The sequence below is a fragment of the Methylobacterium sp. WSM2598 genome (genome assembly GCF_000379105.1).
GTDB lineage: Bacteria > Pseudomonadota > Alphaproteobacteria > Rhizobiales > Beijerinckiaceae > Methylobacterium.
This window is the reverse complement of the sequence record NZ_KB900609.1, coordinates 4,246,099-4,293,162: the sequence shown is the minus strand read 5'-3', so window position 1 is coordinate 4,293,162 and position 47,064 is coordinate 4,246,099. Positions and strand designations below refer to the sequence as shown.

The window sequence follows — 47,064 nt, the reverse complement described above, 5'->3', positions numbered from 1 at the left end:
GTTCGCCGTCATCTTCGGCGAGCGCTTCACCCGGGCCATGGCGGCCTGACGGTCAACCCGCCGCCCTCACACGAAATTCCTGACAGTCCCTCTCCGGATACGCGACGAGGAAGTCGGTGACGATCGGGACCAGGTGACGCCGGCCGAAGACCACGGGTGCGGTGGCCGACAGGTCGCCGCGCGGCACGCTGTACTCCCCCGTGGCGGCGCGCTCGGCCTCCCGCACCTGCTCGAGGATGCGCCGGGCGGCTGCCACGTAGGCGTGTCCTGCCTCCGTGAGGTCGACGCGCCGGCTGGTGCGGGTCAGCAGGCGCGCGCGCAGGTGCCGCTCGAGGTCCGAGACCTTCCGGCTGACGGTGGTGAGCGGCAGGCGCAGGCGGCGCGCGCCCGCCGAGAGGCTGCCCTCCTCCACGACGGCGAGCAGCACGGCCATCGCGTCGAACCGGTCCATCGCGCCTTCCGTGATCCGGGCATCGGCGTCCCGACGGTGCTGGATAGCCTCATCATCCGGAAGCTTCCACGCCGCGATCCTGTGCTCTCACACGTCGTGTGCCCGAGCAGCAGCTGGCAGGCGCCGATGGTGTTGCCCGCGACGCGGATCGCCGACGTTGCCCGGACATTCTGCGAGACGAAGCGGCAGGCCGCACGAGGCCACGCCCAGGTGTCGGCCCGAGCGCGTCAGAGCCCGACGCCCTCCAGGTCTCCGCGAGGTCCTCTGCCCGCCGCATGCGCGCCTCGTCTTCCGCCGTGACCGGAACGGGACGCGCGTCGAGCCTCAGGCGGCGAGCAGGGGGAACGTGACCCCGAGGGCCCAGGCGAAGGCGACCGCGTTGGTGAGCCCGCCGACCGCGGGGTGCCCCGTCCGGCGGTAGGCCCAGGTGCCGAGCACCCCGTAGATCAGGAACAGGACCACGATCGCCGGCACGATGATGACGAGGAAGAACAGCCGCCCGGGCTCGAGGGCGACGGCCAGCGCGAGCGACAGGAGGAAGGCCAGCTTCGAGGCCGGGTAGGCCCAGCGCGCGCCGCCCGCCCCGCGCGTCAGCCACTCATCGGCGAGGAAGTAGGGCAGCGTGCCCGCGAGCATGGCCAGGATGATCGGCGCCCGCCCGGCTGCCGGCACGAGGGAGGCGACCCAGGCATCGACGACGCCCCCGAGCCCCAGGACCGCGTAGAGGAACGAGGCCAGCACCGCGCCGATCAGGGCAGCCCGCCGCGGCGGCGCGGGCGCGGCTCCAGCCCGCCGCGAGCGGGCGAGCAGCAGCCCGCCGGCCGTCAGCAACCCGTAGAGCGCGAAGTGGGCCGCGACGTAGTCGGCGACCAGCACGGGCAGGAAATGGGTCGGCGCGACGCGCAGGATCAGCGGCGTCAGCACGGCCGGGCCGACGAGCAGCGCCCACAGCCGACGCCCCGCCAGTCCGGCGCCCGCGGGAGGGTCGGCGACCACCGGCAGGAGCCGCGACAGCGGCCAGGCCAGCAGCACGAACCCTAAGAGCAGGAGCGCGATCCACGGGCCGCGACGATCGAGGACGCGCGCGGCGCGCGCCGGCCGATCGAAGGCGGCGTCGAGCCAGCCCTGGGCCTCGTCCATGGAGCGCGGGCTGAACAGGACGCCGATGTGCTCGACGCCCGGGCTGAAGGCGGCGCGCCGGGCGGTGCCGAGGGCCGGGTCGCCGTAGGTCACGCCCGCCCGCGGCGGCCGCGGGGCGCTGGCGAGCCCGACCACGCGCAGCGCCTCCGCCTTCAGCCGCCCCTCCCAGTCGCCGGCGATCACGAGGAGGTTGCGCGGGCTCGTGGCCGTGGCGGTGCGCGAGAACATCGAGACGGCGATGGTGGCGCCGACATCGGGCACCTGCTGCGCGGCACGGATCACGATGTCGGAGGCCATGGAATGGCCGAGCAGGGCGACGCGCCCGTCGCCCAGGCCGCGCGCGACGGCGAGGACGCGCAGTGTCTCGTCGACCAGCGCCCGGGTCGCACCGCCCTCGCGGGTGACGTCGCCCGGGAGCGGCCGCGGGTTGCGGCCGTGGCCGGGGAAGTCGAAGGTGATCGCGACGAGGCCGTTGCGGGCGAAGGTGGTGGCGAAGGCGGCCATGAGCGGCTGCGAGCCGGCGAAGCCGTGCGCCACGACGACGACGGGCGCCGGTCCGCCGCCCTCGGGGCGATACACCGTCGCGGGGGTCGTGCCGATCACGACGCGTTCGATGCCGAGCCCCGCCTGGTGGCGAAGGAGCATGAGGAGACCGAGCCCGATCGAAGCGGCCGCGACGAGGGCGGATGCGGCGCGAACGAGGCGCCCGGACGGTCGGCTCATCGGTTCCCTCGCGCGTCGGCGTCGGCTTTGGCCTATCACGCCTCGGAACGATCGGCCCTCAGCCGCATGACGTTCCCATGGACGTTATCGTGACGGAGGAAGGTGTCTGGCCGCAGACGGCTTGGCCATATCAGTTGGGGTAGGGTCGGATCCATGTCACACAGTGTCCGGACTGATGGCGCCTCGGCGGGCTCGGAAGCAAGTTTGCGCGATCTCGTCTACAAGGCTTTGATGAGCGCAATCAGCGAGATGGGCATCTATGATCATCCAGGCGAGCCGCAACTTCATGAGCATGAATTATCACATATTCTCGGTGTCAGCCGCACACCTGTTCGAGAGGCCCTGGCGATCTTGGAGCACCAAGGATTCGTGCGGTGCAAGCCGCGACGGGGCGTGTTCGTCATCAAGAAGAACAAGCTCGAAATTGTCGAGATGGTCTACGCCTGTGCTGGGTTGGAGAGCATGGCGGTCCGTTTAGCATGCGCGAAAGCGACGGAGGCGCAGCTCGGAGCTCTTTGTGCAAGCTTCGGCGCCTTCTACGAGGCAGATCCTTCCAGCGGATATGACCGGTACTTTGAGGCGCGTTGGCGGTTCTGTCGCCATGCCGCCACCCTCGCGCAATGCCAAGAGATTCAATCCATGCTTGATCATCTCCTGCTGCATCTGCGGAGCGTTCACGAGGTCATATTTCGCGGAAACGTTGATCTCAGTTATTTGAGGTCTGCTTACGTGGCCATCATCGCTGCGATTGAGCAGCGGGACGCTGAGCGTGCGTGCCAACTCGTTCTGGAAAGAGGTTTCAGGTTCGCTCGAGACATCGAGGGCTGCGCCGACTTTCCGCAGTCGCTCACGAAGATCGATTAGGTCTTGGCAGATGCCATCGCCGGGCCGGAGAGGGCGGGTCACCTCTCCGCGGATGGGAGGCAGCGATCTTCGTGTTCGGGGATCTCTCCGCTCTCGCCGTCGACGGTGAAGCGTCTTGTCTCAACACGGCGCCACCGCCAAGCTATGGCGCGAACTTTGCGGCGAGCGCGTCTTTCTTCGAACCGTCGACTTCGTGTCGGCCATCGACAACGCGGCGGCCGAGGGCGCATGGAATCGCAATTGGTATATTGCATGCCAACGGAAAATGAGACATCGTTCGCCCCTGGTCGTTCGGGAGGGATCCTGGGATGCCATGTGGAGGAGTGCGGCCGATCGGGCGAGGGTGCGGCGTTCGCCGAGGTGCCCTCGCGTGCGGGTGACGATCCCGATGGCGGTCCGCCGGATCGCGTCGTCCCGCGGCAAGCGTCTGACCGCGGGCAATGCCATCCGGCTCGCGGCGCGCTCAAGCGACGTCAAGCGGTCGCCCCTGCTCGGCGAGATCGCCCGTTCCGCCGCCATCGGAGCGCCTGCTCCGGCTGCGGCGGAGAGGATCAGCCCCGTACGGCTCCGCAGACCTGACCGTACAAGCACAGCCGCACGACTTCGCGGCGAATGATGAGTAGAGGTTCCGTGACCCTGACCCAACATCTGATCTTTGTCAGGGAAGCATCACGGCCGAAAATCGGGAGGAACGACGATGGCCCAATCGGCCCAACAACGCTCGGTCCACGACACGCCTGCTGACAGCAGGATTGCAGTCCGTCAGATCCTGGATCGTGTCAAAGCGGACGGGCGCGACGCGCTGACCGCTCCTGAAGGCCGCATCGTCTGTGACGCCTACGGCATTCCGGTGCCGAAAGAGGCCGTGGCGACCTCAGCGCAGGATGCTGTGCGGGCGGCAGAGAGCATGGGATTTCCCGTCGTCCTCAAAATCGTCTCCCCTGACATCCTGCATAAGACGGAAGCGGGCGGCGTCATGGTCGGCCTCTCCTCCGCGCAGGCCGTGGCGCAGGGCTATGAGACGATCCTGGCGAACGCGAAGCGCTACAAGGCCGATGCCCGCATCGACGGCGTGCAAATCCAGCAGATGCTCGCAGGGGGCACCGAGGTCATCGTCGGTGCGGTCACCGATGGCTCCTTCGGCAAGCTCGTGGCCTTCGGTCTCGGCGGAGTCCTGGTGGAGGTGCTGAAGGACATCACGTTCCGGTTGGCCCCTGCGACCCGCGACGATGCGCTCTCGATGCTCGATGGCATTCAAGCGGCCGAGATGCTGAGAGGCGTGCGAGGAGCAGACCCGGTCAGCCGCGAGGCGCTGGCCGACATCATCGTCAAGGTCTCGCAACTCGTCACCGACTTCCCGGAAATCGCGGAACTCGATCTCAACCCAGTCTTCGCGACGGCGCGCGACGCGACTGCCGCGGACGTGCGGATCGTGGTGGATTTCGCGCAGCGGCCCGAGCTGCGGACGCGGTCGCATGACGAGATCGTGGCCAGCATGAACCGCATCATGCGTCCCGATACGGTGGCGGTCATCGGCGCGTCCGCAGAGGAGGGCAAGATCGGCAATTCCGTTATGAAGAATCTCATCAACGGAGGCTACAAGGGTAAAATCTATCCAATCCACCCGAAAGCGGACACGGTTCTGGGTCTCAAGGCCTACAGGTCGGTGAAAGACGTGCCCGGGCCAGTGGACGTCGCCGTGTTCGCGATTCCTGCCCAATTCGTCGCCGCGGCGCTCACCGAGTGCGGTGAAAAAGGTGTAGCAGGGGCAGTTCTGATTCCGTCCGGGTTTGCCGAGACCGGAAATGAGGCGGGGCAGCGCGAGCTCCAGGAGATCGGCCGCCGATATAATATTCGCCTCATGGGCCCGAACATCTATGGCTTCTATTACATGGCCAAGAGCCTGTGCGCGACCTTCTGCACGCCGTTCGACGTGCAAGGCCAGGCCGCCTTGTCGTCCCAGTCCGGTGGTATCGGCATGGCCATCATCGGCTTTTCGCGTTCGACCAAGATGGGCGTCTCGGCCATCGTCGGGCTCGGCAACAAGTCCGACATCGACGAGGACGATCTGCTCACGTTCTTCGAGCAGGACGACTCAACCCAGGTGATCGCGCAGCACTGCGAGGATCTGAAGGACGGCCGCAGCTTCGCGGAGGCGGCCCGCCGCGTCTCGAAAAAGAAGCCCGTCATCGTGCTGAAGGCCGGCCGCACCTCGGCGGGCGCTCGGGCCGCAAGCTCCCATACGGGGGCGCTTGCCGGAAACGATAAGATCTACGAGGACGTGTTCAAGCAGTGCGGTGTCATCCGGGCGCGCTCGCTGCGCCAGCTCCTCGAATTCGCCCGCGGTGTGCCGGTTCTGCCGACGCCGAAAGGCGAGAACGTGGTCATCATCACGGGTGCGGGCGGGTCCGGCGTGCTCCTGTCCGACGCGGTCGTCGACAACGGCCTGTCGCTCATGGCCATGCCGGACGATCTCGATGCAGCGTTCCGCAAGTTCATCCCGCCCTTCGGAGCAGCCGGCAACCCTGTCGACATCACGGGCGGCGAGCCCCCGGTCACCTATCAGAACACCATTCGTCTGGGACTCGAGGACGAGCGCATCCACGCGCTCATCCTGGGCTACTGGCACACCATCATCACGCCGCCGATGGTCTTTGCGAGGAATGTGGTGGAGGTCCGCGACGAGATGCGCGCCAGGGGCATCGAGAAGCCGATCGTTGCCTCGCTCGCGGGCGACGTGCAGGTCGAGGAGGCCTCGCAGTACCTCTACGATCACGGCATTCCAGCCTACGCCTACTCGACCGAACTGCCCGTCGAGGTGCTGGGCGCGAAGTACAAGTGGGCGCGCGGCGCGGGTATCCTCTAGAGCAACGCCCGAGCACGGCGCAATCGGACGCTGCTCCCGGTCGTTGATCGGGCCGCATCGTCTTCGACGAACCGGCATTCGTGTCGTCGGAGAATGCTCTGAGCAAGAGTGGGGCGCCGCCGTGCTTGGAGCACGGCGTGCCGCCCCGCCCGCTCACGGCGGGATCGGCGCGGCGAGATGAACGAGGGTTCGGCCGGACCGAGGTGGCATCCTCACCAAGTCCTTCGCAGAAATCTCGCGCGCTCGTGAACGGGCGAGATGCGCCAGTACCGGACCTCGGATCTCGGCCGGAAGTCGTTCTCGGCGTCGCGCCCGATCGCGGTCATCCAGCGAACGTCGAGGACGATTCCGAAGCCCGATTGCGCCCGCGCCCTGAACCCGGTCCCGCGCGCTGGCTTCTCGCGGCCAGACGTTCGATGCAACCCTCGTGACGATGATCAGGCCGTGGGATGCCGGCTTCAGAGCCGGCGGAATCTGATCTGGCCGAAGCCGCCTGGCCGCGCTGCGCCCAGTGTTGCTGTCCTCCGGCAGTTTCCACCTCACTTGATCCGGAATTTGCGTCATGCAACGGTGACGAACAAAAGAGCAGGGTGGCGACGGGCGTGGCGCGTGTCCGGCCTGGGACAAGAGGTAGGGACACTGGAGGCACGCCGCCGAGAGGATGGCTCGACACATGTCCCAAGCGCCGATCGGAACGCCGCACGAGCGATCTCTCGGAACGGGCGCCGCGCCCCGCGGCGAGGGGTTCCTCGATGCCGCCGGGGTCGCCAAGCAGAAGCTGATCGAGGCGATCGAGAGCAGTTCCGAAGGCTTCGCGCTGTTCGATCCCGACGACCGCCTCGTCCTCTGCAACGATCACTTCCGGGATTTCCACCCGGGTCTCGCGGAGGTGATCGTTCCCGGCGCGTCTTTCCAGACGATCGCCCGCGCCGCCGCTGAATCCTGCATCGTGCACAAGGAAGGCACGACCGTCGAGGCGTGGCTCGCGGAGCGGATGGCTCATTATCGAGAGCCTCGCGGATCCATCCTCCAGCAACGCGTCGACGGGCGCTGGGTGCAGGTCAGCGAGCGCAAGACCAACGACGGCGGCGTCGTCGCCGTCTACACGGATGTGACCGAGATCAAACGCGCCGAGCAGGTCGTGCTCACGACACAGGGCAGGCTGACCTACCTCTTGACCGCCTCCCCGTCGATGATCTGCAGCTTCGAGGTGGGCGGTCGGAACGCGCCCACGTTCATCAGCGAGAACGTGCGCGACCTCCTGGGCTACGAGCCGAGCGATTACATGGCCGGGCCGGAATTCTGGCTGGACCGCCTCCATCCCGAGGACCGGGACCGGGTCCTGTCCGAATTCCCACGCCTGCTCCAGCAAGGGCACAACGTCATCGAGTACCGGTTCCTGCGCGCCGACGGCACCTACCGGTGGGTGAGGGACGAGCAGCGCCTCCTGCGGGATCCTCATGGAGAACCGGTCGAGGTCGTCGAGTCCTGGAGCGACATCACCGAGCACAAGGAGGCCGAACTCGCGCTGCAGAGGCAGACCGCTTTCGTCGAGCTGCTGCAGGCCGCGGCAACGGCGGCCAACGAGGCGTCCACGGTCGAGGACGCCGTGCGGTTCTGCCTGGACCGCGTCTCGCAACATGCCGGCTGGCCGATCGGACACGCCTACGTCGTGGCCGAGGACGGAAGCCGCACGCTTGTCCCGACCGGCATCTGGCACTGCGACGCGCCGGAGCGGTTCGCGCGGTTCCGCGCCGCGGCGGCCGGGATGCGCATCGGCGCCGGCACGGGACCTGCCGGCCGCGCGCTCCTCTCGGGAGCACCGGAGTGGATCCTCGGCGATCCGTCCTCGCCCGACGATCCGCGCGCCGCCGCGGCGGCGGCGGATGGGCTTCGGGCTGGCTTCGGGTTTCCCGTGACGGTGGGGCGCGAGGTCGTGGCAGTCTTGGAGTTCTTCGCCTGCGATGCGCCTCCTCCGGACCCGGCCCTGCTCAGGGTGATGACCAATATCGGTGCGCAACTGGGGCGAGTGATCGAGCGCAAGCGCGCCGAGGAGAGCCTGCGGCAGGCCAAGGAAGCGGCGGAGGATGCGAGCCGCGCCAAGAGCAGCTTTCTCGCCAATATGAGTCACGAGCTGCGCACTCCGCTCAACGCGATCATCGGCTTCACCCGGCTGGTGATGCGCCGGGCCAAGGAGGCGTTGCCGACGAAGCAGTTCGAGAACCTCGAGAAGATCCTGGCGAGTTCGGAGCACCTGCTCTCGCTGATCAACAGCATCCTCGATCTCGCCAAGGTCGAGGCCGGGCGCATGGAGGTGAAGGCGTCCGAGTTCGCCCTGGAGCCCGTGCTCGACCTCTGCCTCAGGACGGTCGAACCCCTGATCAAGAGCGAGGGCGTGCGTCTCGTCCGGGACGTCGAGGATCCGCCCACGATGCTCCGGACGGACGAGGAGAAGCTCCGGCAGATCCTGATCAACCTCCTCAGCAACGCGATCAAGTTCACGGAAGCCGGATCGGTGACGCTGCGTGTCCGCTCGGCCGGCGAGCACGTCGAATTCGCGGTCACGGACACGGGTATCGGCATCCCCGAGGAGGCGCTGAGCGCGATCTTCGACGAGTTCCATCAGGTCGACAACAGCGCGACCCGGTCCCACAGCGGGACCGGGCTCGGTCTCGCGATCAGCCACCGGCTGGCCCGGCTGCTCGGCGGCCACATCGACGTCGAGAGCCGGGTCGGGCAGGGCTCAACCTTCACGCTCAGCATCCCGCCGCGGATCGCCGGCGCGCCCGAGATGGCACCGAGCCTGCCGGAGCCGGCCCCCGCCGCGGCGGCCGTGCCCCGGTCGGGGTCCAAGCTCGTGCTCGCGATCGATGACGACCCGAACGTGGTCTACCTGCTGCAGGAGAACCTCGCCGATGCGGGCTACACGGTGACCGGCGCTTCGAGCGGCCAGGACGGGCTGCGGATGGCGCGGGAGCTGCAGCCGCGGGCGATCACGCTGGACATCATGATGCCTGGCACGGACGGCTGGCAGGTGCTGCACGCGCTCAAGACCGATCCGCAGACCCGCGACATCCCCGTCGTCCTGATCTCGATCGTCGATCAGAAGGAACTCGGCTTCCGGCTCGGGGCGACGGACTACATCGTGAAGCCCTTCGAGCGGGAGGCCCTGATCGGCGTGCTGGCGCGCATCGCCCCCGGCAACGAGCGCGTCCTGGTGATCGACGACGACCCCAACGTGCCCGACCTCGTCCGCCAGTTGCTGGATTCCGAGCACTGCACCGTGGACTGGGCGGCGGACGGCGCCGCCGGCCTTGAGCGCATCGCGCAGGCCCGCCCGAGCGTGATCCTCCTCGACCTGCTCATGCCACGGATGGACGGACTCACCTTCCTCGACGCGCTCCAGGCGGATCCGGTCGCTCGGACCATTCCCGTCGTCGTGCTGACGGCCGCGTCCCTGGACTCGGTGGAGCGCGGCCTGCTGCGAGAGCGCGTGCTCGGCCTGATCGACAAGCAGGGCCTCGACCGCGCGGCCCTCATCCGCGAGGTTCAGCGCGCATTGCCGCTTCCGGAGCCCGCCGCCGTGGAAGGCAGCCGATGACCTGTCCGGAGTTCCGCGCCGAGCAGCCCGTCTCCTTCAGGAACGTCACATGAAGCGGATTCTGATCGTCGAGGACGTCGCGCTCAATCGCGATCTGCTGACGCAGCTCCTGGAGGACGATTACGATCTCGTCGTCGCGGTCGACGGCGCCGCGGGCGTCGAGATGGCGCTCACCCACCAGCCCGATCTCATCCTCATGGACCTGTCCCTGCCCCTCCTCGACGGCTGGGAGGCGACACGATGCATCAAGGCGAACGCGGCCACCGCAGGGATCCCCGTCGTCGCGGTCACCGCCAACGCGATGAGCGGTGACGAGGAGCGGGCGAAGGCGGCAGGCTGCGATGACTTCATGACGAAGCCCATCGACGAGGACCTGTTGTTCGCCAAGCTGCGCCGTTGGATGGGGTGAGTGCGGTCGGGGCCGGGCATGTTCCGGCCCGGAGAGAGGGAGACCCGTGGAGCCAGCACGCATCCTCATCGTCGACGACGAGCCCTTCAATCTCGACCTCCTCGAGCAGGAGCTGGAGCTGCTCGGTCACACGAGCGTGCGCGCCGCGAACGGTCGGGCCGCCCTCGACCGGCTGAATGAGGAGCCGTTCGACCTCGTCCTGCTCGACGTGATGATGCCGGCCCTCGACGGCTACGCCGTGCTGGAGCGGATGAAGGCGCACGAGGCTTGGCGCCACACGCCGGTCGTGATGATCTCCGCCCTCGTCGAGATCAACAGCATCGTTCGGTGCATCGAACTGGGGGCCGAGGACTACCTGCCCAAGCCGTTCGAGCCGGTGCTCCTCGAGGCCCGCATCCGATCCTGCCTCGAGAGGAAACGCTTGCGGGACCGGGAAATGGCGCATCTTCGGACCATCGAACGCGAGCGCAGGCGCGCCGACGAGCTCCTCCGCGCCATCCTGCCGGTCTCGGCGGTGGCCGAGCTGATGGAGACCGGTCAGGTCAAGCCGCGCCTGTTCGATGATGTGGCGGTCCTCTTCATCGATCTCGTCGGCTTCACGGCCTGGTGCCATCGGCAGACCCCGGACGTGGTCGTCGCGGAGATCCAGCGCTTGGCGGAGGCGTTCGAGATCGTGGCGCACGAGCACGGGCTGGAGAACATCAAGACGATCGGCGACGCCTTCATGGCCACCGCCAACCTGCTGCGTCCTCATGCGGATCCGGTCGAGGCGGCCATCCGGTGCGCCAGCGGCATGGTGGCGGTCGCGGCTGCCGGCGCGCCGGGCTGGCGGCTCCGGGCCGGCATCCACATCGGTTCGGTGGTCGGCGGCATCGTGGGCCGGACGAAATTCACCTTCGATCTCTGGGGGGACACGGTCAACGTCGCCGCGCGCCTCTCGGGCCTTGGCGGCGGATGCACTCTTCACCTGTCACGCGAGGCTTTCGCCCGCTTGGCTGACCAGCGCGCCGTCAGACCGATCGGCAACGTCATGCTCAAGGGAAAGGGCGAGATCGAGGTGTATTGCCGCGTCCTCACCTCATCGGATGAGGGAAATTAGCCCGTTCGACAATTTCGTTCTCCCCAGATCCTGGACGCGCGCGAGCAAGAGTGCCGCGGTAGAGGATGAAGACTGGGAAGCAGGTCTCTGCGTGGTGGCGGCGAATGGGGTCAACGCGAAAGTGAGATCGAACCCGGGTCGGCGTGTCCAGGTCGCCGTCCGGCCTTCTCCGAATCGGGCGGGCCGCGCAGGCCCGTGGCCCGCACGGTCTCGCCGAGATGCACGTCGGTTCCGCGCCGCCGCACGAGGTCACGGCGGCGTCGCCTGGAGGTTCGGTCCCGCAGAGTGGTGCGACTGCTGCCGCATGGAGGGACGCGCGAAGCGGCAGGCTCTCCGCGGCAGCGCCACGACGACTGATCCGGGATCCGGTTGATCACAGCGGCTCCCGTCTCACGAGCCCGCGCGGCGCCTGAGCGAAGCCCGAATCCGCCCACCCCGGTTCTTGGAGCGTGTGCGCCCTCACGGACCGGCAGGCGCGTCCGCGTCCCGTCCACGCATGTAGGCCTGCGGGCCGCACCCCATCGCGGTGCGGAACGCGTAGACGAAGGCCGAGGTCGAGCCGTAGCCGAGTTCCATCGCCGTCTGCGTGACGCCGAGGCCTCCGCCCATCAGCTCGATCGCCTTGAACAGCCGCAAGCGCCGCCGCCAGGAGCGCAGGCTCATCCCCAGCTCGGCCTCGAAGTGCCGGGCCAGGGTCCGCCCCGACATCCCGAGGTCGCGGCCCCACGCCTCCGGACCGCGGCGGTCGGCCGGCGCCGCGTAGAGTGCGGATTCCGATTGAAGTCGGCCACCGGTTCCGAGGCGAAGCCGGCCAGCGTTCCGATTTGATGTCGGCCAGCGTTCCGAGATGAAGCCGGCCACTCGGTAGCCGGCATCGGCCACGGCGCATCCCCGCGGGTCAGCAACCGCGGCATCCCAGTCCTCGAGCACGAGGAGAGCGGGATGCCGGCCAGGAGACAGCTGACCATGCGACAAATCAAACAGATGCTGCGGCTCGCCCACGATGGGGTGAGTTCGCGCGAGATCGGACGAACGCTGGGCGTGGCCCGCTCGACCGTGCAGGACAACCTCGCCCGGGCAACCGCCGCCGGCCTAACCTGGCCGCTTGGCCCCGGGGTCAGCGACGCGGTGCTGGAACAGCGCCTGTTCGCCCGGGCTGGGGTGAAGCAGGGCATGCGGCGACTGCCCGAGCCGAACTGGCCCTCGCTGGTCAGGGAGATGCGCCGGCCCGGGGTCAACCTCACGGTGCTCTGGGAAGAGTACCGGGAGGCCCATCCGGAGGGCTACGGCTACTCCCGGTTCTGCGATCTCTATCGCGAGTTCGAGCGCCGGCTCACCCCGGTGATGCGCCAGCATCATGCCGCCGGTGACAAGGTCTTCGTCGACTACTCCGGCAAGAAGGTCGGGATCGTCGACTCCACCACCGGCATCGTACGCAGGCCCGAGATCTTCGTGGCGGTGCTCGGCGCGTCGAGCCTGACCTACGCCGAGGCGACCTGGACCCAGACGCTGCCCGACTGGATCGGCGCGCATGTCCCGCCCTTTCCGCTTCCTCGGCGGTGTCCCGCCTCGTCGTGCCCGACAACCTCAAGAGCCGGGGTGCACAAGGCCTCGTTCTACGATCCGAACCTCAACCGCTCCTACGGGATGATGGCCGAGCATTACCGGCGTCGGCGTCCTGCCGGCCGCGGCCTCGTAAGCCGCGCGACAAGGCCAAGGTCGAGGCCGGGGTTCGCTTCGCCCAGAGCTACATCCTGGGACGGCTGCGCCAGCAGACGTTCTTCTCGCTGGCCGAGTGCAATGCCGCCATCGCCGCGATGGTGGAGCGCATCAACGCCCACCTGATGCGCCGGCTCGGCACCACGCGCCGCGCCCTGTTCGAGGCGATCGAGCGCGCGCGCGCTCCGGCCCCTGCGGCGGAGGACTACAGCTTCGCCGAATGGCGGCTGCCCGGGTCAACCTCGACTACCACGTCGAGGCGGGGCGGCTTCCTGTACTCGGTGCCCCACGCCCTGATCCGCGAGCAGGTCGACGTGCGCCTTACGGCGCGCGCACCGGTGTTCCATCGCGGTCAGCGCGTCGCCGCCCACGAACGCCGCTACACCGGCCGGCGGCACGGCACCAATCCCGACCACATGCCCAGCGCCCATCGCCGCTACGCCGAGTGGAGTCCCGAGCGCTTCCGGCGCTGGGCGCGGAGCATTGGGCCGGAGACGGAGGGGCTGGTGATCGCCATCCTCCACGACCGGCCTCATCCCGAGCAGGGCTTCCGTACCTGCTTGGGTCTCCTGCGCCTCTATCGCGGGCTCGATCCGAGCCGGGCGGAGGCCGCCTCGGCCCGGGCCGTGGCCGTCGGGGCGCTCACCTACACCAGCATCGCCGCAATCCTGGCCAAGGGCCTCGATCGCGCAGCCCCGCCTGCCGAGGCCGTCCCGGTGATGCTCCACCCCAACCTGCGCGGCCCGCGCTACTTCCACTGACGGAGACGACGATGCTTAGCCATCCCACCCTCGATCTCCTGCACGAGCTCGGCCTGAGAGGCATGGCCTCGGGCTTCAAGGCGCTCGACGCTAACCCGGAAGCCCGCGCCCTCGGCCATGCCGAGTGGCTCGGACTGCTCCTCGACCACGAGGCCACGGCTCGGCGACAGAAGCGCTTCGAGACCCGCGCTCGCGCCGCGCGGCTGCGCCATCCCGCCAGCATCGAGGACGTCGACTACCGCAGCCATCGCGGCCTGGACCGGGCGCTGTTTCCTCAAGCTCGCCACCAGCGACTGGATCCGGACCCGGCGCAACCTCGTGATCACCGGCCCATGTGGCGTGGGCAAGAGCTGGCTGGCCTGCGCGCTGGGGCACAAGGCCTGCCGGGACGACCTCTCGGTCGTGTACTACCGGGTCCCGCGCCTGTTCACCGCGCTGGCCCTCGCCCGCGGCGATGGCCGCTACGGCCGGTTGCTGCGCCAGATCGCCAAGGGAACCTGCTGATCCTCGACGATTGGGGGCCCGAGCCGCTCCTGCCCGAACAGGCTCGCGACCTCCTCGAGATCGTCGAGGACCGCTACGATGCCGGCTCGACCCTGATCACCAGCCAGGTGCCGGTGGATCGCTGGTACGAGATCATCGGCATCCCCACGCTCGCCGATGCCGTCCTCGACCGGCTGCTGCACAATGCCCACCGCATCGAACTCGCCGGCGAGAGCCTGCGCAAACGCAAGGCGACCGAGCCCGCCGCTTGACCCGCCGATCCGACCTCGTGATCTTCACCCCAGACCCGCGGGAGCGCCCCGTCGCCGGTCGGCTTCAGATCGGAACGGTGGCCGGCTTCGCCTCGGAATGACGGCCGGCTTCAACTTGGAACCCCCGGCCGGCTTCGTCGGAATACGCAGCGTAGAGCGCTTCGCAGAGCCCGACCAGGGCGCCCGCGCGCGGCCAGGGAAGCGCGCCCGGAAGCGCTTGGGCGCGCCGCAGCTGGTCCAGGATCAGGGCGGTCACACGGCCGGCATAACCGTCGGCATCCTCCGCTCCCTCGATCGCGGCGGCCTCGACGATGAGGGCCTGCAGCAGGGCCGAGACGCCGAACACGGTCGGGCTCTCCGGCAGGCCACGGCCGGCTTCGTCGGCGATCCAGAGGCTGCGGAACTCGGCACCCAGGAGCGATCCGACCCGGTGCCGCTGACCGGTCGGCAGCCAGACGGCCTGCTCCGGTGAGATCACGAAGGAACGCCCCTCCACGGCCACCGTCAGCACCCCGGAGATCGCGTAGACGACTTGGTTCCAGTGATGCGCATGCTCCGCGAAGGCGTGGCGCGCCGGGATGGACTGCGCGCGGACCGTGAGCGGATGGGGCGGTGCCAAGCCGGGCGGCGTCTCGATCGTCTCCCAGGTCATGCCGGGCTCCAGTTTGGCTGGAATTCTACATAGAATGTCACCTCATCGAAATACAGACAGAGGGCGGTCCGGTATGCACGGCGGGGTCCGACGCACCTGACCGCAGGGCGGGCATCCACCCGCGCTGCCACACGACCGAGCCCAGGAACCTGTCATGGCCCACCTCGATCGCCGCGGCCTGCCCCTCTCGACCACCTCCGACCGTGCCGCCGCGCGCTACCGGGAAGGGGTCGATCTTCTCCTGTCGGCGTGGCCGGGCGCGGCGGAGGCCCTGGAAGAGGCGGTGGCGGCCGATCCGGATTTTGCTCTGGCGTACGCGGCGCGGGCGCGCCTGCACGCGATGCGCGGTGAGACCGCCGCAGCACGCACGCGGATCGAGAAGGCGCACGAGGTCGTCACCCGCAACGGTACCCCGCGGGAGCGGAGCCACGTCGCGACGTTGAGCCTGGCCGTGACCGGGCAGTCCGCCAAGGCACTCGAAAGCGCGCTGGCCCACGCCGACGCCTGGCCGCGCGACGTGCTGATCCTGTCGCTGCCGCTCGGGGCCTTCGGTCTGCTGGCCTTCTCGGGCATGTCCAACCACGATCAGGCCCGGGTTGACCTCTGCGAGCGCCACGCGGCGCATTTCGCGGCCGATGACTGGTGGTTCGTCTCCTACCGAGGCTGGTCCCATGCCGAGAACGGCGCGGTCAGGTACGGCCGCGACCTGGCACAGCGCGGGTTCGCGCTGCGGCGCAACAATGCCAACGGGGCCCACGCCCTGTCGCACGCCATGTTCGAGGACGGCGCGGGCGAGGAGGCCGAGGCGCTGATCACGGACTGGCTGCCGGGCTATGACCGCTCCGGGATCCTGCACGGCCACATCGCCTGGCACGCCGCGCTGTCCGCCTTGGAGCGCGACGATCCCGAGCACGCTCTGAGGATCTACGCCGCGCACGTCCAGCCCTCGGTGACGGCAGGGTTGCCCATCAACGTCGTCTCGGACACCGTCTCGCTGCTCTGGCGCATGCAGGCCTACGGCTACGAGGTGCCGGCCGGGCTGTGGGACGATGCCAAGGCCTACGCGAGCGGCCATTTCACCAAGGCCGGCTTCGCGTTCGCCGACGCGCATATGGGCCTGCTGGCAGCCGCAACCCGCGACAGGGCCGCTGCGGAGGCGCGCATCGGCGCCCTGACCGACCTTGCGGCGGCGGGCAGCCTCACGGCCGGTCCGGTCGTGCCCGCGATCTGTCGCGCCGTCCTGGCGTTCGCGGAGGAGGATTACGCGACTTGCGTGCGCATCCTGGAGCCGGTCGCGGCCGAGGTGACGCGCATCGGCGGCAGCGGCGCCCAGCGCGAGATCATCGAGGACACGCTGCTCGTCGCGCTGATGCGCGGTGGCGAGGCCGCCAAAGCGCGCGCCCTGCTCGACCGCCGCCTGCACCGCCGCCCGTCGCCGCGCGACACGCGCTGGCACATCCTCCTCACGGCCTGAGAGATCCCATGTCGCACGCTGAAGCCGGTCCGGCGAGCGGGCCCGCGCCCGCTCGCCCTGCGCGGTCCGATACCGGCAACGTCCTCCGGCTGGCGATCGCCCAGGCGCTCGCCGGCGCGAACTCGACGGTCGTCTACGCGACCGGCGCCATCGTCGGGAGCATGTTGGCGCCGAGCCCCGTTCTGGCGACGCTGCCGATCTCGATCTTCGTGGTCGGCATGGCCGCCTGCACCCTGCCGGCCGGCGCCATCGCCCGGCGCCATGGCCGCCGCGCCGCGTTCCTCGCCGGGACGGGCTGCGGTGTCCTCGTCGGCCTGCTGTCCGCCCTCGCCATCGTGCTGGGCTCGTTCTGGCTGTTCAGCCTCGGCACCTTCTTCGGCGGCGCCTACGCCGCGGTGGTCCTCTCGTTCCGGTTCGCCGCCGCCGACTGCGTCAGGCCGGAGCGGCGCCCGCGGGCGCTGTCGGCCGTGATGGCCGGCGGGGTCTTCGCCGGAATCATCGGCCCGCAGCTCGTCACCCACACGATGAGCCTGTGGCCGCCGTACCTGTTCGCGGCCACGTTCCTGGCGCAAGCCGCCGTCGCCGCCGTCTCGGCCCTGGTTCTGCTCGGCGTGCGGCTGCCGATGCCGACCGCGCAGGAGCTGGCCAGCGGCCGTCCGCTCGGCGTCATCGCACGCCAACCCCGGTTCATCACGGCCGTGATCTGCGGGGTGGTGTCCTACCTGCTGATGAACTTCCTGATGACGTCGGCGCCGCTGGCCATGCACCTGTGCGGCCTGTCGCAGGAGGACGCCAACCTCGGCCTGCAATGGCACGTGATCGCCATGTACGGACCGAGCTTCTTCACCGGCCGGCTGATCACGCGCGTCGGCGCGCCGCGCGTGGTCGCGACCGGCTTGGCGCTGACCGCGGTCTCTGCCGGCGTCGGCCTGGCCGGCGTGGACGTCGCGCATTTCTGGATCGCGCTGGTCATGCTCGGTGTGGGCTGGAACTTCGGTTTCGTCGGCGCCTCGGCGATGGTGCTGGAGTGCCACCGTCCCGAGGAGAAGGCGCGCGTGCAGTCGCTCAACGACTTCGCGGTGTTCGGGACGATGGCGGTGGGCTCGTTCTCGTCGGGCGGCCTCCTGTCCCGCTACGGCTGGGATGTGGTCCTCTGGATCTCGTTCCTACCCCTTCTGGCGGCGGTGGGCGCCCTGGCGTGGAGCGCGGTGCGCGCTTCCGGTGCCCGCCCGGTCGCCGACGTCGCGGGCCGGTCGAGCGCGTTGTGACGAGGCCGATCTGCCGGGCCATGCAGGTCACGACCTCCGGCACCCTTGACGAGGTCGAGCGGACGACCCCCGAGCCGGGAGCCGGCCCGGTGCTGATCGCGGTTCAGGCCTGCGGGATCTGCGGCGCCGACGCCGCCGCCATCGCCGACGCCCATCCAACGCCGCGGCCGCCGCGAGTGCCCGGCCACGAGGGTGCCGGGCGGATCGTGGCTCCGGGTGACGGGGTGCCGACGCTCTGGAAACCGGGGCAGCGCGTCGGCGTCGGCCGCCTGGGCGGCCACTGCAACGCCTGGCCCAATGCCGCCGAGGGCTGTTTCAGCTCTGCCGGAACCAGCCCCTCGTGGGCGCCTCCCGCGATGGCGGCGATGCCGAGATGGTGCCTGCGCGCGCCACGGGTCTCGTCTCGATCCCGGACGCACTGAGCGCCGAAGAGGCCGCGCCCATCCTCTGCGCGGGCATTGCCACGTTCAACGCGCTCAGGACGTCCGGCGCCGAGGCCGGCGACGTGGTTGCCGTCCTGGGCATCGGCGGGCTCGGCCACATGGCCTTGCAGCAGGCCCGGAAGCCGGACGTGACCCACATGGCGGCACATTGGCGGCACATTGGCGGCCTGCGGCGGCTGGGCGGCCTAGAGGGCTCCGGGCGCACTGCAGCCGAGGGCACGTTCGAGGATGCGATGGCCGCCTCGGCCACGTGTCCTACCTTCTCTGCAGCACGCTCAACGACACCGACGGCCCTAGGGAGGGCGCCCTTATGCGTTTTGCACTGCTCGCCGCGTTATGCGCTCTCGCAGCCCCAGCTCTCGCTCAGACCGCGCGGCCCGAACCCGGCCCGCTGACCATCGCCAAGCAAGGCAGCTTCTTCGTCGGCGGCCGCGAGGTGAGGTCCGACACCCTGTCGACCCTGCCGAACTACGACCCGTCTGGCACCATCACCGTCGACCAGATGTACGTGCGCTATCAGGCGCCTGCAGGCCAGGCGGGAGTGCCCATCACGCTCATCCACGGCTGCTGCCTGACCGGCAAAACCTGGGAGACGACGCCCGACGGCCGGATGGGCTGGGATGAGTACTTCGTGCGTCACGGACATCCGACCTATGTCATCGATCAAGTCTGGCGCGGCCGGTCCGCCACGGACCCGTCCGCCATCAATGCGGTCCGTCTCGGCAAAGCGCCTGCCGACAAACTGCCGACCGTGTTCTCCGCCGGGCACGAGGGCGCCTGGGCCATCTTCCGGTTCGGCCACGAATATCCGCAGGTGATGCCCGGCATGCGCTTTCCGCTCGCGGCGCAAGCCGAGTTCTGGAAGCAGATGGTTGCCGACAGCGCGGCGAACCTGCCGACCCCGAACCCGACGGTCCACGCGCTATCCGAGCTGGCGCAGAAGATCGGCGGAACAGTGCTGATGAGCCACTCGCAGTCGGGCATCTACCCGTTCCAGACCGCCGCCCTCAGCACCCAGGGCGTGGCAGGGATCGTCTCGATCGAGCCGGCCGCGTGTCCCGAGCCGACGGCTGATCTCACCCCCTACAAGAGCGTGCCTATCCTCGTGCTGTTCGGCGATTACGTCGATGAGTTCTCGCGGTGGGCGCCGCGCCTGAAGAACTGCCGCGCCTTCGTGGCCGCTGTCTCGGCTGCGGGTGGCAAGGCCGAGATCATCGTGTTGCCGGACATCGGCATCAAAGGGAATTCGCACATGCTCATGCAGGACGACAATAGTCTCGATATTGCTGACATTCTCTTGGAGTGGATCGGCAAGCACATTACGGCAATTCACTAACCTGTAGAGCCCTACTTTATGCTTCAGTGCTTGCCTGCTGATTCTGTGCGGGAACATCGGTTGCGTAAGCGTCCGCTTCCGCTATCACGCCGACGGCACCCGCGGCGAGCACTGAAAGACAGCGGGGTAACGTGCGAGCTTCGATCCGACACGGGGCCGTGACGTGATAGATCAGACCAAAAAGCTCGCGGAAGTCTCGCGCATGGCCAACCTTCTGGCCGACCGCATCTTCCGCGCTCACATGGCCGGAGAGGAGGTTCCGGACGCGCACATGAGTGCCCTGATCACGGCCGGGCTGCTGCTGGACGCGTACGGAATGGACGTGCCGCCCTTGCTCATCCCCATCATGGATCAGATCCGGTCGCGGGCGGCCGCAGAGGCTGAAGCGCATGAGCGTGCTGACGGCGGAGAGGGCTGAGCAGGCATGGTCGGCTCGGGGTCGCTGCCGATGCCGACATCGCGTCTTCGCGAGCGCCCTCGTCAGGCCACGGCACGGCCTGCTCCCGGGTCCGGTGGTGCGGATCACTCCGCCCGGCAACCGCAGCGCTCACCCGACCCCAATCTCGAACTCCATCCCGCGGCCCGGGCCCTGGTCGGCGTAGGTGATGAGGATGTAGCCGCGCTCTGCCAGAGCCGCCTCCAGCCTGTCGCGGTGCTTGCGGTACATCTGCCCGATCGCCAGCGGCGTCAGGCGCGGGTTGGCGCGTCGAAGCTCCTCCACGCCGATCGTGAGCGGAGCACTCTCCCGATCCGCTATGCGGATGATTGCGGATGCCAACTCCGCCGCCTTTGTCTCTGAAGCCGACTTTGCCTTGAACGCCATCCTGATTTCCACGCTTGGTCGCGTTGGGCTTAGCCGCCCTGCAGGTTCTCAGCAAAGTCGTCCGACGCCTCGCGGAACGGACCGAGAAGGGTGATGCTCTCTGCCATCTCCCACCTCCTGGAGCGCATCGCTCTGCGCGGGCTCAACGCGCTCCCGGTTCGGGCGCGGCAGCGCGATGTCGGCGCGGGCGAGAAGCGGGCCTGACCGACGACGTGTGAGGTGCGCACACGGCGCTGCACCACGCGGCTCGCCGAGGTCCCGTCCGTGTCGGCGCACCTGCCCGAGGGACCGCCGCCCAGAACAGACTTCTTACGGCGGGAGAGTGCTGCCGCCGCACAATCGAGGACGGAGCCGCACGCGCCGTCGGGCCGCCCCCTGCCAGGCGGTCAGCGCCGCGCCCCCGCCCCCGGGTGGGCAGTCCGCTCCAGCGCCGCGAGAGCCCGAGCGTGCGCCTTGGCCTCAGTCTCATGCGGCCGATCCGACCGTTCCAGGAGCTTGCCATGCTTGCGGATCGCCCAGCCGAAATGGCCTTTGGGCGTGGTGAGCGGTGACACTTCGATCGCGAAGGGGTGCAGGCTGTTGTTGGTCATCGCGGCTCTATCGCATGTCCGGGCCGCCATGGCCAGTTTCGGCGCTCGTCGTGCGCCTGCCGGCCTTGGCGCACGCCGCCCGGTGGCTGCTCCGGCCGCTCAGCGTGACCAACCGCCCGGCTCCCGCTCAGACGGCCGGTCGAGGCGCCCGGCATCCCACCGAGTCGCCCAGGGGATCACGGGGCTGCGCCTCGCCAAGGGCCGGCAGGCGCCCGCCCCGCCGTTCCGATGGCCGCTCGACCAGGGCGCCCGCAGGCTTGCTGCCTCGTCCGCGGGGGGCAGGCGCGGATCCGGGGCATGTCGCAGAGAGTTCCGGCATAGAAGAGTGTGCTTGCTGCATGGGCGCACTCCGTTTCCATGGGACGATATCGGGCCCGCCACACAGCTTGACTGACTTCGTCGTCGTGGGCGAGCAGGCGGTGAGCGGGCATCGTGCCGTGCTGTTCGGAGAAGATTGTCTTCGGCCGTTGAACGTGCGCGCCACGCCCGTCGCAGCCTCGTGTTGCCCAGGCGGATCATGTCCTGACACGCCATCCTTGCGGATTGAAGCGTCCGAGAGACCGTCGTTGGTCTCACATGACACCATGTGCCACTTGGAGCATCCCCGGCCGGGGAAGCTCATGGAACGTCGGTTCCGCGCGGCCACGACTGACGACGCGCTCCCGACGACGGGCCGAGGGCGGTGATCGAACGATCCCCACGCGACGGCCGTTGAAGTCGGTCCTCAGACTTGATCTGTGGCCTGGCCAGAGAGCGAAGCCGATGCATACGCTTGCAAAGCCCGACCTTCCTGCGGCGCACGCTCCATTGCCGGCGAGCGCCGAGCACGGCTCGAAGACGGGCTTCTGGGCGCTCACCTTAGGATCCATCGGCGTCGTCTACGGCGACATCGGCACCAGCCCGCTCTACGCGCTCAAGGAGTCGCTGCACGCGGCCAGCGGCAGCGCCCACGCCCTCACTCGCGAGATGGTGTTCGGCGTCGTCTCGCTGATCCTGTGGGCGCTCATCCTGATCGTCACGCTCAAGTACGTGCTCCTCGTCATGCGGGCTGACAACAACGGCGAGGGCGGCACCCCCTCCCTCGTCGCCCTGGCCCAGCGCGCGCTCGGCCACCACGGCGGCTTCGTCATCGTGCTGGGCATGATCGGGGTCGCCCTGTTCTACGGTGACGCGATCATCACCCCGGCCATCTCGGTCCTCTCGGCCGTCGAGGGCCTGAAACTCGTCACGCCCGCCTTCGAGCCCTACGTTCTGCCGATCAGCCTCGCCATCCTGATCGGCCTCTTCGCCGTCCAGAGCCACGGGACGGCCCGCGTCGGCACCTTCTTCGGACCGATCACCGCCTTCTGGTTCATCGTCATGGCGCTCGGAGGTTTGAGCCACATCGCGGACGATCCCGGCATCCTGGCCGCCCTCAACCCGGCCCACGGCATCCGCTTCCTGCTCGGCCACGGCACGGCCGGGCTCCTGGCCCTCGGGGCCGTGTTCCTGGCCGTGACGGGGGCTGAGGCGCTCTACGCCGACATGGGACATTTCGGGCGCTCGCCGATCCGGACGGCCTGGTTCGGCCTCGTGCTCCCGGCGCTGGCCCTCAACTACCTGGGGCAAGGCGCGATGCTGCTTGCCCACCCGGAGCGGATCGAGAACCCTTTCTTCCTCCTCTACCCCTCCTGGGCCCTGCTGCCGATGGTGCTGCTTGCCACCGTGGCGACCATCATCGCGAGCCAGGCGGTGATCACCGGCACCTTCTCGATCACCCAGCAGGCCATGCAACTCGGCCTGCTGCCGCGAATGCGCGTCCAGCGCACCTCCGAGACGGAGAAGGGGCAGATCTACATTCCGCGGGTGAACTGGTGGCTGCTGGTCGCCGTCGTGTTCCTCGTATTGCTGTTCGAGTCGTCGAGCGCGCTGGCCGCCGCCTACGGCATCGCCGTGACCGGCGACATGGTCATCACCGCGTGCCTGCTCTTCACCGTCGCCTGGAAGTTCTGGCGCTGGTCGCCGGCCCTGGCGGCGCTGGTGCTCGCGCCCTTCCTGCTGATCGAGCTGGTGTTCCTGTCGGCCAACGCGCTCAAGGTTTTCCATGGCGGCTGGGTGCCGCTGACCATCGGGGCCGCCCTCGTCACGGCGATGTGGACGTGGCGGCATGGCTCGGCCCTGATCGCGGAGGAGATCCACCGCCGGTGCCTGCCGCTCTCCGAGTTCACGCGGATGGCCGAGACCGGGTCGGTTCAGCGGGTGGCGGGCACGGCGGTGTTCCTGACCGGAACGCCGAGCGACACGCCCGGCGCCCTGATTCATAACGTCAAGCACAATCGGGTGCTGCACGCCCACAACTTCATCCTGCACGTCGTGACGGAGGACTTGCCGCGCCTGACCGACGCGGAGCGCGTCACGGTCAGGCGGCTGTCCGACGCTTTCTCCTGCGTGACGGTGCGGTTCGGCTTCAAGGAGATGCCCGACCTCCCGCGCGCCCTGGCGGCCGCCGGGCTCGACGAAGCCAGCCTGTCCTACTTCCTGACGCGGCGGGTCCTGGTGGCCTCGCCGGAGACCGGCATGCCGGTGTGGCAGGACCGCCTGTACATCGCCCTGGCGCGCTCGGCGACGGACGCGTCGCGCTACTTCGGCATCCCCGTGGACCGTGCGGTGGAGATCGGTGCGCAGATCAAGATCTGAGGTGGGTGGTGCCTCGCGCACGGCCGCTTGAGCGGGCCCGCTCAGCCGATGTCCGGCCACGCCCGCGGGGGCAGGTCATCTGCGCCGCGAACGAGGCGTCAGGCGCCGGATCGATCCGCTGGGCAGCGGCATCCCGTCGACCATCCCGCGGCGGCCCGACACTGACCCGACCGCGGAGGCCATCGGGCCGCCTTCGGGATTTCGAGACCGCCCAGCTGTGCTGCGTCCCAGGGTGGGCGAAGGCAGCGATGGGCGCCGCCCGCGGATGAGGCCGGTTTTTCCCTGGTCCGTGACCGGGCTCCCGAGAGAAGGGAGCCCGGCCGAAGCACCGCACGTTCAGCCGATCACGCACTCACCGCGACGGGGCGGTGGAGTTCGTCGGGCTGCTTGGGGCAGTGGTCGACGTGCCCGCGCCTGGAGCAACCGGAGCGATCCCCGGGGCCGGCGCCGTCACCGTTCCGGTCGCCGCGGGAGCACCACGCTCCGGCATTCCCTTCTCGGCGTTGCTCTTCACGCTGCCGGGGTTGTTCATGTTGCTCTCGGCGCTGCCTGGAGCGGTCGTGGTCTGCGCGAAAGCGGCACCTGTCAACGTGAGCGTGGCAGCCAGAGCGAGTGTTGTTGAGCGCATGGGTTCGCCTCCGAGATGGACACGGCCCTCAACGCGCTTCGCTGCCAACTGTTCGAGGGCTTTGCGCGGCGGAGAACTGGACCATTCGAAGCGTCACGCAACGCAACACCCCGCTCGCAGGCGTGCTGGGCGGGGGTGCTGATCTGCGTTGCTGCGGTGCCGCTCAGGCAGCGAGCTTGGCGGCCAGGATCTCGTTCTCGTTGCTGGCGACCAGCGGCAGGGCCGGGGCGGGCGCGCGCGGGGTCATGCGATCGGCGGCGACCAGGACCAGCGACGCGTTCACGGCAGCGGCGGCGACGAGGCTGAGCAGGGCGAGGGCGATCATCTGAGGCGTTCCCGAGTGGCGTTGTGCGATGCACCATATGTGGCACTGCACAACGCGCCTTGGTATGCCACATGCCAGATGGCTGGCATGCGATGGCGGCATGACCGCTCACGCCGGTGGCCTCGGCCCAGGATCGGGGCGGGCAGCAGTGGGGCCAGGGTGATCCAGACCTGTCGGCCCAGCCGCTGCGGCTCGCTCAACGCCGGCCGTGGATCAGGTAGCCGAGCAGGTATCCGACAGCGACGGCCCCCAGGAGCGCTCCAAGCGGCGCGTCCTGCGTGTACGGCCTGACCGCCTCATTCCCGCGCCGGTAGACTTCGTCAGCACCGGGGAGACCTTGGCGGCCTCTCCTCAGCGCATCCTGGGCCAGATCAGCGGTCTGGTCGGCCAAGCGGCTCGCCGCGTCCTTGGCCTGTCCGACCAGGTTCTCGGCGGTGCCCCGAGCCTCCCGGAGGGCGCCTTCCGCTTGGGTCTTGGTGTCGCCAGTCAGGTCACCGACTGCGCCCTGGACCTGGCCAGCCACCTTGTTGCTCTCCCCGGTCACACGCTTCTCGTCCATCGCTCGTCTCCTCCGCTCGCCAGACGCACGAACGCCCAGCGGAGGAGTAGGACCTCGCCGGGCGCGCGCTGCAGGGGAACTTCGCTTCGATGGAGGAACGAGACCGCGGGCGTTGGGTTCCCCGAATCGCCCCGGACACGGGGCTGATCATGGGCGAGACGGACGCGGCAGAGCCATTGTTACCTCTCGAACCTGCTCTGGAACGGTTGCGCCGGGCGATCGGTGCATGAAGCGGAGCGGCAGGCAGACCAGTCGCAAGGGCCGCCGCGGGCAGGACCGCTGCCGCTGCCGTGGCCTGAAGTATTTCAGCGGGCTTCTCGACCAGGCGGAAGTCGGATACGTTCCAGAAATCGACGATAGGCTCCGGGGATGACCATGCCTTCGGCCAAGACCTCTTCTCAAGACGGCGGCTCGCCAGCCGACAATCCCGGCCATGCTCGGGTCGGAGACATCTCTGAAAAAGAACTCGACACAGTGACTGGCGGCTCCATTGCCGGAACTGGATGTTTGACCTGGAATACAACCCGGTACGAAAATAGGTTTATCGAGATAACAACTCCTCAGGGCTCTCAAAGCTCTGGCAGTGGCGGTGGTAAGGGCCTTTGATGGGTCCAGATCTGCTCGACCCGTAGGTCGGGGCGCTGCCGCCGCATGGTTGGAGTCGGCGGCAGCAAGGTGCCGCTACCGCCTTGCGGTCTGACGACCGTAACGGTTCCGTTCACGCCCTCCGCCGCCTCAAGCGCGATCGCCGAGATCGAGCCGACGGCGCCGTCACCTGCTCGGCGATCTCGGCGATGTGCGCCCAATCGCCGTCCGGACCCGCGACCACATCATTCCTGCCATGGCTGCCTCTCCCGGAAACGGGGCTCTGCTCGTCGTCGCGCGTGAGGGCGGCCCGTGCGCACAAGCCCCCGTATGGGGCGACGAGAGCCCGCCCTGGCAGGACGGGCCGGTGGAGGCGGAGTCCCACCGGGTCAAGCGGCGCACACCGCGGCATGGCACGATGTGGATGCTCGCCCGCCCTGCGACGGCGGCGCGGCAGGACTCTTCGGGATCTCCTCCCCGACCTCGGGCCGCTCCTAGGGAGCGGCCTTCCTTTGCTGGGTCGCCCCTCGCCCGCGCGAGGCTCATTCCCTCGACGAAGGACGCCGGCCACGGCGGGGCGGGCTGGAAGTCATCGGAGTAACAGCCGATCGCGGCGCTCTCGCAAGTGCTGCTACGCCGACCCCGTCGTGCTCAGCCTCTCGCGCGGGGGCCGTCACGAGGCCGCGCGCTCCACGAGCCACAGGATCAGCATCGCAACGAGCCCCGTGACCAGCGTCTGCGCGAAGACCTGCGCTCCCGCGCCCCATGCGAATTCTGACCCGAGGTATCGCTCGAGGGCGATGCCGGCGAGCGCGCCGAACCCGCCCGCGATGAACACGACGAACCGCCTGCGGTACCACGGTCGAGGATCCTGCGGCTGGGCCATGGTCGGCGATGCGCCTCCCGGGTCTCCCAGTTGGCTGCCGGTGAGGACCGGCCCGTCCGCTCAACGCGTGCGAGGGCGGCCCGTTCGCATGATCCCACGGGTTGGGATGCCTCATGATGCCCCCGGGCAGTCCTCGCAAGCACCGGCGCGCCCCGGGCCATCCGCCAGTCGAGGGCCAATCTGTCGGCCTCCGGCGGGGCCTCGCGGGTGGGCGGCGCGACGTCCGCCTGGCGCAGGCCGGCCGCCTCTGGCCAGGCCACGCCGCGGCGTTCCAGGCGATCAGGTCCGCACCTGAGGCGGCCAGCCCATGGCCGGTACCCGGTCGGGGCCCACCAGACCCTCGCGGGGCAGGGGCGTATCCGCCCCGCCCTCAGCCCACCGGATACCGTCTCACGGCCCTCATTCGGCAGGCGAGTACCAGATCGGCGACGTGTAGGCGCGTTCCTGCAGCGATGTCGGCACGTCTGGCCTCAGTTTCACCCCGTAATACTTGGCGTCATATGTCGTCCATCGGGGTGTCGGGATTTCGAGGACCCGGCCGTAATAGAAGGCCCGCTGTTTCGGGTCGAAGTCAGGATCCTTCCAGACGGCGATCAGCTCGGGGCTCCCGATGCTGTTGCTCCAGGTTGCGCTCGCGACATCGACCGTGTTGCCGACCGGCGGCAGCTTCCCGTCGCCGCCCGGCTTGCGCTCGCCCGACCACGCGACGTCATAGACCTTCTCCTGCATCTCCCCCCGGTCGTCCAGCCAGCCCTTGACGATCTGGTAGCGGTCGAGATTGGCCCCGATGGGATCCTTCAGGGCCGCCACCAGGAAGGTCGGGGCCTTGCCGGGAGGAGCCGCGCCGAGATCGCCGCCCATCGGAACGCCCTTGGAATAGCCGGCAAGCGCGGGGCTCCTGGTCCTGGCATCGGCCGGCTCGAAATCGTATCCGCCGAAGAAGCGCACCAGCATGCGCGGGCCCGTCGTCGCATAGGTCTCGCGACGCTCCATCGCGTCGAAGAGGGCCTCGCGCGTGTTCTCCGTCGCCCACACGGCCGCGTAGCCGGAGGCCGAGGTCTCCCACTCGTAGATCGTTCCGGCCGCGCCCTTGACGAAGACGCGGCTGCTGCGTTCCGCGCTCGGCTCCATCGCGGACGTCTTGCCGAAGTAGTTGTCCTCCTCGACCGCGCTCAGCCCGGTATGGGAATCGGTCGAGCCGACCAAGCCGAACTTGTAGGGGTTGACGCCCGTTTCGGCCTCCAGCTTCAGGCCCAGCTTCAGCCCCGAGCGGGCATACTCGTACTGCAGCATGTCCGCCGTCTTGGGCGCGGTCAGGTCCAGATTGCCCTTGTCCCAGCGCTCGAAATTCGCGAACTCGTCGTTCGGGGAGAGATAGGGGTGGGTCTCCCCGTCTCCTTTGATCTGCGTGGCCTCGTAGAGGCGCTCCCACTTCGCCCGAACCTCGGCATAGCCGCGGTCGATGCGCCGGCCGGTGCCGGGCTCGACGATCGGAAACATGCGGCCGTTGGAGACATTGCCGTTGTGGGCGATCGCCAGCAGGCGGCCCCCGGTCTTCTCCTCATAGGCGGCCATCCACGTCCAGAGATCGCGCGGGTTGTCGCTCCCGAAGGGGGCCATCGTCGTGTAGGGCACGATCCGGCTAGCCTTCTCCCCACCGTCGCGGAAGATGACGTTGCGGTGAAGGTTGTTGCCCGCGGTGTTGGAGGTCCACTCGTAGCCGATGAGGGCCGTGAACCGGCCGGGATCGTTGGCCTGCTCCGCCGCCTTGACGATCTCCTGCCAGGCCGAGCGAAAGGGGCTCCCGTCGGGTCGGTACACCAGGGCCTTGGGGAAGGTGCCCTGCGAGAAGGCTATGATGATCTCGATGGCCGCGTCCGCGCCGCGGCCATCGAGGATCATGTCATGCCATTTCCGGCCGGTCGGATCGGCCAGAATGCTGGCCTTGCCGGCCAGCAGGTCCGGGAAGAAGCCCAGATTGTCCGAGTGGTCGGCGACGACGAGGAAATCGAGAGGCCGGGACAGCTTCGCGGGCTGGCCGGAGGAGGCGGTGACCTGCTCGCCCCTGGCGAAGCGGTAGGCCTCGCTCGGCCCGAGCCGGGCGCCGAACGCGCCGGCATCGAACGAGAAGGACGTGTGCAGGTGGGTGTCGCCGAAGAACGGCCGGCTGGGAAAGCTGCGGTTCGCGTAGGGCGAGTAGGGGCGCTTCGCCGGGTAGAGCTTGTCGGCGGCGTCCTTGGTCAGCGTGCCGACGTCGGTCGCCGTGCCGTCGGCCGCCAAGGCCGGCACAGCAAAGGAGAGACCCGTCACGCCGAGCAGCGCGAGCTTCAGGATCGTGCGGTGAGCCATGGCTGCCTCATCGAACCGAGGTTCAGAACTGCGCAACGCGCTGGATGACCCAGAACATCGCGACGGATCCGATCAGGTAAGGGGGGACGAACTGCGTCCAGTGCGGAAGCGGGCCGCCCAGGCGCCGGAGAAGAACGGCAAGCGCCAGCACGGCGCCGACGAACAGCAGCTGGCCCGCCTCCACCCCGAGATTGAACAGGAGCAGCGCCACCGGGATGTGCCCCGCGGGCATGCCGATCTCGCTCAGCGCGCCGGCGAAGCCGAAACCGTGCAGCAGCCCGAACGCGAAGGCGACGAGCCAGGGCGCCTGCGCCGCGAGCCCGGGCCTGCCCCCGCGGGCACGGATGATCTCGACCGCCACGAACACGATCGAGAGCGCGATCACCGCCTCGACGGGCTTGGGCGGCACATGGACGACGCCGAGCGCGGCCGCGCTCAGGGTGATGCTGTGCGCGGCCGTGAAGGCCGTGATCGCCCAGAGGAGCCGACGGGTCGAGTCCGTGACGAGGATGAGACCGAGCACGAACAGCAGGTGGTCGAACCCGAGCAGGATGTGCTCGATCCCGAGGGACAGGTACGTGCGCGCGACGCCGATCCCGCTCTGCGCCGCCGCGATCGTGGCCTGCGGTGCCGCGGGTGTGAGCCGATGCGCGAAGGAGCGCCCGTCCGCGAAGCTGACGCGCAGCAAGGCGTCGGAGACCGTGCTCTCGAGGCCGACCAGACGCACGCTCTGACCGGAGAGGCCGTCCTTGGCGCGAACCCGCCAAGTCTGCACCATGGCCCCATCGGTCCTGCGGGAGACGACGGGGGACAGGGGTTCGGCCTCGCCCGAGAAGCTGACGCGCAACGCCAACCTGAGGTCCCCGCGCATCGGCGTCTTCAACAGCACGTCGAAAAGGCCCGGTGCCTCTTCCCGCAGCTCAAGGTAGGCGGGCCGGACCTCGTGGGCAGAACTGGCCGAGCCGCCGATCACGCTCAGCAGACCGAGACAAGCCGCGACGGCGCAGAGGCGGGCCAGCATTCCGGGACGCTCCCTCATCGGGCTGACGGGGCGGCTTCGCGACCGAGCGGGCCCACCATGGGCGGCGGCACGCCTGCGTCCCAGACGACGCCGTACTTGTCTCGCAGCCTGCCGAGATAGGCGTCCTTCAATTCGCGCTCCTTCGCCCTGTGCCAGTCCTCCGAGACCAGGTTGCGGACCTCGTCGTAGCCGCGCAGCGCGCCTTGCGCTCGGCTCGAGACCAGCACGAGGTGGGTGCCGTAGGCGGACTCGACCGGGCCGCTCCACGACCCCACGGGCAGGGCGAAGGCGGCCCGGGCGAAGGCGGGGCCGAACAGGCTCGACAGGGCCTGGAGGTCGATGTCGGCGAAGCTGGAATCGAGGGCCAGCGGGTCCCCGTCCGGCAGGGTCTCGGTGGCGCTGGCCGATGAGAGCAGGGTGCGCGCGGCGCTGGCCTCCGCCGCGGCCTGTGGCCGGCGCTCCGGGCTGAAGAAGATCTGCTGGAAGGACAGCCGCGGCGCGGTCCGGTAGCGTTCGGCATGATCCTGGTAGAAGCGCCGAAGCTGGTCTTCGCCGGGCTCGGCGATGCGGGCCGTGTCCTCGACGAGGAAGCTGAGCTTCTGCGCCAAGCGCCGCCGCACCACCGTGTCCTGTCGATCGAGGCCGAGCGCCCGGGCTTCCCGCGCGAGCAGTTCCTCATGGAGCAGCGTGGTGAGCAGATCCGTCATCTCGTCGGGGGTCGGGTCCCGTCGCCACTGGCTCGAGAAGGTGTCCCGCACCCAGCGGACCTCGCCCTCGCCGATCCTGATCGGCTCCGGCTCGCGCGATGACGGCGCGCTCCGGTTCAGCCAGGAATAGCCGCCGAACAGGACGGCACCAGCACACAGGAAATGCAGAAGCGGCTCTCTCAGCAGCTTGCTCAGCAGCTTGCGAATCCCCGCCGCCATCGGATTGGCTGGTCGCATCCTCGTCCTCTCCATCCCGACGGGCGCATCACCGTCACGGCCGGATCTCGGCAGGGAGCATCGCGAACGGGCCGGCAGGATTGCGGACGCATCCACGAGACAAGTCGCACGAGACAAGTCGCACGAGACAAGTCGCACGAGACATGCCGCGCCGCTGCGTTGCGCGCACCGCCTCGACCGCCTCGCCGGGGCTGACGAGGCAGAGGCCAGGGCACCACCGGCCGGCAGACCCACGCGAAGTCTCGCGCTCGCCGCTCGCATCATCCGAAGATCCGCCCCTCCCGCTTGATCGCCCGGGACAATCTGCCGGCAGATGGGGACAGCGCGCTCGTTGGGGGCACTCGTGGGGGCAGCGGAGAACGCGGCGGCTCCTTTGCCGCCGAAACTGCCTCGATGCCGGAGCTGTAAGGTCCTGTCCCTTGCGATCAAGTCAGGAGAACCCATGAGGGCTAAGATGAAGCATCCCTGTCCGTTCTATGGCTGCCGCGGAGGAGGTCATGAGGTCATGACGAACTCACACGCAGGCGCCGCCGTCCTGATGCTCTCGCTTCTCGCAGGGGCAGCGGGTGGAACCGGCCGAGCCGAACCCCGTGTGGTCCTCGCGCAGGGCAGCGTCACCATCCCCAGCGATGCGCAGCTGGAGCGCATGCAACGGGAAGCGATCAGCACGCCCCCGCTCGACGTGAGCGAGGGCGCGCAGGGGGGCGGTCAGGGCGCACGGACCCGGCAGATTGAACGGCGTGATCACGGCGGCGATCGGAGGCGCCCGAAGCACGATGGCGCCTGCGACGATTGCTGAGCGGGCCCGGGAGGCGCGTCCACGTCTGGACTAGGCTCGCTTGGATCGGGCCATCGCCGCATGGCGGAGCCGGAACCGTCCCTGGGGCGCCAGCATGATGCGGCCGAAGCGGCCGAAGCGGCCGAAGCGGCCGAAGCGCCCGGAGCGGGGTGACGATGAGGAACGCGAAGCCCGTCGATGCCGAGCCTGACCGGGCGGGCCCGGAAAGCTCCGTCGCCGTCGTGCCGCGGCGCAGGGGATGGGGCCGAGCCCTGGCCCTCGTCGGGGTGCTGCTCGCCGCAGCTGCCGGTTTCGGGCTCGCGCATGTCTGGTCGCCGCACGCCAACCTGCGCATCACCACGGGCCCGCCGGGCAGCGCGGCCTACCGCTTCATCGCGGCCTTCGCGTCCGTCTCCAAGGTCCAGCATCCCCGCGTCAACCTGGAACTCGTGCAGGTGGACGACCTCGGGGGGAGTGCCAAGGCTCTGGAGGAGGGCCGGACCGACCTCGCGATCGTGCGCAGCGACGCGGCCCCGCCCGCTAATGCCCAGACCATCGTGATCCTGCGCAGGGACGTCGTCGCCTTCGTCCTGCCGCCCCATAGCCACGTCAGCTCCGTCGCCAACCTGGCGGGCAAGACGGTCGGCATCCCCGCCGGGCCGCTGCAGGCCGCCAATGCCCGGGTCCTCGACACGGTGCTGGGCTACTTCAACGTCGCCGCCAAGGATGTGGGCAGGGTCTTCCTGCCGGTGGACGACCTCGCCCAGGCCGTCCAGCAGAAGAAGCTGGCCGCGATCCTCGCGGTCGGCCCCGTGGCCCCGGGCGAGGTCGTCGATGTGGTCGCGGCGATCGCGCACGCGACCAGGGGGACGCCGACGATCCTCGATCTCGACGAGGCGGAGGCCATCGGCAAGCGCTTCCCCGGCTTCGAATCGATCGACGTGCCCGCCGGGGCGTTCCGGGCGAGGCCCGCCACGCCGAGCGACACCGCCACGACGCTCGCCGTCACCTACCGGTTCGCCGCGTCGGAACTGATGCCCAACGTCGTGGCGGCCGCGATCGCCCGCTCGATCCTGACCGCCAAGGCCAAGCTCGCGACCATCACGCCGCTCGCCAACCAGATCGAGGCGCCCGATCCCGACGACAAGAGCCCGATCCTGCCCGTCCACCCGGGCGTCGCGGCCTATCTCAGCAACGGGGACCAGAGCTTCTTCGACCAGTTCCAGCAATATTTCTATGTCGGCGGCTTGGTCATCAGCCTCGCCGGCTCGCTGTTCGCGGCCGTCTCGAGCTACTGGAGCCGGCGGAGGTCGGAGGAGGATTGGCGGCCGATCAAGCGGCTGGTGGAGATCGCCGACCGAGCGCCTCGCGCCGAGGCGCCCGAACTCGTGGCGCTGGAGGGCGAGTTTCAGGGGCTGGTGTCGTCCGTTCTGGGCCGGTCGCCCGGGACCATGGCAGCCGATCAGCTGTCAGCCTTCTCGACGGCGCTCGCGCATGCCCGGCACGCCCTGGATTGCCGGCGCGCCGCGCTCGGCCCCGATACGGGCTCCCGGCCCGCGGCCACCCTGGTCCATTCCAGGTAACACGAGGTGCCCCTGGCGGCGCGCCGTGAACCGATTCCGGGGCTGGATCGGGCCCGTCCTGCGCGGCATGGCCTCGTGTCCTCAGGAGCCGAGGGGGCGACCGGGCTCGGAGCCCGATCCCGCGTGACGCCGCCCGGCAGGCCCCAGCAGGAGCGCGCGCAGCTGCGCGCCACCGGTCGCATGGTCGATCTCCCGGTACGTGAAGTACGGGATCAGCGCCACGAACATCACCCAGGCGAAAGTCGCCAGGCCGCGCGGGCCGCCGGCCATCTCCGGCAGGACGGCGCGTGGCGGCTTCCCGTGCCAAGCCCCGACCAGCAACTCCTCCAGCACGTAAGCGGCCGCCAGGACCGCCGTGAACAGAAGCGAGCGGTACAGGATCACGTAGAGGAGCGGCCCTCCCTCCAGGCGCCGGCCAATGCCGGTCAGGGACCCGACCTTCGCCGCCTCGGCGATCAGCATGAACTTGGCCAGCACCAGGGCATTGATCAGGCCGAGCGCGTAGAAATGATAACTCGGAAAGTGTTGAACCTCCTGGTCGACTCGGGCGTAGATATTCACGCTGAAGAGGATCAGGGTGCCGAAGATCACGACGAGGTAAGAGGCGAAGCCCAGGTAGCGCTTCGCCTCGGCGGCGGCCCGTCGCGCCAGGGAGTGGGTCGTCGTGCTCGCGCCGGCGCTCGCCTGATCCTGCGGGCCAGGAGCAAGGGGGGCAAGCTGTCGTGGGGATACGGGGGACATCGCTCGTTCTCCGGGGCTCCCGTCAGCTCACGATCCTCTCAGGATCCGGCGCGCCTGGGCGACGGCGTCCTCGCAACCCCCCGGGTCTCCGGCTTGGTCGGCGCTCCGCGCTCGGGCGAGCGCGGCCCGCGCCGCCGCCGCCGCGCCGCCCTCGCCGAGAGCCACTTCGGCCTGCAGGATTGATCCGGGCGTCGGCTGCCGGTGACGCATCGCAGCCGTACTTTCCGGGGCCGTGCGCCCGCTCCCGGCCTCCTGCTCGATCCTGGCGTCCACCTCGCGCTGCAGGCTCTCGATCGCGCCCGTGCAGGCTCCCGCGTGAAGCGGCCCGGTCAGAGCCAGCCAGATCACGGCCCCGACGAGGGGGCGCCGCGGCCACGGGTTTGCCCGGCGACGAAGCCGCGGCCGGGGATCCGCCGAACCGTGCAGGCGCGCGCGCCGAACCTTCGTGACGACAGGTGATGCGACGACGGACATAGCCCACTCACAGGGTTGGCGGCCCCGCACCGGCGTTGCGGCGCGGGGCCTGACGGGTCGGGGTCGGGCTGCGAGCTTGACCGGGTGCTTGCTCTCGATGGTGCGGATCAGGCGGCGGGTCCGCGCGATGATGGCCAATTCGTCCGCGAGGCAACTTTCCAGGAGGACGCCCCATGCGGCCCGGCCGTCAGCGTGGACACCCTGCGAGGCTAGGCCGCTTCGCGACGACCCGCTTGATCGAGCGCGACATTGTCCGGCGTCGCTGGAGAAACGCATGCCGGGGACCGCCTCGACGCTGGCGCGGCGGGACATGGAGGGCGCCCGGGGCAGTCAGGACTTGGCGGCGACCGCTTTGGGCTCGGGTGCCGGCATCCTTGTCGCTGGACGTGGACGCGCAGGCACGCTCATGGGACGCGCCTCGGGGTGGCTCCGCGTCCCGCGGCGGGAACACCCCGTTGCGGAGGCTGGTTGGTCAGGCAAACCCCCTCACGAGGCCCGTCCGAATGCCGAGGCAAGACGAGCGGAAAAGCCCCCCTGCAAGGACGACCTTTCCGCCGCCTCAACCGGAAGGACTGGCTCCCGCCCTCATCCGCAACATCCGGACGCTGCAGGAGCGCAGGAGTGCGGCCGAGCGAGCCGCCTCCGCGCAGGAGCGCGTGGCCGAGGCGATCACGCGCTTCACGGGCAGCATGGCATTCGTCTACCTGCACGTCGTGCTCTTCGGCTTCTGGACCCTCGTGAACGCGGGGCTGCTCCCGATCCTGCCAAAGTGGGACGAGTCCTTCGTGATCCTGGGCACCTCGGCGTCCGTCGAGGCGATCTTCCTGTCGACCTTCGTGCTGATCAGCCAGAACCGCATGGCCGCGGCGGCCGACAAGCGAGCTGATCTCGATCTTCACATCAGCCTCTTGGCCGAGCACGAGGTGACGAAGCTCGTCGCGATGGTATCGGCCATCACGGAGCGGCTGGGCATCGAGACGGAAGCCGATCCCGAAGTCGATGAGCTCAGACAGGATGTGGCGCCCGACGCCGTGCTCGATGAGATCGAACGGAGCGATCACTCCTGATCAGCGGCCGTGCGGCCGATGATCGACCTTCCGGAGATTGCCTCGGTCGCTTCCGGCGGATCGTCTCAGCCGGCGGAGGTCTCCTCATCGCGCCGACACGCTTCCGCCTGGCGTCGCTGTGGCCGGGGGGGCTCGCGCGTCCGGCGTCGCGCGGCCTGAGGTGCCATGACGCGCCACGTCCGGACCGTCGACACTGCCCGCCGGATTGGCCGCTCGGCGCCCGACGGCGGTCCTTCGAGGCCGACGATCGCGCCTTTGATCTCCGCGCCGATCCGCGTAAGCTCCAGTATAGAGCGTGAAAAGCCCGCCATGGCATGACCGGGTGACCTGGGCTGAGCACCGCGTGCGCGTTCTCCTGACCGAAGGCGGCAGCACCTCTGCCCGCCAAGCCATCACGGCCCTGGCGCTCGCAGGACACGAGATCGCGTTCTGCGACCCGGCGCCGTTCTGCCTCGGGCGGTTCTCACGCTTCGTCTCTCGCGGCTACCGCTGCCCGCCGCTCGGCACGGATCCGAAGGGCTTTCGGCGGTTCCTGCGCCAGGTGCTGGCGCAGGACAGATTCGACGTTCTTCTCCCGATCCACGAGCAGGCCTACCTCGTCTCCCGCGTCGCCGACGAGCTGCACCCGCTGGCGGCCCTGGCCGTTCCGGCCTTCGCCTGCTTCGAGCGCGTTCAGACGAAGCTCGAATTTCGCGATCTCCTGACCGAACTCGCCCTGCCTCAGCCGCGAACGATCCTCCTCGACGACCCGCGCGGCATCGCCCGGCACGAGGCTTACCCTTTCGTGGTGAAGGCGGCCCTGGGCACGGCGAGCCGCAGCACGTGGCCGATCCGGTGCCGGGCGGACCGGGACCGCGCCGCGGCCGAGATCGCGCGGACGACGGCCGCGGGCGAACCGATCCTCGTGCAGGAGTGGGTGAGCGCGCCGCTGGAGCAGGCCCAGGCGGTGTTCCAGGAGGGGCGCCTCGTCGGATTTCACGCCACGCGCCGCCTCATCGAGGGAGCCGGGGGTGGAGCGGCCCTCAAGGAGAGCGTCCACCGGCCCGGAGTCGCGGGCGACCTCGCCCGAATCGGTGCACACTTGGCCTGGCACGGGGCCTTGTCCGTCGACTACTTCATCGACGAGAGCGGGGCGCACCCGCTCTACATCGACGGCAATCCGCGCCTCGTCGAGCCGATGGCCGCCACCCTCGCGGGCCTCAACCTCGCGGATCTGCTGGTCCAGGTGTCCTTGGGACGACCCGTGCCGCGCTGCCTCACGGGGCGGCCGGGAATTCGCACACGCCTCTCGTTGCAGGCGCTCCTGGGTGCGGCGCTCCGAAGCGGCAACCGCCGGGCCGTGCTCGCGACGGCCGCGCAGCTTCTCGCGGCCTCGGGCCCGTTCGCGCAGGCGCGGGAGGAGTTGACCCCGGTGCGTCTCGACCCGCCGAGTGCCCTGCCGGTGATCGGTGCGGCGCTGGCGCTTCTCGCACGGCCGGGCGGAGCCGGGGCGGTGGTGCGGCGCGGATGGGGCGCTCATCTCCTGACGCCGGAAGCCATGCGGCAGATCCGTGAGATGGCGTGAGCGTCCGGCCCGCGGGGGCCGCAGCGTCGCGGCCACCCCACCCGAAGGCCGGACACGGCGCACGGCCGTTCGGAGCATCTTGAGCAAGATCAATTGCACATCACGGTGGGGCGTTAGCATTCTCTATCGATCTGCTGAGGCTACCGATGCCCTCCGTCGATCTCGTCACGGGTGGATGCGGTTTCATCGGCCGGCATCTGGTCGCGTCGCTGCTTGCCGCCGGGCGTACCGTGCGGGTGTTCGATTGCGGCGACCCGCACGGCCTTCCGGCTTGCGTCGAGTATCGCCGCGGCTCCGTGCTCGACGAAGCCGCGCTCTCGGTCGCGATGAACGGGGTCGGGCAGGTCTACCATCTCGCCGGGATCCCGCACCTGTGGTCCGCCGACCGGGGGGCCTTCGCCCGCGTCCACGCGAACGGGACGAGGTGCCTGCTGGCCGCCGCGCCTGCCGCGGTGCGGGTGGTCCATTGCTCGACCGAGGCCGTGCTGCTCACCCGATCGCGCGACGTTGCGCCGGTGCGCGGGGACGATCTCCCGCCCCTCGACCGGATGTCCGGTCCCTATACGCGGTCGAAATGCCTCGCCGAACAGGCAGCGCTCGCCGCCGCGGCGGCCGGACGCCACATCGTGATCGCGAGCCCCACGGTGCCGATCGGGCCCGACGACCGGAACATGACGCCGCCCGCGGCCATGCTGTCCCTGTTCCTGAACGGGCATGCACCGGTCTTCCTTGATTGCACGCTGAACCTCGTCGACGTGCGCGACGCAGCCGAAGGGCTCCGCCTCGCGGGCGCGCGGGGGCGTCCTGGTCAGCGCTACGTGCTGGGCGGTGAGAACGTTCGGCTTCGGCAACTCCTGGCCAGGCTGGAGCATCTGTCGGGCCGGCCGATGCCGTCCGTGGCGCTCCCGGCCGGCATCGCCATGACGGTGGCGGCCGTGGCCGAGTGGGCCGCCGATCACCTCACGCGACGCCCTCCGGTCGCCACGCGCGAAGGTGTGCGCCTCGCGCGTCGCTCGGCCCCGTTCGACGACGGCAAGGCCCGCAGGGAACTCGGATACAGGCCGAGACCGATCGACGAAGCCCTGGCGCTGGCGGTGGCCTGGCTCATGAGCGGTGCGACCTCGCGCGGCGATGCGGCCGCGCCGGGCGCAGGCACGGCTGCTCAGGGTCACGCTCACCCGGTTGCGCCCATCTCGCGCAACACCTCGGACGCGGCCTGAGCGGAACCGCGGTGAGCGGCCCCGTACCGCTCGGCGAGCCCGCGGCCCCGCCGCTCGGGACGGCACGAGCCGGCCTCCATCCAGCTGGGCCCCGTGGCGACCGAGTGAACCACCCCCCGGGCTTCGCGGAGGCCGCCTGGTTCGGATCGGGCGGCCAGGGCCTGCTCCTGCGCCCGGGCATGGCGGCGCGCCTCGGCCTCAGCGGGATCCGTGCGGCCGACCGGTTCGAGCTGCCGGCGCGTGTTGCCTCGTCGCCCGATGCGGGGCGTTGGTCCTGTTGCTGGTCACGATTTGTTAACCATGACAATCCAAGTGTCAGTCGCGGTCCGCATCCACGTCCTCGATCACGATGGGCCGCACGCCTTCAAAAGGCGCCCGGCACGGTCACGCGTCCGGGCGCCTCTTCTTTTGGCGCGGATCGCGGCGAGTCCGTCGTGCGTGGCAGGAGGGGCGGCGGCCGGGCCGGCAGGTCTGGTTGACCCGGGCGCCGGTGCGGCGACCAGCCCCCGCAGGATCCCTCCCGGCAGGTGCTTGGCGCGGCCTTCGCCCGCTCTGGTCCGCGACGCGAGCGGACGGGTGATACGCGATCCGCTTGATCAAAGCGGATCGCGTATCACAGGCCTGAGCGACGCCGACATCCGCATGGCCGACATGGGAGATGGCGAAGCCATCAACCGGATGTCGGATGAGGATGTCCGTGGGGCGCGCCTCGCGCCCGGTGAACGCGTCGCGGCCGGGCCGCCGCCATCGCCGGGTCGGGATGTCCGGTTCGGTTGGCTGCAGGCTGCCGCGGGCTGCTCGATGCAATCCTGCCGGCAGCAGAACGCGCGGCGGGCATCCCAACCCGTCCTGCTACCCTGGGCTGCCCTTGGGCGTCCGAGCGCGGCGTTTCGGATCGGCGTGAGGCGATGTGACGTCGCGGCCCGGTGCCTGGACATGGGGCGGCCTTCGCTGACCGCGCTGATGGGCGCGCGGTGCCGGCCCCACGGGTTGATCCGCGGCTGCCGGGCCGGCATGAGCCGCGACCACGCGGCGAGCCTCTTCGATGGTCATGCCGCAGGTTGTCAGTCCTTGGAGGGCGCCCAGGGCCCGATTGTACTCGGGGAGGTTGGCGCACCCGGGAATGCCCCAGGCTCGGGCCGCGATGGGCGCCGCGACTGCTGTCACCAGCGCAAGTACGGCAGCACTGTTCTTGACCGACAAAGCCGATGCTCCTCGCGGTCGATGCGCGAGCGGGAGGTATCTCAGGCCGCGGGCGGGTTCGGCAAGGTTCAAACCCGGCCGACCCGACGCTGGGCCGATGCTTCCGGCCCGGTGCCGCCAAAAGCTCTGCAATTTTCTCGCATCTCCCACTTGCCACGGCCAAGCCATGCGTTAACCTGTCTGTAGAAGGCGCCGTTGTTCGAACATTCGGCGCGAGATGCTGACGAAATTCAGCATTAAACGAAAAAATTTGCCACGTGTCATGGCGCAGACGTGGCTTGGCGCCCGATCTATGTAGCCAATTAAGAAAAAATGCGCTCCATCACGTGACGGGGATGGAGAGCTGGGAGAACTTGCCTTCAGGGAGACGAGCATGCGTAAGCTTGGTTTCGGTGTCGCCACCGTCGGCCTGATCGTCTGTACGGCAACCACCAGCTTGGCGGAAACGGCGGCCGACCGAGCGGCCTGCACCCCGGACGTGTGGCGTCTCTGCAGCAGCGAGATCCCGGACGTCCCGGCGATCAGGGCGTGCCTGCGACGCCAGCGTAAAATCCTCAGCACCGCGTGCCGCCAGGTCTTCAACGCGCTGGATCGCGCTGAGATGTCCTCCGCCGCCATCGCCCGGTAGGCGGGCCCGGAACCTGCGCAAGCCGCGCGCTCGACGCTGAAGGCCGGCGCGCGGGGAGGGCCGGCACCCCTCATCCTCGACGCGGCGCAGGCGACCGACCTGGACTTGGCGGAGGCCCGCAGGACGCTTGTCCGGAGGCCGATGGTCGCCGGTCGAGGAGACCGCCCGCGGCCCGAGCCGCGCAGGCGCCAATCGCGATGCTCTTGCGGGTCCCAGGAGGGACCGACGCGCGCTGCGGCATGTCCGAAGGAGGGAAGGTCCGACCTGCCGGTGAGAGACGTCCTGGGATCAGTCCGGGCACCGGTGAATGTCGGCTTCGAACGTGCCTTCCCTCTCGGTCATATGCCATGTTCCACCCTGCCCGGGTGTGAAGGCGATGTCCGAGCCCATCGTGCCGCCCCCGCGGAACCGGCACGAAACCGCGAAGATGATCTTGGTGCCGTCGCTGCGTCTGGATTTGATCGCGCAGGTCCCGCCCGAATACGTGATATTTTGTGGTGTGATCGCCACCTTGAGGTTTGCGGGATCGCTGTTGTCGCCGCGGCAGGGGCGATTTTGCAGGTAGCGGCCCTCGATGGCCTCCTCCGCCCAGGCCGCCGCGTGGCCCAGGGCCATCACGGCGACGACGATGCCGGCGCTCCCGCGGAGCCCCGGTCGCGATGGATGCGTTCGCGAAGGGGCTACCAGCACATCATGCGCTCCGCCCGGCCGCACAGGGAGCCAGCTTCGGCACTTCATTGTTGACCCGGATCAAGTAGCCTTGCCGAAGATCATGTTCTAATTCGCACCTGCTGATCGCGCAAGTTGGACTCCGGAATGCCGCTCGTCCTGACCCTGGCGCTTCGAAATCTGTTCCAGGACCGGCTCCGCTTCGCGGCCGCGGTGACCGGTATCGTGTTCTCGGTGGTTCTCATCCTGGTGCAGATGGGCCTGTTCTACGGCTTCGGGCGCATGGTGACGCTCATCGTCGATCATACCTCGGCCGACATCTGGATCATGTCGAAGGGGACGCAATACTTCGAGGACCTCTCGATCCTGGACTCGGACATGCGGGAGGAGTTGCGCGCCCTCGACGGGGTGGCGGACGCGATTCCGGTGGTGGCGGGCTTCTCCGCCTGGATCCCGCCCGAAGGCGGGCTGGTCGGCATCTTCGTCATCGCCTCGGACCCCGCTTCGGGCTTGGCACCATGGAACATCGTCGAGGGCGGGCTCGACGACCTCGCGGCCCCGGGCACGGTCACCCTCGAACGCTCCTACGCCGCCGAGCTCGGGGTTTCCGCGCGCGGCGAGGCGGCGCAGGTGCGCGGTCACCCGGTCACGGTCGGCCCGGTGACCTCCGGCCTCCGCTCCTTCACGACCAGGCCCTACGTCTTCGCCGATTTCCGCAACGCCCGGTCCTATGTCGGGCTGCCCGCGAACCTCGTCACGTACTTCCTCGTCAGGATGAAGCCCGGAGCCGACCTCGAACGCCTCCGTCAGGACGCCCTCTCGCGCATCTCCGGCATCGAGGCCCTCACGCCGGATCAGTTCCGCGCGCGCTCCCGCAACTTCTGGCTCTATCGGACCGGAGCCGGCGCGGCACTCGTCGCGGGAGCCTTGCTGTCGGTGATCGTGGGAACAGTGATCATCGCGCAGACGCTCTACTCCAGCACGAAGGAGCACCTCTACGAATTCGCGATGGTGCGGGCGATCGGCGCCTCCAACCGCTACATCTACCGGGTCATCGCCTGCCAAGCGCTCGTCAACGCGCTGATCGGCCTCTCGGTCGCCACCGTGATCAGCATCGCGGTCGGACACCTCACCGCGACGAGCATCATCCCAGTCGTCATCACCCCCGGCCTCGTCACGATTGCCTTCGCGGTGACGCTCGTCATGTGCGTCGCGTCGGGGGTGGCTTCGATCGTGCGGATCATCCGTGTCGATCCCGCAAGCGTGCTCACGCGATGAATGCGGCGATCATCGAAGCCGAACGGGTCAGCAAGACCTACGGGCGCGGGCCGACCTGCGTCGAGGCATTGCGGACGCTCGATCTGACGATCCGCAGCCACGAATTGACCATCCTCGCGGGGCCATCGGGCAGCGGCAAGACGACCTTGCTGTCCATTCTGGGCTGCATGCTGACGCCCACGAGCGGCACCGTGCGGGTCTGCGGCGTGTCGGCCCGCGACGCCCGTCCCGAAGCGCTGGCGGCCATCCGGCGGCAGCACATCGGCTTCGTCTTCCAGTCCTACCACCTGTTCTCGACGCTCACCTCGGCGGAGAACGTGCAACTGGCGCTCGACGTTCGCGGCGAGCGCGGCCCCGAGGCGGTGGCCAAGAGCGTCGCGGTCCTCGGCAGCGTTGGTCTGTCGGCCAAGCTGAAGTCCTTCCCGCGCGAGCTGAGCGGCGGCGAGCAGCAGCGCGTTGCGATCGCGCGCGCCCTGGTCGCCGATCCCTCGATCATCCTCGCGGACGAGCCGACGGCCGCGCTCGACACGGAGAACGGCAGGGCTGTCATGGCCATCCTGTCCTCGATCGCCAGGGCGCGAGGGCGCGCCGTCCTGGTCGTGACCCACGACGCGCGGCTGTTCCACTTCGCCGACCGGATCGTGCAGATCGAGGATGGCGCGATCATTCGCGAGACTCGGCCGGACGCAAGCGGCAGCGGGGCGCCGGACCCGAATGCGTCCCGCGCAGGTGCCTGAGGCGCGTTCGTCGCCCGCGCGCGAACGATGGTCCCGTGCGCGAAGCCGACCCGCTCGGGATCCAGCATGGTGCCGGGCGGCACGCTGGCCTGGACCAGCATTCGTCGGCAACCCTCACGATCTCGTTCTTGTTCGATCGCATGCAACGCTATCGCGCGGCAGCGAATCCGGCATGCCCCACAGTATGCGGCGCGTCCAGGCTGGGTTTGATCTAGCGCAATGCGGAGAAGCCTGTCCGATGTACGCTGGGGCCATAACAGAACGAAGGGGAGCGAAGCGATGCAGGTGAGAGGGGCGAAGCCGCAACTGATCGTGCTCGTGGCCGAGTCGCAGGCCTTGCCCGGCATGTGGCTGGAGGACATCTTGACCGACGCGGGGTGCGGGGTCAGCGGCCCCTATGCCACCTGCCGAGACGCGATCGAGAGCCTGGACGCAGCCCCTCCCGACTTCGCGCTCGTCAGCGTGAACCTCCGCCAGGGTCCTTGTTTCGCGCTCGCTCACGAGTTGCGTCGGCGAGGCATCCCGTTCGCCTTGATCGCCGGTTCCGTTCCCGTCCCGCCCACCTTCAGCGACGTGCCCGTCCTCGACCGCCTCTTCTGCGAGGAGGATGTCGTGAGGGCCGTCCCGATCTACGCAGGGTCGGCGCGAGTGATGCGGCGGATGCTCGCGCGGGACGCCGTCACCATCCGCCTCGCTCACGAGCCGGGTTGTTTCCGCCATCGCTCCGCGAGCGGGATGAGGGGCGCAGGTGCGAATGCCGGCTTTCGGCTGTCCGCCGTCGGGTGATGAACGGCCATCCCGGCGGCACGCGCCGAAGCTCCGGCAACGCCGCCGAGCGGAGAGAAGCAGGGGCCGAGTCCGACCGCTCGGCATGAGCCGCACTCTCCCCGCACGGCGCGCGGCGCGCGCGGGCATTCTCCGAACATGTCCCGGAACAATGGCTGCCGCCGGCCGCGTGCCGACGGTCGTGTCCCTGGCGGTGGACCCGGCGGCCGCGAGGGAGCCCGCCTGGGCCCCCTCCGTCGCTCGATCGGCGTGAGCCGAGTGCTCTCGCCGTCAGATCTACTCGGGGGGACGAAAGCGTGCGGACGCGGGTCCATCGTAGAGCTGGCCCTCGCGATCGTAGGCGCCGGCGAACGCGCGGCCGCCCGGGGCCTGCGAACAGACGAGGCCGTGATCGGGCGTCTCCGTCACCGCACAGGCCGCCGTGGCGGCGAGCGCCCCCGGGAGGAGACGGAAATCTCCCCGTTCCGGGGCCGTGAAGCCGGGGCTGCCGGTTCGCCCGTGGCTCTCGATCCCGCGCTGCCGCGTGAGCGCGACCGGAAAGCCGTTGCTGCTGACGTCGTGATCGAACGCGCTCGCGAGTTCGGGACGGTCGTGCCCCTGCTCGTCGACCGGCAGCCACCGGAAGCAGTCGAAGAACGGGATCGACCCGGTCTCGCCGGGATAGCGCGCGAGGTCGTCCCCCCGCACCACGCCTCGGCCGCAGGTGCTCGCGTCGAAAGTCTCGGGCCGGGTCCGGCACAGATCCGCGTCATAGCCGGGCGCGTCGGGCTCGCAGAACAGCAGGGCATTGTTCCAGTGCCGAAGGTTCGCGGCGGCGCCGATCCCGGTCACGGGCGAGCGCAGGTACCAGCTGTTGTTGAACACGTAGATCGGGCCGTGCTCCGCGTAGCGATCGGAATCGGGCTCCGCGCCCCGCGGTGGAAGCGCGAGCTTGACGACCCGGCCCTGGAGGCTCGCGTCGCAGGTCTGATCGCGGGGATCCATCCAGGTGACCTCACCGGAGGGCGCGACGCTCTCGACTCCGACGGCGAGCCAGCGGGCGCGCGTGAAATCGAAGCGGCGGTCGAGCTTCGGGTCGAAGGCCCCGCCGGCCTCCGGCTTCTCGATGGGCTGACGCGCGCAGGGCGGCAGGGGAGAGGGGCGACCGGGACGGTCGATCGCCGGAACGTCGTCGAACCAGCCGCGGTTGCCGTAAACGTAGACCGGCCCGCCCCCCATGTCGTCGAAGGAGAACCACGCGTGGGAATTCACGATCCGGTTGCGGGCGATGCGCACCTCCATCGCCCAGGTCTCCAGTTCGACCGGATTGTCGCGCACGAAGGCGAACAGGTTGTCGTAGATCCAGACGTCCCGGTTGAACGGGCAAGTCGCCGGCGACAGGGCCGATGCTTTGAGATCCTCGCAGGCGGCGGCCTTGAGCCGGAGGCCGTTATAGGCCGACAGGACGGTGTTGCGGCGGAAGACGATCGGTCCGCGCACGTCGGCACCGCCCAGGAGCGCGCCGTTGAAGTGGTCGTAGGCACCGTGGTGGGTCACCCCCCAGGGAATGCTGCGCCAGATCAGGCCCGCGCAGCCGAACGCGCCGACCCGGCCGTCGCGGCAGCGGAACGGTCCCTCGCGCGTCAGGGCGGCCTCCTCGTAGCCGCTCGCGTCCTGCACCCAGGTGACGTCCTCGACCACGAGCGTGTCGGCGGGGCGGTCGGGGCTGCCGCGCGCCGCGAGGCCGTAGCTGCTGCCGATCACCAGGGAACGGCGCAGCGTGACGCGCCGGCTGTCGATCGCCCGGACGGCCGCGAGCCAGCACCCCTGGAATGTCAGATCCTCGATCGCGACGCCGTCGGCGCGGTCGATGTCGAGGCAGGCCGCCTCGGCGAGCCGCCCCGCCCGCCCGATCGGCATGGCGAGCCGTGAGCGGCGGCCGCGGTCCCGCTCCACCGCCGAGGCCGCCACGGTCAGCGCGCCGAGGAGATCCGGCGCCCGGGGAACCGCGAGCGCCGTCGCGAGGTCGCCGCAGGGCTGCTCGACGTCGTCCTCCGGCATCGGGCAGCCGCGGATCTCCTCGATCGTCCGCCCGACCATCCGGGTGCGCAGGCCGAGCCCGCGGACGACGACCGGCGGGGCGTCCCGCTCGCCCGCTCCGGACAGCGTGACCCGCCGGGCATAGCGGGTCACCGCATCCGGCGCCGGGCTGTCGGCGAGGAGCTGCACGACATCGCCCGGCCGCAATCCCTGCAGGGTCTCCGTCGCGAACGCCTCCGTGCGCGGGGCGACCATGCGGCCGTCCGCGCCGTATCCCGGGCCGCCTCCCTCCGGCGTGACGTAGATCGTCCGCGCCGCGGCAGGGTGCGCCACCAGGAGCAGCAGCCCCGCCGCGAGGATGCGCCGGAGCCGTCCCGCCGGCAGGACGGGACGGGCCTTCCCGGTGCCGGCCGCGTCGTCGATCGCGCCCATCCTCGGTTCCCCGGTCGAGCCGGACTCATACGCCATCCGGTTGAGTGCTTCGCCATCTCCGATTTCGGCCATGCGGATATCGGCTTCGCTCAGGCGCGGCGCTCAGGCGCCGCGCAGGCGCGTGATCCGGGATCCGCTTCGATCAAGCCGATCCCGGATCACTCGGCCGGTACCGGCTCGACGTCCTTCGTCGCCTCCGCGCCGCTGGCACGCTTGGCGGCCTCGTAGGCGTCCCGGTAGCCGCGGGCCACCGCGCGCACGCCCCGACCGATATCGGCGTAGACCTCGTCGGGGAGGTTGGCGAGGGAGACCCGCAGCGACCAGTCGGGTGCCTCGAAGCCCCCGCCGTTGAGCAGCACGATCCCGTGCACCTCGGCCAGCCGGAACGCGAGGTCGAGGGGGTGGACCGTGCGCTTCAGGTACTCCACCGCCTCCTCGCCGATGTTCTTGCGCGCCCAGAACTCGAAGTCGATCAGGCCGTAATAGGCGTCGAAGTTCGGATTCGGCGTGAGATGCAGGCCGAGGCCCTCGATCATCGACCAGACGCGCCGGTTGACGATCTCCATGCAGGCCTCCTGGTAGGCCTTCTTGTCGTCCATCAGCTCCGAGAGCGAGAACAGGCTCATCATCACCTGCTGCGGGAGGGAGAGGCCGGCGGTGTGGTTGAGCGCGATGTCGCGGCTGTCGGCCACGATGCGGTCGATGAACTTGAGCTTGCGCGGCTCCAGCGTCAGCGGGCCGTAGCGCCTGTCGAGGTCCGCCGTCACGTCGGCCGGCAGCGTCGCGATCATCTTGTCGAAGATGTTGTCCTCGTGGATCGCGATGGCCCCCAGGCGCCAGCCTGTGCAGCCGAAATACTTCGAGAAGGAATATACGCCGATGGTGTTGTGCGGCAGTTCGGCCATCAGCGAGCGGAAATCGTGCACGAAGGTGCCGTA

At 69.4% G+C, this 47,064-nt stretch carries 36 protein-coding genes and 4 pseudogenes (1 of these 40 only partly in view); 23 read left to right on the top strand and 17 right to left on the bottom strand.

The genetic code is table 11. The features are described from left to right. Positions 1-91 precede the first annotated feature (91 nt). A pseudogene (locus MET2598_RS36980) lies at positions 92-451 on the bottom strand (LysR family transcriptional regulator); the annotation flags it as partial. Between the two features lie 324 nt (positions 452-775). Beyond that, positions 776-2,314, bottom strand: coding sequence for an alpha/beta hydrolase (locus MET2598_RS0120420; RefSeq protein WP_018262149.1), 1,539 nt, complete (start codon positions 2,312-2,314; stop codon positions 776-778). Positions 2,315-2,319: 5 nt separating this feature from the next. Between MET2598_RS0120420 and MET2598_RS43810 the strand changes: the two are divergent. The 6 genes and pseudogenes from MET2598_RS43810 to MET2598_RS0120395 form a co-directional block, all read left to right on the top strand. Then, positions 2,320-2,457: pseudogene (locus tag MET2598_RS43810) on the top strand (5-formyltetrahydrofolate cyclo-ligase); the annotation flags it as partial. A gap of 61 nt (positions 2,458-2,518) precedes the next feature. Next, positions 2,519-3,178, top strand: coding sequence for a GntR family transcriptional regulator (locus tag MET2598_RS0120415; RefSeq protein WP_236728766.1), 660 nt, complete (start codon positions 2,519-2,521; stop codon positions 3,176-3,178). Positions 3,179-3,875: 697 nt separating this feature from the next. Continuing rightward, positions 3,876-6,044 carry an acetate--CoA ligase family protein gene (locus MET2598_RS0120410; RefSeq protein WP_018262147.1) on the top strand — a complete coding sequence of 723 codons (2,169 nt, stop codon included), beginning with the start codon at positions 3,876-3,878 and terminating at the stop codon, positions 6,042-6,044. A 673-nt stretch (positions 6,045-6,717) separates the two neighbouring features. After that, the gene (locus MET2598_RS0120405; protein WP_018262146.1) at positions 6,718-9,645 is read left to right on the top strand and encodes a response regulator; all 2,928 of its coding nucleotides are present in this window, start codon (positions 6,718-6,720) and stop codon (positions 9,643-9,645) included. 49 nt (positions 9,646-9,694) lie between these two features. Then, positions 9,695-10,054 carry a response regulator gene (locus MET2598_RS0120400; RefSeq protein ID WP_012331441.1) on the top strand — a complete coding sequence of 120 codons (360 nt, stop codon included), beginning with the start codon at positions 9,695-9,697 and terminating at the stop codon, positions 10,052-10,054. A 46-nt stretch (positions 10,055-10,100) separates the two neighbouring features. Next, complete coding sequence (locus tag MET2598_RS0120395) at positions 10,101-11,153, top strand: adenylate/guanylate cyclase domain-containing protein (RefSeq protein WP_018262145.1); 1,053 nt, start codon at positions 10,101-10,103, stop codon at positions 11,151-11,153. Positions 11,154-11,612: 459 nt separating this feature from the next. On the opposite strand, the gene MET2598_RS0120390 is transcribed toward MET2598_RS0120395, so the two are convergent. After that, positions 11,613-11,861 (bottom strand): helix-turn-helix domain-containing protein, encoded by a 249-nt coding sequence (locus MET2598_RS0120390; RefSeq protein WP_018262144.1) that lies wholly within the window; start codon positions 11,859-11,861, stop codon positions 11,613-11,615. A gap of 234 nt (positions 11,862-12,095) precedes the next feature. Here MET2598_RS0120390 and istA point away from each other — a divergent pair. Together istA and istB are read left to right on the top strand one after the other, a co-directional pair. Next, positions 12,096-13,633: pseudogene (gene istA / locus MET2598_RS43805) on the top strand (IS21 family transposase). 11 nt (positions 13,634-13,644) lie between these two features. After that, a pseudogene (istB, locus tag MET2598_RS36970) lies at positions 13,645-14,388 on the top strand (IS21-like element helper ATPase IstB). 64 nt (positions 14,389-14,452) lie between these two features. On the opposite strand, the gene MET2598_RS0120365 reads toward istB, so the two are convergent. Further along, entirely contained in the window at positions 14,453-15,040 is a 588-nt protein-coding gene (locus MET2598_RS0120365; protein WP_018262142.1) for an AraC family ligand binding domain-containing protein, read from the bottom strand. A 154-nt stretch (positions 15,041-15,194) separates the two neighbouring features. Between MET2598_RS0120365 and MET2598_RS0120360 the strand changes: the two genes are divergently transcribed. From MET2598_RS0120360 to MET2598_RS0120340, 5 genes are all read left to right on the top strand, one after another. Continuing rightward, on the top strand, positions 15,195-16,514 hold the full coding sequence (locus tag MET2598_RS0120360; protein ID WP_018262141.1) for a tetratricopeptide repeat protein: 1,320 nt from the start codon (positions 15,195-15,197) through the stop codon (positions 16,512-16,514). 8 nt (positions 16,515-16,522) lie between these two features. Further along, positions 16,523-17,782, top strand: coding sequence for an MFS transporter (locus tag MET2598_RS0120355; protein ID WP_018262140.1), 1,260 nt, complete (start codon positions 16,523-16,525; stop codon positions 17,780-17,782). Positions 17,783-17,802: 20 nt separating this feature from the next. Next, positions 17,803-18,204 (top strand): alcohol dehydrogenase catalytic domain-containing protein, encoded by a 402-nt coding sequence (locus MET2598_RS42920; RefSeq protein WP_236728763.1) that lies wholly within the window; start codon positions 17,803-17,805, stop codon positions 18,202-18,204. A 331-nt stretch (positions 18,205-18,535) separates the two neighbouring features. Further along, the gene (locus MET2598_RS0120345; RefSeq protein WP_036270925.1) at positions 18,536-19,561 is read left to right on the top strand and encodes an esterase; all 1,026 of its coding nucleotides are present in this window, start codon (positions 18,536-18,538) and stop codon (positions 19,559-19,561) included. A gap of 202 nt (positions 19,562-19,763) precedes the next feature. Beyond that, positions 19,764-19,979: a hypothetical protein gene (locus MET2598_RS0120340; RefSeq protein WP_018262137.1), complete on the top strand. Its 216-nt coding sequence runs from the start codon at positions 19,764-19,766 to the stop codon at positions 19,977-19,979. Positions 19,980-20,108: 129 nt separating this feature from the next. Here the strand turns inward: MET2598_RS0120340 and MET2598_RS0120335 are convergent, their stop codons facing one another. Both MET2598_RS0120335 and MET2598_RS0120325 read right to left on the bottom strand, forming a co-directional pair. Then, entirely contained in the window at positions 20,109-20,384 is a 276-nt protein-coding gene (locus MET2598_RS0120335; RefSeq protein ID WP_012331447.1) for a hypothetical protein, read from the bottom strand. Between the two features lie 386 nt (positions 20,385-20,770). Beyond that, complete coding sequence (locus MET2598_RS0120325) at positions 20,771-20,974, bottom strand: hypothetical protein (protein WP_012331449.1); 204 nt, start codon at positions 20,972-20,974, stop codon at positions 20,771-20,773. Positions 20,975-21,736: 762 nt separating this feature from the next. On the opposite strand from MET2598_RS0120325, the gene MET2598_RS0120320 reads away from it, so the two are divergent. Beyond that, entirely contained in the window at positions 21,737-23,650 is a 1,914-nt protein-coding gene (locus MET2598_RS0120320) for a potassium transporter Kup (protein WP_012331450.1), read from the top strand. A 791-nt stretch (positions 23,651-24,441) separates the two neighbouring features. Here the strand turns inward: MET2598_RS0120320 and MET2598_RS42250 are convergent. The 6 genes from MET2598_RS42250 to MET2598_RS0120285 form a co-directional block, all read right to left on the bottom strand. Continuing rightward, positions 24,442-24,603 carry a hypothetical protein gene (locus tag MET2598_RS42250; protein WP_012331451.1) on the bottom strand — a complete coding sequence of 54 codons (162 nt, stop codon included), beginning with the start codon at positions 24,601-24,603 and terminating at the stop codon, positions 24,442-24,444. A gap of 196 nt (positions 24,604-24,799) precedes the next feature. Next, positions 24,800-25,162: a CsbD family protein gene (locus MET2598_RS0120310; protein ID WP_018262134.1), complete on the bottom strand. Its 363-nt coding sequence runs from the start codon at positions 25,160-25,162 to the stop codon at positions 24,800-24,802. A 1,258-nt stretch (positions 25,163-26,420) separates the two neighbouring features. Further along, a complete protein-coding gene (locus tag MET2598_RS41365) occupies positions 26,421-26,633 on the bottom strand; it encodes a hypothetical protein (RefSeq protein ID WP_157182216.1) in 213 nt (70 codons plus the stop codon). Positions 26,634-27,032: 399 nt separating this feature from the next. Continuing rightward, the gene (locus MET2598_RS0120295; RefSeq protein WP_018262132.1) at positions 27,033-28,982 is read right to left on the bottom strand and encodes a DUF3604 domain-containing protein; all 1,950 of its coding nucleotides are present in this window, start codon (positions 28,980-28,982) and stop codon (positions 27,033-27,035) included. Positions 28,983-29,004: 22 nt separating this feature from the next. After that, positions 29,005-30,003, bottom strand: coding sequence for a HupE/UreJ family protein (locus tag MET2598_RS0120290; protein ID WP_018262131.1), 999 nt, complete (start codon positions 30,001-30,003; stop codon positions 29,005-29,007). Positions 30,004-30,017: 14 nt separating this feature from the next. Continuing rightward, on the bottom strand, positions 30,018-30,947 hold the full coding sequence (locus tag MET2598_RS0120285) for a peptidyl-prolyl cis-trans isomerase (RefSeq protein WP_236728762.1): 930 nt from the start codon (positions 30,945-30,947) through the stop codon (positions 30,018-30,020). Positions 30,948-31,452: 505 nt separating this feature from the next. Between MET2598_RS0120285 and MET2598_RS42245 the strand changes: the two genes are divergently transcribed. Together MET2598_RS42245 and MET2598_RS0120275 are read left to right on the top strand one after the other, a co-directional pair. Continuing rightward, entirely contained in the window at positions 31,453-31,746 is a 294-nt protein-coding gene (locus tag MET2598_RS42245) for a hypothetical protein (RefSeq protein WP_198293025.1), read from the top strand. A gap of 155 nt (positions 31,747-31,901) precedes the next feature. After that, complete coding sequence (locus MET2598_RS0120275; RefSeq protein WP_018262129.1) at positions 31,902-33,308, top strand: TAXI family TRAP transporter solute-binding subunit; 1,407 nt, start codon at positions 31,902-31,904, stop codon at positions 33,306-33,308. Positions 33,309-33,389: 81 nt separating this feature from the next. On the opposite strand, the gene MET2598_RS0120270 is transcribed toward MET2598_RS0120275, so the two are convergent. Beyond that, positions 33,390-34,049 (bottom strand): hypothetical protein, encoded by a 660-nt coding sequence (locus tag MET2598_RS0120270; protein WP_018262128.1) that lies wholly within the window; start codon positions 34,047-34,049, stop codon positions 33,390-33,392. 27 nt (positions 34,050-34,076) lie between these two features. Next, positions 34,077-34,397, bottom strand: a complete 321-nt coding sequence (locus MET2598_RS0120265) for a hypothetical protein (RefSeq protein ID WP_018262127.1) — start codon at positions 34,395-34,397, stop codon at positions 34,077-34,079. 629 nt (positions 34,398-35,026) lie between these two features. On the opposite strand from MET2598_RS0120265, the gene MET2598_RS0120260 reads away from it, so the two are divergent. From MET2598_RS0120260 to MET2598_RS0120245, 4 genes are all read left to right on the top strand, one after another. Beyond that, positions 35,027-35,590 (top strand): DUF1003 domain-containing protein, encoded by a 564-nt coding sequence (locus MET2598_RS0120260; RefSeq protein ID WP_026190838.1) that lies wholly within the window; start codon positions 35,027-35,029, stop codon positions 35,588-35,590. 343 nt (positions 35,591-35,933) lie between these two features. Continuing rightward, on the top strand, positions 35,934-37,154 hold the full coding sequence (locus MET2598_RS0120255; RefSeq protein ID WP_018262125.1) for a hypothetical protein: 1,221 nt from the start codon (positions 35,934-35,936) through the stop codon (positions 37,152-37,154). A 146-nt stretch (positions 37,155-37,300) separates the two neighbouring features. Further along, positions 37,301-38,374: an NAD-dependent epimerase/dehydratase family protein gene (locus MET2598_RS0120250; protein ID WP_018262124.1), complete on the top strand. Its 1,074-nt coding sequence runs from the start codon at positions 37,301-37,303 to the stop codon at positions 38,372-38,374. 1,576 nt (positions 38,375-39,950) lie between these two features. Continuing rightward, on the top strand, positions 39,951-40,205 hold the full coding sequence (locus MET2598_RS0120245; RefSeq protein WP_012331463.1) for a hypothetical protein: 255 nt from the start codon (positions 39,951-39,953) through the stop codon (positions 40,203-40,205). A gap of 288 nt (positions 40,206-40,493) precedes the next feature. Here the strand turns inward: MET2598_RS0120245 and MET2598_RS36960 are convergent, their stop codons facing one another. Further along, positions 40,494-40,895: a hypothetical protein gene (locus MET2598_RS36960; protein ID WP_236728761.1), complete on the bottom strand. Its 402-nt coding sequence runs from the start codon at positions 40,893-40,895 to the stop codon at positions 40,494-40,496. A 126-nt stretch (positions 40,896-41,021) separates the two neighbouring features. Between MET2598_RS36960 and MET2598_RS0120235 the strand changes: the two genes are divergently transcribed. The 3 genes from MET2598_RS0120235 to MET2598_RS0120225 all read left to right on the top strand — a co-directional run bounded on the left by MET2598_RS0120235 (position 41,022) and on the right by MET2598_RS0120225 (position 43,675). Further along, entirely contained in the window at positions 41,022-42,152 is a 1,131-nt protein-coding gene (locus MET2598_RS0120235) for an FtsX-like permease family protein (protein WP_018262122.1), read from the top strand. Continuing rightward, entirely contained in the window at positions 42,149-42,889 is a 741-nt protein-coding gene (locus tag MET2598_RS0120230; RefSeq protein ID WP_018262121.1) for an ABC transporter ATP-binding protein, read from the top strand. Before MET2598_RS0120235 ends, MET2598_RS0120230 begins: the two co-directional genes overlap by 4 nt. Before the next feature lie 279 nt (positions 42,890-43,168). Continuing rightward, complete coding sequence (locus MET2598_RS0120225) at positions 43,169-43,675, top strand: hypothetical protein (protein WP_012331467.1); 507 nt, start codon at positions 43,169-43,171, stop codon at positions 43,673-43,675. Positions 43,676-43,951: 276 nt separating this feature from the next. Here the strand turns inward: MET2598_RS0120225 and MET2598_RS0120220 are convergent, their stop codons facing one another. Together MET2598_RS0120220 and MET2598_RS0120215 are read right to left on the bottom strand one after the other, a co-directional pair. Beyond that, on the bottom strand, positions 43,952-46,126 hold the full coding sequence (locus MET2598_RS0120220; RefSeq protein ID WP_018262120.1) for a hypothetical protein: 2,175 nt from the start codon (positions 46,124-46,126) through the stop codon (positions 43,952-43,954). Between the two features lie 158 nt (positions 46,127-46,284). Next, on the bottom strand, positions 46,285-47,064 hold the final stretch of the coding sequence (locus MET2598_RS0120215) for a bifunctional aspartate transaminase/aspartate 4-decarboxylase (protein WP_036270456.1). Its footprint extends 873 nt past the window's final position; 780 of the gene's 1,653 nt are visible here — the last part of the coding sequence; its start codon lies off the right edge, out of view; its stop codon occupies positions 46,285-46,287.

What these genes read in the sequence shown, in the direction of transcription:
- MET2598_RS0120420 (WP_018262149.1), bottom strand. Translation starts at nt 2,314, where the DNA reads ATGAGCCGACCGTCCGGGCGCCTCGTTCGCGCCGCATCCGCCCTCGTC.
- MET2598_RS0120410 (WP_018262147.1), top strand. Translation starts at nt 3,876, where the DNA reads ATGGCCCAATCGGCCCAACAACGCTCGGTCCACGACACGCCTGCTGAC.
- MET2598_RS0120405 (WP_018262146.1), top strand. Translation starts at nt 6,718, where the DNA reads ATGTCCCAAGCGCCGATCGGAACGCCGCACGAGCGATCTCTCGGAACG.
- MET2598_RS0120400 (WP_012331441.1), top strand. Translation starts at nt 9,695, where the DNA reads ATGAAGCGGATTCTGATCGTCGAGGACGTCGCGCTCAATCGCGATCTG.
- MET2598_RS0120390 (WP_018262144.1), bottom strand. Translation starts at nt 11,861, where the DNA reads ATGTCGGGGCGGACCCTGGCCCGGCACTTCGAGGCCGAGCTGGGGATG.
- MET2598_RS0120365 (WP_018262142.1), bottom strand. Translation starts at nt 15,040, where the DNA reads ATGACCTGGGAGACGATCGAGACGCCGCCCGGCTTGGCACCGCCCCAT.
- MET2598_RS0120360 (WP_018262141.1), top strand. Translation starts at nt 15,195, where the DNA reads ATGGCCCACCTCGATCGCCGCGGCCTGCCCCTCTCGACCACCTCCGAC.
- MET2598_RS0120355 (WP_018262140.1), top strand. Translation starts at nt 16,523, where the DNA reads ATGTCGCACGCTGAAGCCGGTCCGGCGAGCGGGCCCGCGCCCGCTCGC.
- MET2598_RS42920 (WP_236728763.1), top strand. Translation starts at nt 17,803, where the DNA reads ATGCAGGTCACGACCTCCGGCACCCTTGACGAGGTCGAGCGGACGACC.
- MET2598_RS0120345 (WP_036270925.1), top strand. Translation starts at nt 18,536, where the DNA reads ATGCGTTTTGCACTGCTCGCCGCGTTATGCGCTCTCGCAGCCCCAGCT.
- MET2598_RS0120340 (WP_018262137.1), top strand. Translation starts at nt 19,764, where the DNA reads ATGGCCAACCTTCTGGCCGACCGCATCTTCCGCGCTCACATGGCCGGA.
- MET2598_RS0120335 (WP_012331447.1), bottom strand. Translation starts at nt 20,384, where the DNA reads ATGGCGTTCAAGGCAAAGTCGGCTTCAGAGACAAAGGCGGCGGAGTTG.
- MET2598_RS0120325 (WP_012331449.1), bottom strand. Translation starts at nt 20,974, where the DNA reads ATGACCAACAACAGCCTGCACCCCTTCGCGATCGAAGTGTCACCGCTC.
- MET2598_RS0120320 (WP_012331450.1), top strand. Translation starts at nt 21,737, where the DNA reads ATGCATACGCTTGCAAAGCCCGACCTTCCTGCGGCGCACGCTCCATTG.
- MET2598_RS42250 (WP_012331451.1), bottom strand. Translation starts at nt 24,603, where the DNA reads ATGATCGCCCTCGCCCTGCTCAGCCTCGTCGCCGCCGCTGCCGTGAAC.
- MET2598_RS0120310 (WP_018262134.1), bottom strand. Translation starts at nt 25,162, where the DNA reads ATGGACGAGAAGCGTGTGACCGGGGAGAGCAACAAGGTGGCTGGCCAG.
- MET2598_RS41365 (WP_157182216.1), bottom strand. Translation starts at nt 26,633, where the DNA reads ATGGCCCAGCCGCAGGATCCTCGACCGTGGTACCGCAGGCGGTTCGTC.
- MET2598_RS0120295 (WP_018262132.1), bottom strand. Translation starts at nt 28,982, where the DNA reads ATGGCTCACCGCACGATCCTGAAGCTCGCGCTGCTCGGCGTGACGGGT.
- MET2598_RS0120290 (WP_018262131.1), bottom strand. Translation starts at nt 30,003, where the DNA reads ATGCTGGCCCGCCTCTGCGCCGTCGCGGCTTGTCTCGGTCTGCTGAGC.
- MET2598_RS0120285 (WP_236728762.1), bottom strand. Translation starts at nt 30,947, where the DNA reads ATGCGACCAGCCAATCCGATGGCGGCGGGGATTCGCAAGCTGCTGAGC.
- MET2598_RS42245 (WP_198293025.1), top strand. Translation starts at nt 31,453, where the DNA reads ATGACGAACTCACACGCAGGCGCCGCCGTCCTGATGCTCTCGCTTCTC.
- MET2598_RS0120275 (WP_018262129.1), top strand. Translation starts at nt 31,902, where the DNA reads ATGAGGAACGCGAAGCCCGTCGATGCCGAGCCTGACCGGGCGGGCCCG.
- MET2598_RS0120270 (WP_018262128.1), bottom strand. Translation starts at nt 34,049, where the DNA reads ATGTCCCCCGTATCCCCACGACAGCTTGCCCCCCTTGCTCCTGGCCCG.
- MET2598_RS0120260 (WP_026190838.1), top strand. Translation starts at nt 35,027, where the DNA reads ATGCCGAGGCAAGACGAGCGGAAAAGCCCCCCTGCAAGGACGACCTTT.
- MET2598_RS0120250 (WP_018262124.1), top strand. Translation starts at nt 37,301, where the DNA reads ATGCCCTCCGTCGATCTCGTCACGGGTGGATGCGGTTTCATCGGCCGG.
- MET2598_RS0120245 (WP_012331463.1), top strand. Translation starts at nt 39,951, where the DNA reads ATGCGTAAGCTTGGTTTCGGTGTCGCCACCGTCGGCCTGATCGTCTGT.
- MET2598_RS0120235 (WP_018262122.1), top strand. Translation starts at nt 41,022, where the DNA reads ATGCCGCTCGTCCTGACCCTGGCGCTTCGAAATCTGTTCCAGGACCGG.
- MET2598_RS0120230 (WP_018262121.1), top strand. Translation starts at nt 42,149, where the DNA reads ATGAATGCGGCGATCATCGAAGCCGAACGGGTCAGCAAGACCTACGGG.
- MET2598_RS0120225 (WP_012331467.1), top strand. Translation starts at nt 43,169, where the DNA reads ATGCAGGTGAGAGGGGCGAAGCCGCAACTGATCGTGCTCGTGGCCGAG.
- MET2598_RS0120220 (WP_018262120.1), bottom strand. Translation starts at nt 46,126, where the DNA reads ATGGGCGCGATCGACGACGCGGCCGGCACCGGGAAGGCCCGTCCCGTC.